This is a genomic window from Xylanimonas allomyrinae, assembly GCF_004135345.1.
GTDB lineage: Bacteria > Actinomycetota > Actinomycetes > Actinomycetales > Cellulomonadaceae > Xylanimonas > Xylanimonas allomyrinae.
Window position 1 is genome coordinate 461,372 of the sequence record NZ_CP035495.1, and the last position, 56,729, is coordinate 518,100.

Annotated in this window: 52 protein-coding genes, 4 pseudogenes and 1 riboswitch (2 of these 57 running past the window's edge); of the genes and pseudogenes, 42 read left to right on the top strand and 14 right to left on the bottom strand. The window is 73.9% G+C overall.

The window, feature by feature from the left end; translation table 11 throughout:
- From ET495_RS02050 to ET495_RS02070, 5 genes are all read left to right on the top strand, one after another.
- A protein-coding gene (locus ET495_RS02050; RefSeq protein ID WP_111249730.1) for a DUF2469 domain-containing protein crosses the window boundary here: on the top strand, positions 1–200 show its 3' portion. Its footprint begins 100 nt before the window's first position; only the last 200 of its 300 coding nucleotides appear in the window; its start codon lies beyond the left edge, outside the window; the stop codon is at positions 198–200.
- A gap of 166 nt (positions 201–366) precedes the next feature.
- Positions 367–735 carry a YraN family protein gene (locus ET495_RS02055; RefSeq protein WP_129202219.1) on the top strand — a complete coding sequence of 123 codons (369 nt, stop codon included), beginning with the start codon at positions 367–369 and terminating at the stop codon, positions 733–735.
- Positions 735–2,264 (top strand): YifB family Mg chelatase-like AAA ATPase, encoded by a 1,530-nt coding sequence (locus ET495_RS02060; protein WP_129202221.1) that lies wholly within the window; start codon positions 735–737, stop codon positions 2,262–2,264. The genes ET495_RS02055 and ET495_RS02060 overlap by 1 nt, the downstream gene beginning before the upstream one ends.
- Positions 2,261–3,421, top strand: coding sequence for a DNA-processing protein DprA (gene dprA, locus ET495_RS02065; protein ID WP_129202223.1), 1,161 nt, complete (start codon positions 2,261–2,263; stop codon positions 3,419–3,421). The genes ET495_RS02060 and dprA overlap by 4 nt, the downstream gene beginning before the upstream one ends.
- A gap of 119 nt (positions 3,422–3,540) precedes the next feature.
- Entirely contained in the window at positions 3,541–4,527 is a 987-nt protein-coding gene (locus ET495_RS02070; protein ID WP_129202225.1) for a tyrosine-type recombinase/integrase, read from the top strand.
- A gap of 147 nt (positions 4,528–4,674) precedes the next feature.
- Here the strand turns inward: ET495_RS02070 and ET495_RS02075 are convergent, their stop codons facing one another.
- Positions 4,675–5,292: a murein hydrolase activator EnvC family protein gene (locus ET495_RS02075; protein WP_129202227.1), complete on the bottom strand. Its 618-nt coding sequence runs from the start codon at positions 5,290–5,292 to the stop codon at positions 4,675–4,677.
- A gap of 491 nt (positions 5,293–5,783) precedes the next feature.
- Between ET495_RS02075 and rpsB the strand changes: the two genes are divergently transcribed.
- From rpsB to ET495_RS02115, 8 genes and pseudogenes are all read left to right on the top strand, one after another.
- Entirely contained in the window at positions 5,784–6,743 is a 960-nt protein-coding gene (rpsB, locus tag ET495_RS02080; RefSeq protein ID WP_129202229.1) for a 30S ribosomal protein S2, read from the top strand.
- A gap of 96 nt (positions 6,744–6,839) precedes the next feature.
- On the top strand, positions 6,840–7,688 hold the full coding sequence (gene tsf / locus ET495_RS02085; protein ID WP_129202231.1) for a translation elongation factor Ts: 849 nt from the start codon (positions 6,840–6,842) through the stop codon (positions 7,686–7,688).
- 135 nt (positions 7,689–7,823) lie between these two features.
- Positions 7,824–8,558, top strand: a complete 735-nt coding sequence (gene pyrH, locus ET495_RS02090) for a UMP kinase (RefSeq protein WP_129202233.1) — start codon at positions 7,824–7,826, stop codon at positions 8,556–8,558.
- 27 nt (positions 8,559–8,585) lie between these two features.
- On the top strand, positions 8,586–9,143 hold the full coding sequence (gene frr, locus ET495_RS02095; protein WP_129202235.1) for a ribosome recycling factor: 558 nt from the start codon (positions 8,586–8,588) through the stop codon (positions 9,141–9,143).
- Complete coding sequence (locus tag ET495_RS02100) at positions 9,143–10,033, top strand: phosphatidate cytidylyltransferase (RefSeq protein ID WP_129202237.1); 891 nt, start codon at positions 9,143–9,145, stop codon at positions 10,031–10,033. Before frr ends, ET495_RS02100 begins: the two co-directional genes overlap by 1 nt.
- An 80-nt stretch (positions 10,034–10,113) precedes the next feature.
- A pseudogene (rlmN, locus tag ET495_RS02105) lies at positions 10,114–11,207 on the top strand (23S rRNA (adenine(2503)-C(2))-methyltransferase RlmN).
- 61 nt (positions 11,208–11,268) lie between these two features.
- Positions 11,269–11,823, top strand: coding sequence for a DivIVA domain-containing protein (locus ET495_RS02110; protein WP_129202239.1), 555 nt, complete (start codon positions 11,269–11,271; stop codon positions 11,821–11,823).
- Positions 11,824–11,959: 136 nt separating this feature from the next.
- Positions 11,960–12,283, top strand: coding sequence for a hypothetical protein (locus tag ET495_RS02115; RefSeq protein WP_129202241.1), 324 nt, complete (start codon positions 11,960–11,962; stop codon positions 12,281–12,283).
- 218 nt (positions 12,284–12,501) lie between these two features.
- Here ET495_RS02115 and ET495_RS02120 read toward each other — a convergent pair whose 3' ends face one another.
- On the bottom strand, positions 12,502–13,041 hold the full coding sequence (locus tag ET495_RS02120) for a hypothetical protein (protein ID WP_129202243.1): 540 nt from the start codon (positions 13,039–13,041) through the stop codon (positions 12,502–12,504).
- A gap of 407 nt (positions 13,042–13,448) precedes the next feature.
- Here ET495_RS02120 and dxr point away from each other — a divergent pair, with 407 nt between their 5' ends.
- Positions 13,449–14,660: a 1-deoxy-D-xylulose-5-phosphate reductoisomerase gene (gene dxr / locus ET495_RS02125; RefSeq protein ID WP_129202245.1), complete on the top strand. Its 1,212-nt coding sequence runs from the start codon at positions 13,449–13,451 to the stop codon at positions 14,658–14,660.
- Between the two features lie 137 nt (positions 14,661–14,797).
- On the opposite strand, the pseudogene thiD reads toward dxr, so the two are convergent.
- The 3 genes and pseudogenes from thiD to thiM form a co-directional block, all read right to left on the bottom strand.
- Positions 14,798–15,679 (bottom strand): annotated as a pseudogene (gene thiD, locus ET495_RS02130) (bifunctional hydroxymethylpyrimidine kinase/phosphomethylpyrimidine kinase); the annotation flags it as partial.
- Positions 15,616–16,299 (bottom strand): thiamine phosphate synthase, encoded by a 684-nt coding sequence (gene thiE, locus ET495_RS02135; RefSeq protein ID WP_129202247.1) that lies wholly within the window; start codon positions 16,297–16,299, stop codon positions 15,616–15,618. The pseudogene thiD and the gene thiE, both read right to left, overlap by 64 nt.
- Positions 16,296–17,132, bottom strand: a complete 837-nt coding sequence (gene thiM, locus ET495_RS02140) for a hydroxyethylthiazole kinase (protein WP_129202249.1) — start codon at positions 17,130–17,132, stop codon at positions 16,296–16,298. The genes thiE and thiM overlap by 4 nt, the downstream gene beginning before the upstream one ends.
- A riboswitch (TPP riboswitch) is annotated at positions 17,121–17,223 on the bottom strand. (Overlaps the previous gene by 12 nt.)
- A gap of 210 nt (positions 17,224–17,433) precedes the next feature.
- On the opposite strand from thiM, the gene ET495_RS02145 reads away from it, so the two are divergent.
- The 7 genes and pseudogenes from ET495_RS02145 to ET495_RS02165 all read left to right on the top strand — a co-directional run bounded on the left by ET495_RS02145 (position 17,434) and on the right by ET495_RS02165 (position 24,347).
- Complete coding sequence (locus ET495_RS02145; RefSeq protein ID WP_211340893.1) at positions 17,434–18,549, top strand: purine-cytosine permease family protein; 1,116 nt, start codon at positions 17,434–17,436, stop codon at positions 18,547–18,549.
- The gene (locus ET495_RS18025) at positions 18,510–18,773 is read left to right on the top strand and encodes a hypothetical protein (RefSeq protein ID WP_211340894.1); all 264 of its coding nucleotides are present in this window, start codon (positions 18,510–18,512) and stop codon (positions 18,771–18,773) included. Before ET495_RS02145 ends, ET495_RS18025 begins: the two co-directional genes overlap by 40 nt.
- Positions 18,774–18,803: 30 nt before the next feature.
- Positions 18,804–20,102 (top strand): M50 family metallopeptidase, encoded by a 1,299-nt coding sequence (locus tag ET495_RS02150; RefSeq protein WP_129202251.1) that lies wholly within the window; start codon positions 18,804–18,806, stop codon positions 20,100–20,102.
- Between the two features lie 61 nt (positions 20,103–20,163).
- Positions 20,164–21,339 carry a flavodoxin-dependent (E)-4-hydroxy-3-methylbut-2-enyl-diphosphate synthase gene (gene ispG, locus ET495_RS02155; RefSeq protein ID WP_211340895.1) on the top strand — a complete coding sequence of 392 codons (1,176 nt, stop codon included), beginning with the start codon at positions 20,164–20,166 and terminating at the stop codon, positions 21,337–21,339.
- 187 nt (positions 21,340–21,526) lie between these two features.
- Positions 21,527–21,790: pseudogene (locus tag ET495_RS19325) on the top strand (DUF4081 domain-containing protein); the annotation flags it as partial.
- A gap of 143 nt (positions 21,791–21,933) precedes the next feature.
- Entirely contained in the window at positions 21,934–22,269 is a 336-nt protein-coding gene (locus ET495_RS19330; RefSeq protein WP_342770138.1) for a GNAT family N-acetyltransferase, read from the top strand.
- Positions 22,270–22,442: 173 nt separating this feature from the next.
- Entirely contained in the window at positions 22,443–24,347 is a 1,905-nt protein-coding gene (locus ET495_RS02165; RefSeq protein WP_129202253.1) for a DUF4914 family protein, read from the top strand.
- A gap of 7 nt (positions 24,348–24,354) precedes the next feature.
- Here ET495_RS02165 and ET495_RS02170 read toward each other — a convergent pair whose 3' ends face one another.
- The gene (locus tag ET495_RS02170) at positions 24,355–25,245 is read right to left on the bottom strand and encodes an Fpg/Nei family DNA glycosylase (protein WP_129202255.1); all 891 of its coding nucleotides are present in this window, start codon (positions 25,243–25,245) and stop codon (positions 24,355–24,357) included.
- A gap of 68 nt (positions 25,246–25,313) precedes the next feature.
- Here ET495_RS02170 and ET495_RS02175 point away from each other — a divergent pair, with 68 nt between their 5' ends.
- Entirely contained in the window at positions 25,314–27,137 is a 1,824-nt protein-coding gene (locus ET495_RS02175; RefSeq protein WP_129202258.1) for a proline--tRNA ligase, read from the top strand.
- Between the two features lie 61 nt (positions 27,138–27,198).
- On the opposite strand, the gene ET495_RS02180 is transcribed toward ET495_RS02175, so the two are convergent.
- On the bottom strand, positions 27,199–27,870 hold the full coding sequence (locus tag ET495_RS02180; protein WP_129202260.1) for a DUF4439 domain-containing protein: 672 nt from the start codon (positions 27,868–27,870) through the stop codon (positions 27,199–27,201).
- Between the two features lie 606 nt (positions 27,871–28,476).
- Here ET495_RS02180 and ET495_RS02185 point away from each other — a divergent pair.
- The 6 genes and pseudogenes from ET495_RS02185 (at position 28,477) to truB (ending at position 35,159) form a co-directional block, all read left to right on the top strand.
- Positions 28,477–29,067 carry a ribosome maturation factor RimP gene (locus tag ET495_RS02185; protein WP_129202262.1) on the top strand — a complete coding sequence of 197 codons (591 nt, stop codon included), beginning with the start codon at positions 28,477–28,479 and terminating at the stop codon, positions 29,065–29,067.
- A 1-nt stretch (position 29,068) separates the two neighbouring features.
- Positions 29,069–30,112, top strand: a complete 1,044-nt coding sequence (nusA, locus tag ET495_RS02190) for a transcription termination factor NusA (protein ID WP_129202264.1) — start codon at positions 29,069–29,071, stop codon at positions 30,110–30,112.
- Positions 30,113–30,264: 152 nt separating this feature from the next.
- Positions 30,265–30,507 (top strand): YlxR family protein, encoded by a 243-nt coding sequence (locus tag ET495_RS02195; protein ID WP_342770139.1) that lies wholly within the window; start codon positions 30,265–30,267, stop codon positions 30,505–30,507.
- Between the two features lie 196 nt (positions 30,508–30,703).
- A pseudogene (gene infB / locus ET495_RS02200) lies at positions 30,704–33,624 on the top strand (translation initiation factor IF-2).
- Between the two features lie 97 nt (positions 33,625–33,721).
- Positions 33,722–34,174 carry a 30S ribosome-binding factor RbfA gene (gene rbfA / locus ET495_RS02205; RefSeq protein ID WP_129202268.1) on the top strand — a complete coding sequence of 151 codons (453 nt, stop codon included), beginning with the start codon at positions 33,722–33,724 and terminating at the stop codon, positions 34,172–34,174.
- Between the two features lies 1 nt (position 34,175).
- The gene (truB, locus tag ET495_RS02210; RefSeq protein ID WP_129202270.1) at positions 34,176–35,159 is read left to right on the top strand and encodes a tRNA pseudouridine(55) synthase TruB; all 984 of its coding nucleotides are present in this window, start codon (positions 34,176–34,178) and stop codon (positions 35,157–35,159) included.
- Between the two features lie 58 nt (positions 35,160–35,217).
- Here the strand turns inward: truB and ET495_RS02215 are convergent, their stop codons facing one another.
- The 5 genes from ET495_RS02215 to ET495_RS02235 are packed head-to-tail and all read right to left on the bottom strand — an operon-like array spanning position 35,218 to position 41,073.
- Positions 35,218–36,417, bottom strand: a complete 1,200-nt coding sequence (locus ET495_RS02215; RefSeq protein WP_129202272.1) for an NAD(P)/FAD-dependent oxidoreductase — start codon at positions 36,415–36,417, stop codon at positions 35,218–35,220.
- Between the two features lie 6 nt (positions 36,418–36,423).
- The gene (locus ET495_RS02220) at positions 36,424–36,618 is read right to left on the bottom strand and encodes a ferredoxin (protein WP_129202274.1); all 195 of its coding nucleotides are present in this window, start codon (positions 36,616–36,618) and stop codon (positions 36,424–36,426) included.
- Positions 36,615–38,276, bottom strand: coding sequence for a pyruvate, phosphate dikinase (locus tag ET495_RS02225; RefSeq protein ID WP_129202276.1), 1,662 nt, complete (start codon positions 38,274–38,276; stop codon positions 36,615–36,617). The genes ET495_RS02220 and ET495_RS02225 overlap by 4 nt, the downstream gene beginning before the upstream one ends.
- Positions 38,277–38,278: 2 nt before the next feature.
- Entirely contained in the window at positions 38,279–39,547 is a 1,269-nt protein-coding gene (locus ET495_RS02230) for a histidine phosphatase family protein (protein WP_129202278.1), read from the bottom strand.
- A complete protein-coding gene (locus ET495_RS02235; RefSeq protein WP_129202280.1) occupies positions 39,532–41,073 on the bottom strand; it encodes an AMP-binding protein in 1,542 nt (513 codons plus the stop codon). The genes ET495_RS02230 and ET495_RS02235 overlap by 16 nt, the downstream gene beginning before the upstream one ends.
- Positions 41,074–41,289: 216 nt before the next feature.
- On the opposite strand from ET495_RS02235, the gene ET495_RS02240 reads away from it, so the two are divergent.
- From ET495_RS02240 to ET495_RS02300, 14 genes are all read left to right on the top strand, one after another.
- Entirely contained in the window at positions 41,290–41,964 is a 675-nt protein-coding gene (locus ET495_RS02240; protein WP_162616334.1) for a TetR/AcrR family transcriptional regulator, read from the top strand.
- A 62-nt stretch (positions 41,965–42,026) separates the two neighbouring features.
- The gene (locus ET495_RS02245; protein ID WP_129202284.1) at positions 42,027–43,760 is read left to right on the top strand and encodes a PEP-utilizing enzyme; all 1,734 of its coding nucleotides are present in this window, start codon (positions 42,027–42,029) and stop codon (positions 43,758–43,760) included.
- A 25-nt stretch (positions 43,761–43,785) separates the two neighbouring features.
- Positions 43,786–44,991, top strand: a complete 1,206-nt coding sequence (locus ET495_RS02250; RefSeq protein ID WP_129202286.1) for a cytochrome P450 — start codon at positions 43,786–43,788, stop codon at positions 44,989–44,991.
- Positions 44,988–46,442 (top strand): aldehyde dehydrogenase family protein, encoded by a 1,455-nt coding sequence (locus tag ET495_RS02255; RefSeq protein WP_129202288.1) that lies wholly within the window; start codon positions 44,988–44,990, stop codon positions 46,440–46,442. Before ET495_RS02250 ends, ET495_RS02255 begins: the two co-directional genes overlap by 4 nt.
- A gap of 227 nt (positions 46,443–46,669) precedes the next feature.
- The gene (locus ET495_RS02260) at positions 46,670–47,323 is read left to right on the top strand and encodes an SDR family NAD(P)-dependent oxidoreductase (protein ID WP_245993394.1); all 654 of its coding nucleotides are present in this window, start codon (positions 46,670–46,672) and stop codon (positions 47,321–47,323) included.
- Between the two features lie 125 nt (positions 47,324–47,448).
- Positions 47,449–48,201, top strand: coding sequence for an SDR family oxidoreductase (locus ET495_RS02265; RefSeq protein ID WP_162616335.1), 753 nt, complete (start codon positions 47,449–47,451; stop codon positions 48,199–48,201).
- Positions 48,198–48,947: an SDR family oxidoreductase gene (locus ET495_RS02270; protein ID WP_129202292.1), complete on the top strand. Its 750-nt coding sequence runs from the start codon at positions 48,198–48,200 to the stop codon at positions 48,945–48,947. The genes ET495_RS02265 and ET495_RS02270 overlap by 4 nt, the downstream gene beginning before the upstream one ends.
- A gap of 89 nt (positions 48,948–49,036) precedes the next feature.
- Positions 49,037–49,204 carry a hypothetical protein gene (locus tag ET495_RS17475; protein WP_162616336.1) on the top strand — a complete coding sequence of 56 codons (168 nt, stop codon included), beginning with the start codon at positions 49,037–49,039 and terminating at the stop codon, positions 49,202–49,204.
- A gap of 152 nt (positions 49,205–49,356) precedes the next feature.
- Positions 49,357–50,358 carry a bifunctional riboflavin kinase/FAD synthetase gene (locus tag ET495_RS02275; protein WP_129202294.1) on the top strand — a complete coding sequence of 334 codons (1,002 nt, stop codon included), beginning with the start codon at positions 49,357–49,359 and terminating at the stop codon, positions 50,356–50,358.
- A gap of 129 nt (positions 50,359–50,487) precedes the next feature.
- Entirely contained in the window at positions 50,488–50,757 is a 270-nt protein-coding gene (gene rpsO, locus ET495_RS02280) for a 30S ribosomal protein S15 (RefSeq protein WP_129205839.1), read from the top strand.
- Positions 50,758–51,036: 279 nt separating this feature from the next.
- Positions 51,037–53,277, top strand: coding sequence for a polyribonucleotide nucleotidyltransferase (locus ET495_RS02285; RefSeq protein WP_129202296.1), 2,241 nt, complete (start codon positions 51,037–51,039; stop codon positions 53,275–53,277).
- Between the two features lie 2 nt (positions 53,278–53,279).
- Complete coding sequence (locus ET495_RS02290) at positions 53,280–54,608, top strand: M16 family metallopeptidase (protein ID WP_129202298.1); 1,329 nt, start codon at positions 53,280–53,282, stop codon at positions 54,606–54,608.
- 124 nt (positions 54,609–54,732) lie between these two features.
- Positions 54,733–55,506 (top strand): 4-hydroxy-tetrahydrodipicolinate reductase, encoded by a 774-nt coding sequence (gene dapB, locus ET495_RS02295; RefSeq protein ID WP_129202300.1) that lies wholly within the window; start codon positions 54,733–54,735, stop codon positions 55,504–55,506.
- A 28-nt stretch (positions 55,507–55,534) separates the two neighbouring features.
- Positions 55,535–55,957 carry a tetratricopeptide repeat protein gene (locus ET495_RS02300; RefSeq protein WP_129202302.1) on the top strand — a complete coding sequence of 141 codons (423 nt, stop codon included), beginning with the start codon at positions 55,535–55,537 and terminating at the stop codon, positions 55,955–55,957.
- A 63-nt stretch (positions 55,958–56,020) separates the two neighbouring features.
- Here the strand turns inward: ET495_RS02300 and ET495_RS02305 are convergent, their stop codons facing one another.
- Entirely contained in the window at positions 56,021–56,503 is a 483-nt protein-coding gene (locus tag ET495_RS02305; protein ID WP_129202304.1) for a hypothetical protein, read from the bottom strand.
- A gap of 81 nt (positions 56,504–56,584) precedes the next feature.
- Positions 56,585–56,729, bottom strand: the final stretch of a protein-coding gene (locus ET495_RS02310) for an MFS transporter (RefSeq protein WP_342770140.1). It continues 1,133 nt past the right edge of the window; 145 of the gene's 1,278 nt are visible here — the last part of the coding sequence; its start codon lies beyond the right edge, outside the window — the gene reads right to left on this strand; it ends in the stop codon at positions 56,585–56,587.

Below are 56,729 nucleotides of genomic sequence, written 5' to 3' on the forward strand. Positions count from 1 at the left end.
CCGAGCGGAGGTTCTATCTCGCCAACCAGGTGGACCTGCAGGTGCGGTCGGCCGCGGGCGAGGTGTACTTCGAGCTGCGGCTAGGGGACGCGTGGGTCTGGGACGTCTACCGTTCCGCGCGGTTCGTGAAGTCGGTGCGTGTGGTCACTTTCAAGGACGTCAACGTCGAGGAGCTGGCCAAGGCCGACCTCGCGCTGTGACCGCCACAGCCGGGGCGCTCGTCCTGGCGTGTGCTGGCGTCGCACGCAGCCGTGCGGCGGCGACCCGGCGGGAGCCCCGGCCCCGCGTGGTCTGTGCACAGGCCGCTCCGTCCGGGCGTCGCTCCGCGCGGCCCGTCCGCGACGCTTCCGCCCGGAGGTGGTCGCGATGGCGGCGAAGGACGACGTGGGACGGCGAGGCGAGCAGGTCGCCGCGCAGGCCCTCATGGACGAGGGGTACGAGCTGCTCGCGCGCAACTGGCGCGGGCACGGTGGCGAGCTGGACCTGGTGGCGCTCGACGGCACGACGCTCGTCGCCGTCGAGGTCAAGACGCGCAGCAGCGCACGGTTCGGCCACCCCGCCGAGGCGGTGACGCCGGCCAAGCTCGCGCGGCTGCGGCGACTGACCGGGCAGTGGCTCGCCGAGCACGGCGGCGGGACGAGGCCGCGGTACCGCGACGTGCGGATCGACGTCGTCGCCGTGACCCTGCGCAGCACGGGACCAGACCGGGTCGAGCTGCTGCAGGGGGTGTGCTGATGTCGCTCGGTACCACGGCGGCCGTCGCCCTCGTGGGCCTGACCGGGCACGTGGTCGAGGTGCAGGCGCAGCTCGCCTACTCGGTGCCCGGCTTCTCGCTCGTGGGGCTGCCCGACACGGCGCTCAGCGAGTCGCGCGACAGGGTGCGTGCGGCCGTGCTCTCCAGCCGCATCGACTGGCCGAACCGCAAGATCACCGTCAACCTCTCACCGGCGTCGCTGCCCAAGCAGGGCTCGGCCTTCGACCTCGCCGTGGCAGTCGCCGTGCTCGCGGGCGCGGGCCAGGTGCGTGCGGCCGGGCTCGACCGCGTCGTCCACATCGGCGAGCTCGGGCTCGACGGCCGGCTCCAGCCCGTGCGCGGCGTGCTGCCCATGGTGGCCGCGGCCGTCGCGGCCGGACGTACCGACGTCGTCGTGCCGACGGCCGACGTCGCGGAGGCGTCGCTCGTCCCCGGGGCGCGGGTGCGGGGGGCGACGACGCTTGCGCAGGTCGTCGCCCTGCACGGCGGCGACCCGGGGACGCTGCCCGACGTCGACCCCGTGCGGCCCGCGCGGGTGACGAGCGTACGGCGCGCTCCCGGCGACCTGGCCGACGTGCTGGGCCAGGAGCTGCCGCGGACGGCGCTCGAGATCGCGGCGGCCGGCGGGCACCACCTGCTGCTGACGGGTCCACCCGGCACGGGCAAGACCATGCTGGCCGCACGGCTGCCGGGCATCCTGCCCGACCTCACCGAGGCCGAGGCCGTCGAGGTCACCGCGGTGCACTCCGTCGCGGGCACCTTCGACCCCGGTGGCGGGCTTCTCACGCGACCGCCCTACGAGGACCCGCACCACACGGCCACCCCCGCGGCGGTGGTCGGAGGTGGGTCGGGGCAGCCCCGGCCGGGCGCGGCCTCCCGCGCGCACCGGGGCATCCTCTTCCTCGACGAGGCCCCCGAGTTCGGCAGCCGCGTGCTCGAGACGCTGCGCCAGCCCCTGGAGCACGGTGAGCTCGTCATCCACCGCAGCGGCGGCACCGCGCGGTTCCCGGCGCGGTTCCAGCTCGTGCTCGCCGCGAACCCTTGCCCGTGCGGGATGGCGACGGGCAAGGGTCTGGAGTGCACCTGCACGCCGATGGCGCGGCGCCGGTACCTGGGCAGGCTCTCCGGGCCCCTGCTCGACCGGGTCGACCTGCAGGTCGAGGTCGCGCCCGTCGGGCGGGCCGGGATGCGGGGTGAACCGGGCGAGCCGAGCGCCGTCGTCGCGGCCCGTGTCGCCGCTGCACGCGCGGCGGCGCGAGCGCGCCTCGCCGGGACGCCATGGACCGTCAATGCCGAGGTTCCTGGCACGTGGCTGCGCGAACGGCTGCGCGGCAGGTGGTCGGTGATGCGTGACGTCGACAGGGCGCTCGACACCGGCGCGATCTCGTTGCGCGGTGCCGACCGCGTGCTGCGGCTGGCGTCCACGATCGCGGACCTCGCCGGGCGCGACGAGCCCACCGCGGGCGACGTCGGGCAGGCGCTCGTGCTGCGCACGGGGCGGGCGGCATGACCGCCCTCGCCTTCGACGCCGACGACCCGGCCCTCGCCGCCGCAGCGTGGAGCCGCATCGCCGAGCCAGGCGACGAGACGGCCGGTGCGCTCGTCGCGCACCTGGGCGCACCCGGGGCGCTGGCATGGCTGCTCGAGCAGCACGCCGCCGGGGCGACGGGGCAGAAGGGTCTCGCGCGGGCGCTCGCATCGGGCGTCGCGCGGTGGTCCACACGCCTCGACGGCCTCGACCCGCGCCGCGAGCTCCAGGTGATCGAGCGCGCCGGTGGCACGCTGCTGCTGCCCCAGGACGAGCGCTGGCCGCGCGGCCTCGACGCGTTGGGCGCGGCCGCGCCGTTCGCCCTGTGGGTGCGCGGCGACGCCGACCTCGCCGGGGCGTGCCGCAGGTCGGTCGCCGTCGTCGGGGCACGCGCATCGACGTCGTACGGCGAGCACGTGACGGCGCAGCTCGCCGCGGGTCTCGTGGACCGTGGGTTCACTGTGGTGTCGGGCGGGGCCTACGGGATCGACGCGGTCGCGCATCGCGCGGCGCTGCTCGCGGCCGGCACGACCGTCGCGGTGATGGCCGGGGGAGTCGATCGCTTCTACCCCCAGGGAAACCACGACCTGCTGCGCCGTGTCGCCGAGTCGGGGGCGGTGGTGGCCGAGGTCCCGCCCGGGTCGTCGCCCTTCCGGCAGAGGTTCCTGGCCCGGAACAGGCTGATCGCCGCCATGACCGCCGCGACCGTGGTGGTCGAGGCGGCGTGGCGGTCGGGTGCGCTCTCGACGGCCCGGCGTGCCGCCGACCTGCTGCGACCCGTCGGCGCGGTCCCCGGCCCGGTCACCTCCATGGCGTCCGGTGGGTGCCATCTGCTCCTGCGCGACGGCGTCGCGACCTGCGTGACCGATGCCGCTGAGGTCGCCGAGCTCGCCGGGGCGGCGGGGGACGACGCCGCACGGGCCCCGGTGGGAGCGGCGTCGGTGGCGGACGGACTGGACGAGGCCGCCCGAGCCGTGCTCGACGCCTTGCCCGCCCGCGCGAGCGCCGAGGCCGGGTCACTTGCCCGGGTCGCAGGGCGGTCCCTGCCCGAGGTGCTCGGTGCGCTGGGCGTGCTCGAGCTGCGGGGCCTGGTCGCGGCGGACGGTGCCCGGTGGCGTCGAGCGCTGGGGCGCCGGTGAGCACCGTCGTCGGAGGCGGGGCGCCGCGTCGCGTTCTCGCTGCCGATCGGCGCGCACGGGCCGGCGACACGCGGGCCCGTAGGCCGGGGCCCCGGGCTCGGCGCGGGCACACTGGCCGCATGGCCCCGACACCTCAGGGAGCGCAGCGCATCGTAGCCGCGGCGCTCCGCGTCGCCGACCCGCCGCTGCCGGCGGCGCTGGCTGAGGCGGTCGCGAGCTTCGGGGGGCACCTCGACGCACAGCGGGGGCACTCCGCGCACACGCGGCGAGCGTACGTCGCGGACGTGACGGGCATGCTGCGCTACGCGGTCCGGCACGGGGCCCGCAGCCTCGACGACGTGCAGCTCCCGCTGCTGCGCGGCTGGCTCGGTGCGCAGGCCGACCGCGGCCTGTCCCGTGCCACGCTGGCGCGCCGGGGAGCGGCCGCCCGTGCGTTCTTGCGGTGGGCGCACCATTCCGGGCTGATCGCGAGCGACCCGTCGGTCCGGCTGGCGAGCCCGAAGGTGCCGCGCGTGCTGCCGACGGTGCTCACGGCCGAGGCCGCCGCCCGGCTGCTCGACACCGCGCGGGACGACGCACTGGCCACCGCGGGCGACGAGCGGCCGGCAGCGTTGCGCTCCTGGGCGGCAGCGGAGCTGCTCTACGGTTCGGGCGTTCGCGTCGGCGAGCTGGTCGCCGTCGACGTGCCGGACGTGGACGTGGGCGAACGGCTCGTGCGCGTGCTCGGCAAGGGCGGAAAGGAGCGGGTGGTGCCGTTCGGCGTCCCGGCCGCGCGCGCGCTGACCGCGTGGCTCGAGGAAGGCCGGCCCCAGCTCGCGTCGGCCGACGCAGGGCTCGCGCTGCTCGTGGGTGACCGCGGCGGCCGCTGGGGTCAGCGCCAGGCCAGGGATGCGGTGCACCGGCTCGCCGCGCGTGCCGGCGTCGACGACGTCGCCCCGCACGCCCTGCGCCACTCGGCTGCGACGCACCTGCTCCAGGGCGGTTCGGACCTTCGCAGCGTCCAGGAGGTGCTCGGGCACTCCGACCTCGCCACGACGCAGCGCTACACGCACGTCGACGCCGAGCGGCTGCGCGCGGTCTACACGCAGGCGTTCCCGCGCGCGTGAGCGCGCGCCCGGCCTGCGCGGAACCCCGCAAGGCCGGATCCCCAGGGCAGGCGTTCCCTCGCGCGCGAGCTCGGGTGCCGGGCCCGCACGGGGGCCTCGCCCGCGACGTCGGGCGCCTCGTGCCGTTGCGCGGCCGGACGGCAGGGCTCAACGTGGCGGGAGAAGGACGATCGGGGCAGCCGTCCCCAGCAGGGACAGCGGGTCGAGGTACATCTCGCCACGCCGCACCCCCCAGTGCACGCATCTGTCGCCACCGTGCGCGGGTGGTGGCGCGGGTGGCAGCGCGGGTGGCTGCGCGGGTGGCAGCGCGGCGCAATGATCGGGGTTCGCCTCGTCGCCGGGAGTCGCCTCCAGAGTCCCGACCGGCTCGCCTGCCGCGACCTCCGTCCCGCGCGCGACGGACGCCGCCACGGGCTCGAGCGAGGAGCGCAGTCCGTCCGTGTGCGTCACGACGACGACGGGCTTGCCCGCGACTGCTCCCGCGAACGTGACCACGCCCCCGCTGGGAGCGACGACGGTGGCGCCCGGTGCCGCCCACAGGTCGACACCCCGGTGCCCCGGCTCCCAGTCGCGCGCGGGCGGGTCGAACCGGCGAGCCACCGGCCCTGGTACGGGCGGGACGTAGGCACGGGACTCCGTGGCGGCCGTGACGTGCGAGGCGGGGGCCGCGGTCGGGACCGGCAGCCCTCGCGGCCCTGGCGTGAGTACGAGCGCCGGCAGCATCGCGGCCGCGACGGCACGGTGTCTCAGGATGGGTCGCTCCATGGCGGCATGCTCCCGCCCGGTCGGCCGGCCTTCGACGGGCCGGTGCTCGCCTGTGCGCCGGCGACGGGTGCGCGCGCCTGTGGGCCGGCTCGGTCGCACGGTCGCCCACAAGGCGACGGGTGGCGCTCGACTCAGCCGATCCGGGCGTCGGGCGCGGACCGCGTCGGGTAGACTCACCGCGGCGATCGGAACGCTCACACCCTCACCTCCACCTCGGGCGGCCTCACGGCCGGTCCGGCGGTGCGGGAGCGGTGTGCCCGCCCGGTCGACCTCGCGCGTCACGGAGCACCTGTGCCGGCCCCTCGGGGCGACGGGTGCGACCGGCACGGCAGCGGTCCGCAGGCCCTCGGGGCGTGCGGTGCCGGGCTGGGTGACGCCAGGGGTGCCGCCTCCCGGCGGACACCGACAACCGAGATTCGCTCGGCCAGAGGCCGAGCACGATGCGCGCGTCGCCCCGGAGGATCCGGGCCCGCGCGGTGAAAGGACCAGTCATGGCCGTCGTGACCATGCGCCAGCTCCTCGAGAGCGGTGTCCACTTCGGGCACCAGACCCGCCGTTGGAACCCGAAGATGAAGCGCTTCATCTTCACCGAGCGCAACGGCATCTACATCGTCGACCTTCAGCAGTCGCTGACCTACATCGACAACGCCTACGACTTCGTCAAGGAGACCGTCGCCCACGGCGGCTCGATCCTGTTCGTCGGCACGAAGAAGCAGGCTCAGGAGCCCGTGGCCGAGCAGGCCTCGCGCGTCGGCATGCCCTACGTGAACCACCGTTGGCTCGGCGGCATGCTCACCAACTTCTCGACGGTGCACAAGCGCCTCCAGCGCCTCAAGGAGCTTGAGGAGATCAACTTCGACGACGTCGCCGGCTCCGGCCTGACGAAGAAGGAGCTGCTGGTCCTGCGCCGCGAGAAGGACAAGCTCGCGCGCACGCTGGGCGGCATCCGCGACATGGCCAAGGTCCCGTCGGCCGTGTGGATCGTCGACACCAACAAGGAGCACCTCGCCGTCGACGAGGCGCGCAAGCTCAACATCCCGGTCGTCGCGATCCTTGACACCAACTGCGACCCCGACGTCGTGGACTACGCGATCCCCGGCAACGACGACGCGATCCGCTCGGTCACGCTCCTGACCCGCGTGGTGGCCGACGCCGTCGCCGAGGGCCTGCTGCAGCGCCACTCGGGCAAGACCGCCGCCGCCGAGGGCGAGGCCGAGCCGCTGGCCGAGTGGGAGCGCGAGCTCCTCGCTGGTGCCGAGGCTGCCGCCCCGGCCGCTGAGGCTCCTGCTGCCGAGGCTCCCGCCGCTGCGGCACCCGCCGAGGCCCCCGTCGCCGAGGCTGCCGCCGAGGCCCCCGTCGCCGAGGCTGCCGCCGAGGTCGAGGCCCCTGTCGCCGAGGCCCCCGCCGAGGTCGAGGCCCCCACGGCCGAGGCCGAGACGAAGTCCGAGTGAGGTGACGCGGGCCGGAGCTCACAAGGCTCCGGCCCGCGCACTGCCCGTCCCGCGCGTATCCACGCGTCAGCACTTCAGACACGAAGGACAGCCACCATGGCGAACTACACCATCCAGGACATCAAGGACCTGCGCGCGCTCACCGGCGCCGGCATGACCGACGTCAAGAAGGCCCTCGACGAGGCTGAAGGCGACCAGCAGAAGGCGATCGAGCTCATCCGCAAGCGCGGTCTCGCCAAGGCCGCCAAGCGCGAGGGCAACGCGACCTCCGAGGGCCTCGTCGCCATCCACGTGGACGACGTCGCCGCCGGCCAGGTCGCGACCATGATCGAGCTCAACGCCGAGACCGACTTCGTCGTCAAGAACGAGAAGTTCGTCGCGCTCGCGGACCAGGTGCTGGCCGCTGTCGCCGCCGCAGGTGCCGCCGACGCCGAGGCCGCGCTCGCCGCGCCCGTCGGCGGAGAGACCGTCGCCGACCTCATCGCCGCCGCGGCCGGCACGCTCGGCGAGAAGATCGTCCTGGCCCGCGTCGCTCGCGTCGAGGGTCCCAAGGTCACGACCTACCTGCACCGCACCGCCAAGGACCTGCCGCCGAGCATCGGCGTCGTCGTCGTCACCACGACGTCCGGCGAGGCCGTCGAGGCTGCGGCAAAGGACGTCGCCCAGCACGTCGCGGCCATGGCGCCCCGGTACCTCACGCGCGAGGACGTGCCCGCCGACGTCGTCGACAAGGAGCGCGAGATCGCCCGCGAGCTGTCGATCGCCGAGGGCAAGCCCGAGGCTGCGCTGCCGAAGATCGTCGAGGGTCGCCTGGGCGGGTTCTTCAAGGAGAACGTGCTCCTCGAGCAGCCCCTCGCCAAGGATACGAAGACGACGGTGGCCAAGCACGTCGAGGCAGCAGGCGGGGAGCTCGCGACCTTCGTGCGCTTCCGCGTCGGCAACTGACGTACCCGAGCGGCCCGGCTCTACCGGAAACGGTGGGCCGGGCCGCTCGCGCACCCGTGCCCTGCCGGCGCGGTGCGACCCCGCCGCAGTCGCGACGGACCCCAGCAGTGCGCACGACACACAGGACGGTGGCCGATGACCCAGCACACGAACCCGACGACGGGACCACGCCGCGTCCTGCTCAAGCTCTCCGGTGAGGCCTTCGGCGGCGGCGCGGTCGGTCTGGCCGCCGACGTCGTGCGGCGCATCGCCGAGGAGATCGGTGCGGCGGTTCGCGCAGGCGTACAGGTCGCCGTCGTCGTCGGGGGAGGCAACTTCTTCCGCGGCGCCGAGCTCTCCCAGGCAGGCATGGACCGTGCCCGCGCCGACTACATGGGCATGCTCGGGACCGTGATGAACTGCCTGGCGCTGCAGGACTTCCTGGAGCAGGACGGCACGACGACGCGCGTGCAGACCGCCATCACGATGGGGCAGGTCGCCGAGTCGTACATCCCGCTGCGGGCCATCCGGCACCTGGAGAAGGGTCGCGTGGTCATCTTCGGCGCGGGCGCCGGGATGCCGTACTTCTCGACCGACACCGTCTCGGTGCAGCGCGCGCTGGAGGTGGGCTGCGACGAGGTGCTCATGGGCAAGAACGGCGTCGACGGGGTCTATGACGCCGACCCGCGCAAGGACCCGTCGGCCGAGCGGTACGAGACGCTGACCTACGACGTGGCGCTGCGCGACAACCTGCAGGTCATGGACAACACGGCGATCGCGATGTGCCGCGACAACGACGTGCGGATGCGCGTCTTCGGCCTGGAGGGTGCGGGTAACGTGACCCGTGCGCTGCTGGGCGAGAAGATCGGCACCCTGATGACTGCTCGCTAGGCCCCGACAACGACTGAGGAGCACCCTGTGATCGACGAGACCCTCTTCGAGGCCGAAGAGAAGATGGACAAGGCGATCGAGGTCGCCAAGGAGGACTTCGCGGGCATTCGTACCGGCCGCGCCAACGCGGGCATGTTCAGCAAGATCGTCGTGGACTACTACGGCGCGCCGACACCCCTGCAGCAGCTCGCCTCGTTCAACATCCCCGAGGCTCGCACCGTGCTCATCGCACCGTTCGACAAGGGTTCGATGGCGACGATCGAGAAGGCCCTGCGGGACTCGGACCTGGGCGTCAACCCGTCGAACGACGGCAACGCGATCCGCATCGTGCTGCCCGCGCTCACGGAGGAACGCCGCCGCGACTACGTCAAGCTCGCCAAGTCCAAGGCGGAGGACGCGCGCATCACGGTGCGCAACATCCGCCGCAAGGCCAAGGACACGCTCGACAAGCTGGTCAAGGACGGCGAGGCGGGCGAGGACGAGGTCACGCGGGCGGAGAAGGAGCTCGAGGCACTGACGAAGAAGCACGTCGACCAGATCGACCAGCTTCTCGCGGGCAAGGAGAGCGAGCTGCTCGAGGTCTGATGGCGGACGCAACCGAAGCCGCCCCCCGCGCGTCGCGCGCCGGGCGCAACCTGCCGGCGGCCATCGCCGTCGGCGTCGGTCTGCTCGTCGCCGTCGGCGCGTCGCTGGCGTTCCGCCCCGAGCCGTTCGTCGGCGTCGTCGCGATCGCCGTCTGCGCGGGGCTGTGGGAGCTGCGGGCGGCGTTCGCGCGCCGCGACATCACCGTGCCGATCTGGCCGCTGCTCGTGGGCGGTGTCGGCATGGTCGTGTCGGCGCACGTGGGCGGGCCGGAGGCGCTGCTCGTCGCATACGTCCTCACGCTCGGGGCGGCGGCACTGTGGCGCGTGCTCGATGGCCCCGGCCCGCAGGCGCTGCGTGACACCGCGGCAGCACTGTTCGCGGCGACCTACGTGCCGTTCCTGGCCGGGTTCGTCGTGCTGCTGCTCGGGCAGGCCGACGGCAACTGGCGGGTGGCGGTGTTCATCCTGCTCGGTGTGGCGAACGACACGGGCGGCTTCGTCGCGGGCGTGCTGTTCGGCCGGCATCCCCTTGCGCCGACGGTGAGCCCCAAGAAGAGCTGGGAGGGTCTGGCCGGGTCGCTCGTGCTGACGACGCTGGTCGGGCTCCTGGGCTCGCACTGGGTGCTGAACCTGCCGTTCCTTCCCCAGGAAGGCACTGCGGTCCTCGGGTCGTCGCTCGTGCTCGGGCTGGTGCTCGGCGTCATGACGGCGGTGACCGCTACGGTCGGGGACCTGGCGGAGTCGCTGCTCAAGCGCGACCTAGACTTGAAGGACATGGGTTCGCTGCTCCCCGGTCACGGGGGAGTGCTGGACCGCGTCGACTCGCTCCTCATGACGGCGCCGTTCGTGTACCTCGTTCTCTCGGTGGCGGCATCGGGACCTGCTGCGTAAGGAAGAACCGCATGGCCGGCACGAGCCTCCCCTCCCCGGCGGTCCGTCCCTCTGACGAGACCGCGCCGATCCCGCTCCAGATGGCGCCGCGCCATCGTGCGCGCCCGCCGCGTCACTTCGCGGACCTGACGGTCGCCGAGCGGGCCGAGGCGCTGGTCGCGCTGGGCCACAAGGCGTTCCGCGCCAAGCAGCTCGCGACGCACTACTTCACGCACTTCACCTCAGACCCGGCCGACTGGACGGACATCCCGGCGGCCGCGCGTGACGAGATCGCCGGGAGCCTGTTCCCGCCGCTGCTCACGGCGCGGCGGACGCTGCAGGCCGACAAGGGCACCACGGTCAAGACGCTGTGGGGCTTGTTCGACGGCACGCGCATCGAGTCCGTGCTGATGCGCTACCCGCGCCGGGCCACGCTGTGCATCTCGAGCCAGGTCGGGTGCGGGATGGCCTGCCCGTTCTGCGCGACCGGGCAGCTCGGGTTCACGCGCAACCTCTCGGCAGCGGAGATGCTCGAGCAGGTCCGGTCGGCGATGCGGTCCCTCGCCTCGGGAGAGATCCCGGGCGGCCCGACGCGGCTCAACAACCTGGTCTTCATGGGCATGGGTGAGGGACTCATCAACTACCGGGCCATCATGGCGTGCATCCGGGCGCTCGTGGCCGAGCCGCCCGAGGGGTTCGGCATGAGCGCTCGCAACATCACGGTCTCGACGGTCGGCCTGGTGCCCGGTATCGCCAAGCTCGCGGCTGAGGGCCTGCCGCTGACGCTCGCGCTGTCGCTGCACGCGCCGGATGACGACCTGCGTGACGAGCTCGTGCCGATCAACACGCGATTCGGTGTCGACGAGGCGCTCGATGCCGCGCGTGCCTACTTCGATGCCACCGGCCGCCGCGTGTCGATCGAGTACGCGCTGATCAAGGACATGAACGACCAGGCGTGGCGTGCCGACCTGCTCGGCACGAAGCTCAACGCACGTGGCAAGGGCTGGGTCCACGTCAACCCGATCCCCTGAACCCGACACCCGGATCGATCTGGACGGCGTCGGAACGTTCGGTCGAGGACGAGTTCGTCGCTAGGCTGCGGGGACACGGGATTCCGACAACGATCCGTGACACCCGCGGCTCGGACATCGACGGGGCGTGCGGGCAGTTGGCAGCGGAGGATGACGACGCATGAGCGAGCGTGGCGGCGCGGCCGCCACGAGGCGCGTGCGCGAGCGAGCGAAGCGAGGGATGGCATGAGCAGCGCGCTGTTCGGCACCGTGTCGGTGCTACGGACCGGGTACGACAAGGACGAGGTCGACGAGTTCTTCGATCACGCCCGTCAGGCGTACGAAGGCCGGTCCTCGGAACGGCTCGACGCGGGCGACATCCAGACCACCACCTTCGACCTGGTGCGTGGCGGCTACGACACGCACGAGGTCGACGCTGCGCTCGACCGCCTGGAGGCGGCATTCGTCGCGCGCCAGCGCGCCGAGTTCGTCGCGAGCCAGGGTCAGGACGCGTGGATGGCGACGCTCGCCGAGCGCGCCCGCACGTTGTACGGACGTCTCGGCCGCCCCGAGGGTGAAAAGTTCGCTCCTGCCGAGCGCGGTCAGCAGGGCTACGACAAGGACGACGTCGACGCGCTGTGCGACCGCCTGGTCGGCTACTTCGACCGGCAGGAACCGTTGACGTCGGCGGAACTTCGGGCCGCGACCTTTGCTTCTGCTCGTGGAGCCAACGGATACGCCGAAGGGCCGGTCGACGCGTTCTTCGCGCGAGCGGTCGAGGTGCTGCTCGGCGTCGAGTGACCGGTTCGGGCGGTTGGCACCTTTTCCGCTCGGTAGTTCGGCGATCACCTGGTGGGCATCTTGAGCCGATCGGCGGGCACGGACCGTGCCCGGTCGCTAGGTTCAGCACCGACGTCCACTCGCACCAGGAGGTTCGATGCCCGCACCCGCCAAGGCCACCACGAAACTGACACCCGCCGTCACGGCCTGGATTGACCGCCAGGACACGCCCGGCCTGGGCCTGACCGAGGCCCTCGCGTCGCTGCACCAGGACTGGGCCTCGGGCCCGCCGCCCACGCCGGACGAGCACCTGCGCCGCCTCGCGGCCATGAATGAGCTCTCCGAGGCGCTGCGCGCGGCGACGGTGCACGCGGCTCTGGAAGCCGTCGAGGCCGGGGTTGCTCCCAAGGAGGTCGCCGTGAACCTCGGCTCGACCGCCGCGACGGTCACGAAGTGGGTCAAGGAGGCCCGGGCCGCCTGACGCCCGATGACGTCGGTGGAGGTGGCCGCGTCCCGTCAGCGGGTCTGCGGGCCGAGTCCCCGACGTCTCCACCTGGCGGTCTGCGGACGGCGCTCGGGTTCGACGCGCCGAGCGTGAGTCCCGCGGAACCCAGGGACCACATCACGGCTGGGTCCTGTGTCGCCTTGTGCGGCGCGGGACCCAGCCGTCGTCGTCGGCCGGATGACGCGTGACCACCGTCAGCAGCGCGGCGCGACCGGCAGCCCCGTGCCGGTGATGAGGTACGCGTCGGAGACCCAGTTGCCCGGTCCGATGCGATACCAGAGGTTCGTCGTCCCGCGGGTGCCGGCGACGGTCGTCCCGCGCTCGTGGCACAGCAGCGGCACGCGTGCGGTGTTCGCGGCGAGCCCGACGGCGGCGTAGCCCGTTCCCGGCCCCGAGCGCACGTTGAGCGGACGGGCAGGCGAGGCGACGACACCGGTGCGGGCGTTGCCCTGCCACAGGTAGGTGACGTCGACGGGAGCGTTGGTGGTCAGCCCGAGGCCGTCGGTGAAGGTGCCGTCGGCAAGGTCGATGCCGGACGGGTTGAGCACGGTGCGCCCCCGCTCGTCGAGGCCGCCGGCGTACCCGCCGGTGAAGGCGGCCTGCGCCGCCGGTGTGCCGTGCGGAAGGTCCTGCGCGAAGTGCCGGGTGGTGCTCCAGTAGTCGTCGCGGGTGTTCCACGGCCCGACGTCCCACACCGGCGCGTACTCGCAGCGTCCCGTCACGGGCGCGCACACCCGGACGGAGTAGGCGCCGCTGCCGTCGGCGGACAGGGCGCTGCGCGAGGGCAGCGCGACGAAGTGGTCGCCCGGGACGATGACGTGCCCGTTGGCGGTCGTGCCTCCGACCAGGCCCTCGCGCGTGGCGAAGACGCGGTGGGTGCCGCCGTCGGCCTCGTCGGCCGCAGCGGGGGAGCGAGCGCCACGGTGGTGCCCGCCGTCAGCAGCGAGACGACGCCGGCGAGGACGGTCAGTCCGCTCCGGTGCCGGGACCCTCGGGTGGGTCGCCTCTGGAGAGTGAGCATGATCGAAAACGTAATCGAGGTCACACGGCGCTGCGACCTGGGGAGTTATCGGCGCCTGGACCGGTCGGGCCCCGACGCGCGGGCACGGTCGCGTGCGGTGGCGCCTGCGAAGATGGCTCCATGCACGAACCCGCCCACCCGTCGACGGCGAACCGCGCCGCCGCGCCCCGCACCGTGACGATCCTCGGCTCCACCGGTTCGATCGGTACCCAGGCACTCGACGTCGTCCGACGCCACCCCGGCCGGTTCCGGGTCGACGCGCTCAGCTCGGGCGGGGGAGAGGTCGGGCTGCTCGCCGCGCAGGCCGCCGAGCTCGGCGTCGCCGCCGTCGCCGTCGCGAACCCGATGCGTGAGGCCGCGCTGCGCGAGGCCCTCGCCGCGCGCGGCCTGGACCGGGTCGAGGTGCTGACCGGTCCCGGCGCTGCCACCGAGCTGGCCGGGCGCGGCTCGGACGTCGTGCTCAACGGCGTCACGGGCAGCGTGGGACTGCGGCCCACGCTCGCGGCGCTCGCAGCCGGGTCGACGCTCGCGCTGGCCAACAAGGAGTCGCTCGTCGTGGGCGGCTCGCTCGTCAAGGCCGCGGTGCGACGCCCGGACCAGATCGTGCCGGTCGACTCCGAGCACAGCGCGATCGCCCAGGCGCTGCGGTCGGGAACGCACGCCGAGGTGCGGCGCCTGATCCTCACCGCGAGCGGCGGCCCGTTCCGCGGCAGGTCGCGCGACGACCTCAAGGCCGCGGCACCCCGGCAGGCGCTGGCCCACCCCACGTGGAGCATGGGGCCCGTCGTGACGGTCAACTCGGCGTCGCTCATGAACAAGGGGCTGGAGCTCATCGAGGCGCACCTGCTGTTCGACGTGCCGGTGGACGACATCACCGTCGTCGTCCACCCGCAGTCGGTCGTGCACTCGATGGTCGAGTTCGTCGACGGGTCGACCATCGCGCAGGCGTCGCCGCCCGACATGCGCCTGCCCATCGCGCTCGGCCTGTCCTGGCCCGACCGTCTCGACCCGGTGGCCGCGCCGTGCGACTGGTCGCAGGCCGCGGCGTGGACGTTCGAGCCGCTCGACGAGGGCACGTTCCCGGCGGTGCGGCTGGCTCGTGCGGCCGCGACGGCGTCGGCGACGCACCCGGCGGTGTTCAACGCGGCCAACGAGCAGGGCGTCGCCGCGTTCCTGGGCGGACGGATCGGGTTCCTCGACATCGTGGACACGGTCGAGCGCGTGCTCGGTGAGCACGACGGCGTCGCGCCCGGCGCGGTCACGCTCGACGACGTCGAGGCTGCCGAGGTGTGGGCGCGGGCGCGCGCCGACGAGCTGCTCGACCGGCGCTGAGGCCGATCAGCGCGACGCCCACCCGTGGTCGACGGGGCCGTGCCCCGTCCACGGGGGGAGCCCCCGAGCAGCCCGGTGCCGCCGACCCGCAGCGACCTGCCGGCCTCCAGCGCGTGCGTGAGGTAGTCCTTGGCGGCCCGGACGGCCGACGGCCAGCCGTCGGCCCGCGGGCGCAGCACCGCGCACGCCGAGCTCAAGGTACAGCCGGTCCCGTGCGTGTGGCGCGTCTCGACCCGCGGGGCCGCGAGAGCCAGCACGTCGCCGTCCGGCCCCGCGAGGTGGTCCACGGCGTCGCCGGTCCGGCCGGCCGGGCGCAGATGACCGCCCTTGACGAGCGCCCAGCGGCCGCCGGCCGGAGGGGCCACACCCTGGCGCCCTGCCAGCGCCCGCAGCGCATGCGCCTGGTCGGCCGCCTCGGCCGCGTCCCTGGCCGGGTCCACGCCCAGCAGCACCGCGGCCTCGGCGAGGTTGGGCGTGACCAGGTCGGCGAGCGGCAGCAGGCGCTCGCGCAGCACGGCCTCGGCGTCGTGCGCGAGCAGCCGGTCGCCCGACGTCGCGACCATGACCGGGTCGAGCACCACCACGGGTGCGGGCACCCCGGCGCGGGCCGCGGCCGCGCGCAGCCGCTCGAGGGCGTCCGCCACGGCTCCGGCCACGGCCGCGTCGCTCGTCATGCCGATCTTGACGGCGTCGACGGCGACGTCGGCCAGCAGTGTGTCGAGCTGGGCCGTCACCATGTCCGCCGGGACCGCCTGGACCCGGGTGACCCCGACCGTCGACTGGGCGGTGAGCCCGGTCAGGACGGCGCAACCGTAGCCGCCCAGCGCGGCGAAGGTCTTGAGGTCGGCCTGGATGCCCGCGCCGCCCGAGGGGTCCGACCCGGCGATCGTCAGGGCGACGGGGGGATGGCCCGCCGGGCGTCCCGCCTCCGGCCCGTCGCCGTGACCGCGCGCGGTCACCGGGCCTGCCACGCCGCCGCGAGCGCGGCGGCGGCCGCGCGCGGGTCGGGGGTGCCGCACACGGCGGAGATCACGGCGGCGCCGACCGCCCCCGCGGCGCGCAGCGCGGGCAGGTCGCCCGCGCGCAGGCCGCCGATGGCGACGCACGGCGGGGCCCCTGCCGCACGCGCGGCCGCGGTGATCGCGGCGAGCCCGTCGACGCCGATCGCCGGGCGTGCGTTCGCCTTCGACGTCGTCGTGCGGACGGGCCCGACGCCCAGCAGGTCGAGCGTTCCGGGCGGAAGGGCCGCTGCGGCCGCGGCCTCGCGCGTCGTCGAGACGCTCAGGCCCAGGTGCGCCTCGGGGCCGAGCAGGCGTCGCGCCGTGACGGGGTCGAGGTCGCCCTGGCCGACGTGCGCGCCGTCGGCGCCGATCGCGAGCGCGACGTCGATGCGGTCGTTGACGACGAGCGGCACCCCCGCCGGGCGCAGCACCGCGAGCAGGGCCGCACCGAGCTCGGCGAGCTCGCGGGTGCTCGCGTCCGGGTCGCGCAGCTGCACGGCCGTGGCACCGCCCGCGACGGCGGCGCGCACGGTGGCGACGACACCGGCGGGGCCGCCGCACTGCGTCGTGTCGGTCACGAGGTAGACCGCCGGGTCGAATGCGGTCCGGGCGGCCTGCCCGACGGTTCGCACGCTCATGCCGCGGCCCCTGCCTGCTCGGCCGCCAGCCCGGCGCGCGCGCCCACGACGGCGGCGTCGACGTCGTCGACGCGGTCGATCAGCGCGACGGCGAACGAGCCCGTGGTGGGCGCCTGCGCCGCCGCGAGGTCACCCGCGACGCACATCCACGCGGTCGCCGCGGTCGCGGCCAGCAGGCGGTCGGCGGTCACCGCGGCGCACGCAGCGACCAGCGCCCCGAGCGCGCAGCCGACACCGGTCACCCGCGTCAGCAGCGGGTTCCCCGCGTGCACGCGCACCACGCGTGAGCCGTCGGTGAGCAGGTCGACGGCGCCGCTGACCGCGACGACGGCACCCGACTGGCGGGCGAGCCGCAGCGCGGTGGCGCGCACTCCGTCGGGGGTGTCGAGCGAGTCGACGCCGCGCCCGCCCTGCCCTCCGGCGAGGGCCGCGACCTCGGAGGCGTTGCCGCGCACGATCGTGGGGCCGACCACGAGCAGCTCGGCCGCCAGGGCCGTGCGCAGCGGGAGCGAGCCGATCGCGACGGGGTCGAGCACCCAGGGCGTCCCCGCATCGACCGCCGCGTGCGCCGCGACCCGCATGGCGTCGGGCTGCTCACCCTCGACGGTTCCGAGGTTGGTCAGCAGCCCGTCCGCGACGCGCGCGAACCCGCCCGCCTCGACGGGGGTGGCGACCATCGCGGGAGCGGCGCCCGCCGCGAGCAGCAGGTTGGCCGTCACGTTGGTGACCACCGTGTTGGTGATGCAGTGGACCAGCGGGCCGGTGGCCCGCACGGCCGCCACGACCTCGGCCACCTCGGCCGGGCTGGGGGTGGACGGCACGACAGTGCTCATGAGCGTTCCCTTCGCTAGCACTACCTAGATCAGGTTCGACGGGTGCATCTCAGCCGGCCCCGTCTCAGGGCCGGCGCCCCGCGCCGACGCCCACCATACGCTCCGGTATGGTCTGCCCGTTCCCCCGTTCCGGGGGACGTCCAACGGGAGTCCGGGATCCGCGCAGCGGCCGCCGGGCTGAGAGGGCGGCCGGGCGCCGCCGACCGATCGAACCTGTCCGGCTCACACCGGCGTAGGGAGGACCGCGATGGCGTCTGCCGTCCCCGTTCGTGAACCTGTCCGTCAGTCCGTCGAGGCGCCGGTGACGCTGGACGCGCCCGCCGTGCGCGTCCACCGCGGGCGCGACCACCTGGGGCTGTGGGCGAGCCTCGGGGTGAGCCTGCTCGTGCCCGTCGTCGCGGTCTACTTCGTGCCCACGTCGCTCGCGGCGACGTTCGTGGCCATCGCCGTCGGCACGCTCGTCGGCTGCGGGCTGCTCGGGGCGGTCGCCGCGATCGGCGCCCGCACCGGGGAACCGGCCATGGTCGTGTTCCGCGGCCTGTTCGGCGTGCGCGGCTCGTGGGTGCCGACCGCGCTCAACGTGCTCCAGTGCCTGGGCTGGGCCGCCTTCGAGGTGTGGATCATCGCGCGCGCGGCCGCCGGGGTCTGGCCCGAGGTGCCGCACGCGGTCTTCGCGGTGGGCGCGGGCGTCGTCGCGACGGCGATGGCGCTGCGCCCGCTCGGGTCGGCGGCGCTGCTGCGGCGCGTGGCGATCGTCGTCGTCGTGGCCTGCTCGGCCTACTTCCTGGTCGACGCCGCACGCCGTCCGCTCGGTCCGGTCGGGGCCGGGGGATGGCGCGGGCTGTGGACCAACGTCGACCTCGTGGCGTCGATGTCCGTCTCGTGGATCCCGCTCGTGGCGGACTACACGCGCCACGCCCGGCCGGGCACAGCGCGGCGCACGGGAGCCGCGGTCGGCGTCGGCTACGGGCTCGCCTCGGCGGCGTTCTTCTGCGTCGGGGTGCTCGGGCTGCTGGCGTACCAGCCGTCGGACGGCGATCTGGTGGCCGCGCTGCTCGCGGTGCCGGCGGGCGCTCTCGCGCTCGCGATCCTCGCGGCCGACGAGGTCGACCAGGCGTTCGCCAACGTGTACTCCACGGCCGTGAGCCTGCAGAACGTCGCGCCGCGCGCGGACCGGCGCGTGCTGGCGCTCGCGGTCGGGGCGGTCGCGACGGCGCTGGGCGTGCTCGTCGGCGACGGGTACGCGTACGAGGGCTTCCTGCTGCTCATCGGCGCGGTCTTCACCCCGCTCGGAGCGGTGCTCGTGGTCGACCACTGGGTCGTGCGGCGGGGCCGGTACGACCTGTCGGCGGCGGCGCCCCTCGGCGGTGGCTGTTCGTGCCGTGGGTCGCCGGTTTCGCCGCCTTCCAGCTCGTGACGCCGACCTTCGTCGCGCTGTGGCCGGCCTGGGGCGAGGCGTGGGCGCGGGCGCAGGGCGCGCTCGGCGTGCCGGCGGACAACGGGTGGTCGGGCGTCGTCGTCGCGCTCGTCGTGGCGGGGGCGCTCACGCTCGCGGTCGCGCCGGCCGACCGGTGGGCCGCGCGCCGGCACGGGGGCTCGGCGCGCGACGTTCACGAGGTCACCACGACTGCCGTCCAGTAGACCGTCAGCGGCGCCGCCTAGGCTGGGGGCGTGAGCGTTCTCGTGGGCATCCTCGTCGTCGTCGTGGGCATCGCCGTGTCCATCGCCCTGCACGAGCTGGGCCACATGCTGCCCGCCAAGGCGTTCGGCGTGCGTGTCTCCCAGTACATGGTCGGGTTCGGCCCGACGCTGTGGTCGCGCACCAAGGGGGAGACGGAGTACGGCGTCAAGGCGATCCCGCTGGGCGGCTACGTGCGGATGGTCGGCATGATGCCGTCCGCGCCGGAGGGTGCCCGGCGCGGACGCGGGTTCTTCGCCCAGGTCGTCGCCGACGCGCGCGACCAGAGCGTCGAGGAGATCCGCCCGGGCGAGGAGCAGCGCGCGTTCTACCACCTCTCGACGCCGAAGAAGCTCGTGGTCATGCTCGGCGGCCCCGTCATGAACCTGCTGCTGGCGGTCGTGCTCACGGCGTCGTTCCTCGCGATCGGCTTCACCCAGCAGACCACCACGGTCGCGACCGTGAGCGACTGCGTCCCGACGGCGACGGGTGCGGCGTGCGACCCTGCCACCGCCCCGGCCCCGGCCGCCGCGGCGGGACTGCGTCCCGGGGACCGCATCGTGTCCTACGACGGCACCTCGACCCCCACCTGGAGCGCCCTGCTCGCTGCGATCCAGGGCACCGACGGTCACGCCGTGCCCGTCGTCGTCGAACGCGACGGGCAGCGGGTCACGCTCTCCGTCACGCCCGTCGACGCGCATCGTGCGGTCGTCGACGCGGACGGCGCCGTGGTGCGCGACGCCGACGGCCAGGTGAAGGTCGACGACGGCGCGTTCCTGGGCATCGCGCCGACCATCGAGCGGCAGTCGCTGCCGATGAGCCTGGTGCCGGGTGAGGTCGGGCGCATGTTCACGGGTACTGCCGGGGCCGTGGTCACCTTCCCAGCGCGCGTCTACCAGGCGGCCGCGCAGACGTTCTCCGACACCCCGCGCTCGGCTGACAGCGTCATGTCGGTGGTGGGCGTGGGGCGTGTCGCCGCCGACGTCGCCGGCCTGGACGCGACGCTGCTCGACCGGGTCGCCATCATGCTGAGCCTGCTGGCCTCGCTCAACATGGCGCTGTTCGTGTTCAACCTGATCCCGCTGCTGCCGCTCGACGGCGGGCACGTGGTCAACGCGCTCTACGAGGGCGCCAAGCGCACCATCGCGCGGGTGCGCGGCCTGCACCCGCTGCCCGGCCCGGCCGACGTCGCGCGCATGATGCCGGTCGCCTACGTGATGTTCGTCGTGCTGGTGGGGTCGACCCTGCTCCTGGTCGTCGCCGACGTCGTCGACCCCGTGAGGCTCTTCTGAGACGCCCGGCCCGCGTGTCCCAGGCGCGGGCAGCCGTCGCGAACCGGGGGATACTGGGGCGGTGAGCATTGTCAATCTCGGTACCCCCAGCGTGTCGACCCCGGGCGCCGCGCCGGTGCTGGCCCCCCGCCGCCCGACCCGCAAGATCAAGGTCGGCAAGGTCGAGGTGGGCGGCGACGCCCCGGTCAGCGTCCAGTCCATGACGACGACGCCGACCACCGACATCAACGCGACGCTGCAGCAGATCGCGGAGCTGACCGCCGCGGGCTGCGACATCGTCCGGGTGGCCGTCCCGAGCGCCGACGACGCCGCCGCGTTGCCGGCGATCGCGAGGAAGTCGCAGATCCCGGTCATCGCCGACATCCACTTCCAGCCCAAGTACGTCTTCGCCGCCATCGACGCCGGGTGTGCCGCAGTGCGGGTCAACCCGGGCAACATCCGCAAGTTCGACGACCAGGTCAAGCAGATCGCGCAGGCGGCCAAGGACGCGGGCGTCAGCCTGCGCATCGGCGTCAACGCCGGGTCGCTCGACCCGCGTCTGCTGGCCAAGTACGGCAAGGCGACACCCGAGGCGCTCGTCGAGTCGGCCGTGTGGGAGGCGTCGCTCTTCGAGGAGCACGACTTCCACGACTTCAAGATCTCGGTCAAGCACAACGACCCGGTCGTCATGGTGCGCGCCTACGAGCTGCTGTCGGAGCGCGGCGACTGGCCGCTGCACCTGGGCGTCACCGAGGCCGGGCCGGCGTTCCAGGGCACCATCAAGTCGGCGACGGCGTTCGGCGCGCTGCTGAGCAAGGGCATCGGCGACACCATCCGCGTGTCGCTGTCCGCCCCGCCGGTCGAGGAGGTCAAGGTCGGCAACCAGATCCTCCAGGCGCTCAACCTGCGCCCGCGCAAGCTGGAGATCGTCTCGTGCCCGTCGTGCGGGCGTGCGCAGGTCGACGTCTACACGCTGGCCGACAAGGTGACCGCGGGCCTGGAGGGCCTGACGGTCCCGCTGCGCGTGGCGGTCATGGGTTGCGTCGTCAACGGGCCCGGCGAGGCGCGCGAGGCCGACCTGGGCGTGGCGTCGGGCAACGGCAAGGGCCAGATCTTCGTCAAGGGCGAGGTCATCAAGACGGTCCCCGAGTCCGAGATCGTCGAGACCTTGATCGAGGAGGCCCTGCGCATCGCCGAGTCGATGCCGGACGACGCCGACGGCACCGCGGGCACCAGCCCGGTCGTGACGGTCGGCTGAGAACGGCGGGGCGGTGGGCTTCCGGCAGGTTGCCGCAGGGCTGGGGCGCGACGCCGCGCGCGTCCTCGGGCCGGACGACCTCCCCGAGGCGCTGGCGCTGTGCGCGAGTGACCCGGTCTCGGCCGTTCTGGCGGCCTCGCGGCTGGAGATCGCCGCACGCGCAGGCCTGCCCGCCGCGGGTGGCCAGGTGTGGGGGTGGCCCACCACGGGGCCGCTGCGCGCGCTGTGCTGGGCCGGCGCGAACCTGGTTCCCGTGGTCCCGGCCTCGCTCGGGGCTGACGCCGCGGAGGCCGTGGGGGCGTTCGTGCGAGCGGCTCGCGCCCACGGCCGTCGTTCGTCGTCGATCGTCGGGGAGTCGGATGCCGCGCTCGCGCTCTGGGCCGGGCTCGAACCCTCGTGGCCGACCGCGCGCGAGGTGCGCCCGCACCAGCCGTCGCTCGCGATCGCGCGCGACCCCGACGTCGAGCCGGACCCGCGCGTGCGGCTGACCCGCGCCGAGCAGCTCGACGTGCTGATGCCTGCGTGCATCGCGATGTTCACCGAGGAGGTCGGCTACTCGCCGGTCGCCGGCGGGGCACGGCGTACCGGGAGCGGGTGCGCTCGCTGGTCACCGAGAGCAGGTCGTACGTGCGGCTTGCGGTGCGCACGGGCGACCCCTATGCGCGCCCGACGGGTCCGATGGTCGAGTTCAAGGCGGAGCTGGGCGCGATCGCGCAGGGCGTCGCGCAGGTGCAGGGCGTGTGGGTCGATCCGGCCGTGCGGGGGCGAGGGTTGTCGGAGGGCGGCATGGCGGCCGTCGTCGTCGATGCGCGGCTGCGTGTGGCGCCGGTCGTCTCGCTCTACGTCAACGGGTACAACGAACGTGCGCTGCGGGCATACCGCCGTGTGGGGTTCGAGCAAGTCGGGACCTTCGCCACTGTTCTCTTCTGAGGACCCATGCTCTCATGTGAGGTATGACCACACACAGCGTCACATCCGGGGCGGGTTCGCCCGCCCTGCGGAACGCAGCGTCGCACCGTCCGCACAGCGCCGCCGGGGCCGTGGACCGATCGGAGCGCGTCAGCGTGGCGCACGCAGACCGACGCGCGGGGTGCGATGGGGGCATGGACGACGTGCTCCGGAAGCTCACGCTCCCCCCGTATCTGGCCACCTGTCTTGAGGCCGCCCGCAGCATCACCATCCCCTCCAGCCGTGCGGAGCTCTTCGAGCTCTCCCTCGGCCCGGGAGGCGGCGACACGTTCGACGTCGTCTTCGACGTGCCGGGCAACGGCCCCGTCAAGGAGGCCGACGTCGTGCGCTGCCGCAACGGCATCGCCGTCAACTACCCCGAGGACTACATCCGCCGGCGCGACCCCGACTGCATGCGCATCGGCGACGACCTGCCCTCGGACAAGCCCCGGTTCGCCGACGACCACGGACCCTTCGCGCCCGTCAAGCAGGAGACGCTCGACTGGCTGGCCGACCAGGACCTCATCGTGGTCCCGTTCAAGGCCGGCGGCCCGCACCTGGGCAGCCCCTCGCTCGCCGTCGTGCCCAAGAACACGGCGTTCTTCGCGTGCGCGCTCGTGGACCTGCAGGGCTTCTTCACCTTCGACGAGCTCGGCCCGTTCGCGCCGCGCTCGATCCTCTACCTGGCCCCGCCGTTCCGGCACACGCACTTCGCGGGCAAGCAGGTGGTGGTGCACGACCGGACCGAGTCGCTGCACGAGATCTTCGCCTACAACCTGTACCCGGGCCCCAGCGCCAAGAAGGGCGTGTTCTCGGCGCTGCTCGACATCGGCACCTACGAGGGCTGGCTCACCGCTCACGCCTCCTCGGTGCGCGTGACCACGCCGTACGAGAACGAGACCGTCATCATGCACGAGGGCGCCTCGGGCGGCGGCAAGTCCGAGATGTGCCAGGAGCTGCGCCGCGAGGAGGACGGCCGCGTGCTGCTGGGCACCAACGTCGTCACCGACGAGCCGTACGCCATCACGCTGTCGGAGACGTCGCGGCTCGAGCCCGTCACCGACGACATGACGCTGTGCCACCCCGCGCTCCAGCGCCCTGCCAGCGGCAAGATGACCGTCGCCGACGCCGAGGACGGCTGGTTCGTGCGCGTCGACAACCTGACGCACTACGGCGAGGACCCCCAGCTCGAACGGGCGATCATCCACCCGCACGACCCGCTCATCTTCCTCAACATCGAGGGCACGCCCGGCGCGACCTGCCTGCCGTGGGAGCACGTGCGCGACGAGAACGGCAAGCCGTGCTCCAACCCGCGCGTCATCATCCCGCGCCGCCAGGTCCGGGGCATCGTCGACGAGCCGCAGCAGGTGGACGTGCGCACGTTCGGCGTGCGGATGCCGGCGTGCACCGCCGAGCAGCCGACGTACGGCGTCATGGGCCTCATGCACGTGATCCCGCCGTCGCTCGCGTGGCTGTGGCGCCTGGTCACCCCGCGCGGCGACAAGAACCCCTCGATCGGGGCGACCGTCGCCGAGGCGGCCGTCATCGCGCACGGCGGCATGGTCGCCGAGGGCGTCGGGTCGTTCTGGCCGTTCTCGACCAACACCAAGGTCGGCGCGGCCAACCTGCTGCTCGAGCAGATCCTCGCCGCGCCCAAGACCCGGTTCGTGCTCACGCCCAACCAGCACATCGGTGCCTACAAGGTGGACTTCGCCGCCGAGTGGCTCGCACGCGAGTACCTGGCCCGCCGCGGCCAGGGCCACGTGCGCCGCGACCTGCTCGTGCCCGCGCGCTGCCCGCTGTTCGGCTTCGCGATGCGGGAGATGAAGATCGACGGCCAGCAGGTGCGCCCGTCGCTGCTGCGCCCCGAGCTGCAGTCCAAGGTGGGCGTGGCGGCGTACGACGCCGGTGCCGCCATCATCACGGACTTCTTCAAGGCCGAGCTCCAGCAGTTCCTGACCCCCGACCTCGACCCGCTGGGGCGCCGGATCATCGAGGCGTGCCTGGCGGACGCCACGTTGGAGGACTACCTGGCGCTCACGCCGCTCGACATCGACTGAGCCGACGTCACTTCAGCAGGCGGGACAGCCGCCGGTCCGCCAGCGGCTGCCCGCCTGTCTGACACGTCGCGCAGTACTGCAGCGACCGGTCCGCGAACGACACCTCGCGGACCGTGTCGCCGCACACCGGGCACGCCTGGCCCGTGCGCCCGTGGACGCGCATCCCGGCCCGCTTGGCGTCCTTGAGGTCCTTGGCCGGCTTGCCCGACGACGCCGCGACCGCGTCGGTCAGCGTGCCGACGATCGCGGCGTGCAGCGTCGCGACGTCGTCGTCGGTGAAGGTCCGGGTGAGCTTGTACGGCGACATGCGTGCCACGTGCAGGATCTCGTCGGAGTAGGCATTGCCGATGCCGGCGACGGCCGACTGGTCGCGCAGCAGGCCTTTGACCTGCTGGTTCTTGCGGGCCAACAGCTCGCTCAGCACCTTGGGGGTGAAGCCGTCGAGCGGCTCGGGGCCGAGGCTCGCGACGTGTGGGACGTCGCCGGGCGAGCGCACCACGTGGACCGCGAGCCGCTTCTGCGTGCCGGCCTCGGTCAGGTCGAACCCCGCGCCGTCGTCGAGCCGCACCCGCAGCGCGATGGCGGCGCCGCGCGCCGAGCCGCCCAGGCGGGGGCGCACCGTCGTGGCCGGCACGGTGTCGTACCAGCGCAGCCAGCCGCCGCGCGACAGGTGGACCAGCAGGTGGGGGGCGACGTCGTCGGGCGTGGACGTGGCCAGGTCGAGCCACTTGCCGCGCCGCGTCCAGCCGCGCACGGTCGCCCCGACCAGGGCGGTCAGCGGCGGGTCGTACGTCTTGAGCGCGGAGATCGTGCCGACGTCGGCGCCGACGACGGTGCGTCCCACCGTGCGTGCGTCGAGGAACCGGACGAGGGCCTCGACCTCGGGAAGCTCGGGCATGGCACCATCCTCCCCGAGCGGCGCCCCGCGCGCCGGGGAGGCGCCGCCGCGCCGATATCCTGTGCGACATGTCTGTGTTCGCGCCGCGCGGTGACCTGCTGCGCCTGTCCACCCTGTTCGTCCGCACGTTGCGCGAGGACCCTGCCGACGCCGAGGTCGCCTCGCACCGGCTGCTCGTGCGCGCGGGGTACATCCGGCGCGCCGCGCCCGGCATCTACACGTGGCTGCCGCTGGGGCTGCGCGTGCTGGCCAAGGTCGAGGCGATCGTGCGCGAGGAGATGGACGCCATCGGCGGGCAGGAGGTGCACTTCCCGGCCCTGCTGCCGCGCGAGCCGTACGAGGCGACGGGCCGCTGGAAGGAGTACGGCCCCAACCTCTTCCGCCTCAAGGACCGCAAGGAGGCCGACTACCTCCTCGCCCCGACGCACGAGGAGATGTTCACGCTCCTGGTCAAGGACCTGTACTCCTCGTACAAGGACCTGCCGCTGACGCTCTACCAGATCCAGACGAAGTACCGCGACGAGGCCCGGCCGCGCGCCGGACTGATCCGCGGGCGCGAGTTCGTCATGAAGGACTCGTACTCGTTCGACACGACCGACGCGGGCCTCGACGCCGCCTACCAGCGCCACCGTGACGCGTACGAGCGCATCTTCCGGCGCCTCGGGCTCGAATACGTCATCGTCTCGGCCATGTCGGGCGCCATGGGCGGCTCACGCTCCGAGGAGTTCCTGTCGCCGAGCCCCATCGGCGAGGACACCTTCGTGCGCTCGGCCGGAGGGTATGCGGCCAACGTCGAGGCCGTGGTCACGCCCGTTCCCGACCCGGTGCCGTACGACGACGCCCCTGCGGCGCACGTCGAGGACACCCCCGACACCCCGACCATCGACACGCTCGTCGCGCTCGCCAACGCCGAGCACCCGCGCCCCGACCGCGCGTGGACGGCGGCCGACACGCTCAAGAACGTCGTTCTCGCAGTGACCAGGCCCGACGGCGGGCGTGACCTGCTCGTGGTGGGCGTGCCCGGCGACCGCGAGGTCGACATGAAGCGCATCGAGGCGGCTCTCGCGCCGGCCGAGGCCGAGCCCGCCGGCGACGCCGACTTCGCGCGGCACCCGCAGCTCGTCAAGGGCTACATCGGCCCGGCCGTGCTCGGGCCTCAGGGCGTGCAGGTCACCGACCCGGAGACGGGGGAGACCCGCTCCGCGATCCGCTACCTGCTCGACCCGCGGATCGTGCCCGGCACGCGCTGGATCACGGGCGCCAACGAGGCCGGGCGTCACGTGTTCGACCTCGTCGCGGGCCGCGACTTCGCCGCCGACGGCACCATCGAGGCGGCCGAGGTGCGCGCGGGAGACCCGGCGCCCGACGGCTCCGGCCCCCTGGAGCTCGCCCGCGGCATCGAGATGGGCCACATCTTCCAGCTCGGCCGCAAGTACGCGCAGGCGCTGGGCCTGACGGTGCTCGACGAGAACGGCAAGCAGGTCGTGGTCACCATGGGGTCGTACGGCGTGGGCGTCACGCGGGCGCTCGCGGCGCTCGCCGAGGCCCACCACGACGACAGGGGACTGGCCTGGCCCGCGCACGTCGCGCCCGCCCACGTCCACGTCGTGGCCACCGGCAAGGGTTCGGAGGTGTTCGAGGCGGCCGAGGACATCGCGCAGGGCCTCGTCGCCCGCGGCGTCGAGGTCGTCTACGACGACCGTCCGAAGGTGTCGCCCGGCGTGAAGTTCGCCGACGCCGAGCTGCTGGGCGTCCCGCTGCTCGTCGTCGTCGGGCGCGGGCTGGCCGACGGTGTGGTCGAGATCCGCCCGCGCGCCGGCGAGGCCCGCCAGGTCGCGGTCGCCGACGCCGTCGCGGCGGTGGTGGCCGACGTGGAGACGCTGCTTCGCTAGGGCGAGAGCGTCGGCCCGGGCCCGTCAGGGGCCGGGCCGACGCCGCGTCTCGGCGGCCGGATCAGCTCGCGAGCTCCGGCATGCCCGGGAACGCGACCGGCGCCGCGCCCCAGGCGTCGAGCGTGAGCGCCGCGTCGACGAGCAGGTCGACCAGCACGCCGCGGGTGCTCGCGGCGGTCGTGCCCACGAGGCTCGCGTAGCTTGTCGCGAGCCCGTCCTGGAGGGAGCGCACGAGCGTGGCGTCGTCGTCGCTGCGCGGGATCGCGTACGCGACGCGACGGGGGTCCTGCTCGGTCCCGCTGACACCTCCGAGCACGGCCCATGCCTCGGCGCGCTCGCCGTGCACGCGCGAGAGCGCGAGCAGCCGGGTGCGTTCGTCCCCGCCCGCTCGCGCCGCGCGCACCTCGAGCGCGTACCGCGCGGAGTCCTCGCCGAGGACGAGCGCGCGGTAGTCCTCGGCGGACAGGCCTGCGGGCGGCACGGAGTCCTGGGCGCCCGGTGCCGTCGTCGCCACGGCGCCGGGCTTGCTGGGGGACGGGCTGGGCGAGGGCGACGCGGGGGACGCGGGCTCCGGGACGACCGGGCTCGCCGGCGCAGGGCCGGGGACGCCCACGAGTCCCGCGAGCCGCGTGGCCGAGACGGCCTGCGCCGCGCTGATCGAGGCGAGCAGCCGGGCGAGGTCGCCGTCCGACGTCGTCGTCGCAGCCGTGCGGCTGCGGCCGGCGGCGTCCATGAGCGCGCCGACGACGTCGGCGGGGCGGCCGGTGCGGGGCTCTGCTCGGCGGCGGCGGTGTCGGGGTCGCCGGGAACGTCCGGAACGAGCGTGGGCTCGGGGTCGAGGCCCGAGTCGTACGGCCCGCCGAGGGCATCGACGTGCGCGTGCCCGGCGTCCGCGACTCGCGCGAGCTCGGCCGCGACCGGCTCGGGCAGTCCCTCGGTGCCGTGCGCCGACTCGGCGAGGTCGGCGACCTTGCGCGCGTCGTCGGCGGCCGTGCGCCGCACCAGCTCGAGCGCGTCCGGCACCGGCTCCGCAGGTGGCGGCGTCTCGAGCCGGACACCACAGCCGGCCAGCACGCCGAGGACGAGGAACGCCGTGAGCGCGCGGAGGAACCCGGCGTGGCGGCGGTCGCGGGTGGCGGGGAGCGGCTGGAACGTCATCGGGTCCGATCCTGCCACTGCTCTCGCTCGGGTGTGCGCCACGTCGCGTCGCGCGTCTGCCGGCGACGTGCGGTTTCGGGTCGTGGCAGGCGAAGCGGCCGTTACGCTTGACGAGCACAACAACACACCGGTCGCGCCCGACCAGGAGTGGACCACAGGTTGGCCGACGGGGAGGCAGGCGATGGCAGGGCCGAGGAACGAGCAGAGCCGGAGCGGACGGCCCGCGACCGCGGATGCCGTGCGCCGCGTGGTCGCCCCGGTGGTGACCGCCGAGGGGCTGTGGCTCGAGGACGTGACGACGACGCGCGCCGGGTCGCGTTCGGTCGTGCGCGTCACGGTCGACCTGCCCGAGGACCAGGTGGGCAGCCTCGGGTCCGACGCGCTGGGCGAGGTCTCGCGCGCGATCTCCGCTGCGCTCGACGTCGACGACGTCGTGCCCGGGGTCTACGTGCTCGAGGTCTCCACTCCGGGCACCTCCCGCCCCCTGACCGAGCTGCGGCACTTCCGGCGTGCGCGCACGCGGCTGGTGACGCTCGCGCTGACCGAGGGCGGCGAGGTCGCGGGCCGGCTCGACGCCGTCGTCGACGAGGGCGGCGAGCCCGTCCTCGTGCTCGACGACGGCGTGCGCGTGCCGGTCGCCGCGGTGCGGCGCGGCCGCGTCGAGGTCGAGCTCAAGCGGCTCGAGGAGGACCTCGACGACGTGAGCGACGAGGACGACGCGGGCACGTCCCGCACCGAGAACTGGGGCGCCACTGGCGCCGTGGAGGGCTGACATGGATATCGACATGACCACGCTGCGACTGCTCGAACGTGAGCGTGACATCAGCCTGGACGTGCTCGTCGAGGCGATCGAGCAGGCCCTGGAGTCGGCATACCACCGCACGCCGGACGCCTACGCGAAGGCGCGCGTCGAGGTGGACCGCCGCTCGGGTCACGTGACGGTGTGGGCGCGCGAGGAGATCCGCACGCCCGACCCGCAGGACCCGGAGGGGCGCCCGCTCGTCGAGCTGGGCCCCGAGTTCGACCACACGCCGCACGACTTCGGCCGCATCGCGACCGCCACGGCCCGTCAGGTCATCGTGCAGCGGCTGCGCGACGCCGAGGACGACCAGGTGCTGGGCATGTTCCGCGGCAAGGAGGGCGAGGTCATCGCGGGCGTCATCCAGCAGGGCCGCGACCCGCGCGTCGTCATGGTCGACGTCGGCGGGACCGAGGCGGTGCTGCCGCCGCACGAGCAGGTGCCCACCGAGGAGTACGTGCACGGCGAGCGGCTGCGCGCCTACGTCGTCGAGGTGGCGCGCGGCCCCAAGGGCGCGCAGGTGACGCTGAGCCGTACGCACCCCGCGCTGGTGCGCAAGCTGTTCGAGCTGGAGGTGCCCGAGGTCGCCGACGGGTCGGTCGAGATCACGGCGATCGCGCGCGAGGCCGGCCACCGCTCGAAGGTCGCGGTGCGGTCCACGGTGCAGGGTCTCAACGCCAAGGGTGCCTGCATCGGCCCGATGGGCGCGCGCGTGCGGGCCGTGATGGCCGAGCTGCACGGCGAGAAGATCGACATCGTCGACCATTCGGACGACCCGGCCAGGTTCGTGGCCAACGCCCTCTCCCCGGCGCGTGTGACGTCCGTCACGGTCGTGGACGCGGACGCGCGCGCGGCCCGCGCGGTCGTGCCGGACTACCAGCTCTCGCTGGCGATCGGCAAGGAGGGGCAGAACGCCCGCCTGGCCGCGAAGCTCACCGGCTGGCGGATCGACATCCGGTCCGACGAGTCGGCCGAGCCGGTGGCCCCGGCCCCGGCGAAGGGCAGCGAGCAGCAGTGAGACAGGCGCCGCCGGGCGGGACGGTTCCGTCTCCGCGCGGCCCGCGCGCTAGACTGTCGGTGACCGGGCCGCGCGCCCAGAGTCCAGCACGCTCCCGCACCCCCTCACCGGCCCCCGTTGTCGGTCCGGTGCGCACGTGTGTCGGATGCCGGGTGCGCGACTTGCGGTCGGCACTCCTGAGGCTGGTCCTCGTGCCGGACGCCGCGGGCGGGGCGAAGCCTCGCGTCGCGGTCGACGAGCGCAAGGCCCTGCCGGGACGCGGTGCGTGGGTTCACCCCACGGTCGCATGCCTGGACCTCGCCGTCCGACGGCGGGCCGTGCCGCGCGCGCTGCGCGTGGACGCCCCGCTCGACCTGACGGAGGTCCGGGACTGGCTGGAGTCCGCCGACCGTTGACCACACGGTCACCTGCACGTCTGGCGCCCCGGCGCCGACGGTTCCCGACCGGGGCCACCGCGCCTCGGCCGCACCACGCGTACGTCGACAAGGAAGCGGGTCAGAAGCCGATGGGCACCCGATGAGTCCCCAGCGATGAGTACTCGGTACTAACCACGGTCCACCCTGTCTTGGGGAGGGCCGAGACAGGAGAGAAGTGGCGAAGGTCCGCGTGCACGAGCTTGCCAAAGAGCTCGGCGTGACTAGCAAGGCCCTGCTGGACGATCTGAAGGCCGCGGGGGAGTTCGTCCGCTCGGCCTCCTCGACGCTCGAGGCGCCGGTCGAGCGCATGATGCGTGAGAAGCACAAGAGCGCTGCCCCGGCGTCCTCGCCGGCACCCGCCGCGCCTGCGCCTCGCGCCAAGGCGCCCGCCCCGGCTGCGGCGCCCGCACCTGCCGAGGCAGCCGCACCCGCTGCGGCCCCGGCCCCGGCACCCGCTGCTGAGGCTCCCGCTCCGGCGGCTTCCGCTCCGGCAGCTCCCGCTCCGGCGGCACCCGCCCCGGCGGCGCCTGCCGCTGAGGCCACCGCACCCGCCCGGCCCGCACCGGCCGCGCGTCCGGGTGCCCCGCGCGCCCCGCGGCACCCCGGCCGGCCGGCAACGCGCCGCGCCCCGGAGCCCCGCGTCCTGCGGGCGGCGAGCGTGGCGGGCGTCCCGGTGCCCCCCGCCCGGGCAACAACCCCTTCGCCCCGTCGCAGGGCATGCCCCGTCAGGGCGGACGCCCCGGCGGCGGTGCCCCGCGCCCGGGCAACAACCCCTTCGCGCCCTCCCAGGGGATGCCGCGTCCGGGTCAGCGTGGCGACCGTGACGGCGCGCGCAATGAGAACGCCCCCGCGGCGTCGGCGGGCGAGCGTCCCGGCGGCCCGCGTCCCGGTGGTCCCCGCCCCGGTGGCCCGCGTCCCGCGGCGCCGCGTCCGGGCGGTCCGCGCCCGAACCCGGGCATGATGCCCGGCCGCACCTCGATGCCGCGTCCGGGTGAGCGCCCGGCCGGTGGCGCGGGCGGCGGTGGCGGCCGTGGCCGACCCGGTGGCGGCGGCGGCGGGTACGCCGGTCGCCCCGGCGGCGGTGCTCCTGGTGGTGGCGGCGGCGGTTTCGCCGGTCGTCCCGGTGGCGGCGGTGGCCGTGGTGGCGCCGGTCGCGGCTCCACGCAGGGCGCGTTCGGTCGCGCCGGCGGTCGTCCGGTGCGCGGGCGCAAGTCGAAGCGCGCGAAGCGTCAGGAGTTCGAGGCGATGCAGGCGCCGTCGCTGGGCGGCGTGTCCGTCCCGCGCGGCAACGGCTCGACCACGATCCGCCTGCGTCAGGGCTCGTCCCTGAACGACTTCGCCGACAAGATCGACGCGAACCCCGCGTCGCTGGTCACGGTGCTGTTCCACCTCGGTGAGATGGCCACGGCGACGCAGTCGCTCGACGAGGCGACGTTCGGCGTCCTCGGCGAGGAGCTCGGCTACAAGATCGAGATGGTCTCGGCCGAGGAGGAGGACCGCGAGCTGCTCGGGGCCTTCGACATCGACCTCGACGCCGAGCTCGAGGCGGAGTCCGACGAGGACCTCGCCCCGCGCCCGCCGGTCGTCACCGTCATGGGTCACGTCGACCACGGCAAGACCAAGCTTCTCGACGCCATCCGTTCGACGGACGTCGTCGCGGGCGAGGCCGGCGGCATCACCCAGCACATCGGTGCCTACCAGATCCGCACCGAGCACGAGGGCAACGAGCGGGCCATCACGTTCATCGACACCCCGGGCCACGAGGCGTTCACCGCCATGCGTGCCCGTGGTGCCCAGGTCACGGACATCGCGATCCTCGTGGTCGCGGCCGACGACGGTGTGATGCCCCAGACGATCGAGGCGCTCAACCACGCCCAGGCGGCCGGTGTGCCGATCGTCGTCGCGGTCAACAAGGTGGACAAGGAGGCTGCGAACCCGGCGAAGATCCGCCAGCAGCTCACCGAGTACAACCTGGTCGCGGAGGAGTACGGCGGCGACACCATGTTCGTCGACGTCTCGGCGAAGAACCGCATGGGCATCGACAACCTCCTCGAGGCCGTCCTGCTGACCGCGGACGCCGCCCTCGACCTGCGGGCCAACCCGGACAAGGACGCGCGCGGCGTCGCGATCGAGGCCAACCTCGACCGCGGGCGCGGTGCCGTTGCCACCGTCCTGGTGCAGTCCGGCACGCTGCACGTCGGCGACGCGATCGTCGCGGGCACGGCCCACGGCCGCGTGCGTGCGATGTTCGACGAGCACGGGGACGCGGTCGACGCCGCCGAGCCGGCTCGCCCGGTGCAGGTCCTCGGCCTGAGCTCCGTGCCCAGCGCGGGCGACACGTTCCTGGTCGCCCCCGACGAGCGCACGGCCCGCCAGATCGCCGAGAAGCGTGAGGCCGCCGAGCGTGCCGCCCTCCTGGCCAAGCGCCGCAAGCGTGTCAGCCTCGAGGACTTCACGAAGGCGCTCGAGCAGGGCAAGGTCGAGACCCTCAACCTCGTCATCAAGGGTGACGTGTCCGGTGCCGTCGAGGCACTCGAGGACGCGCTGCTCAAGATCGACGTGGGCGAGGAGGTCGAGCTGCGCGTCATCCACCGCGGCGTCGGCGCGATCACGCAGAACGACGTGAACCTGGCCACGGTCGACAGTGCCGTGATCATCGGCTTCAACGTCAAGTTCGGCGAGCGTGTCGAGGAGCTGGCCGACCGCGAGGGCGTCGAGGTCAAGTTCTACTCGGTCATCTACCAGGCGATCGAGGACGTCGAGGCAGCGCTCAAGGGCATGCTCAAGCCGGAGTTCGAGGAGGTCCAGCTCGGGACCGCCGAGATCCGCCAGGTGTTCCGTTCCTCGAAGTTCGGGAACATCGCCGGTTCGATCATCCGCTCGGGCACCATCCGACGGAACTCGAAGGCGCGCGTGCTGCGTGGCGGCAAGGTCGTCGGGGACAACCTCTCGATCGAGTCGCTGCGCCGCGAGAAGGACGACGTCACCGAGGTCCGCGAGGGCTTCGAGTGTGGCATCGGCCTCGGGTCGTTCAACGACATCACCGAGGGCGACATCATCGAGACGTTCGAGATGCGCGAGAAGCCCCGCGCGTGAGCGCGGTGCTCTGACCCGTCTCGGACGTGACGACGGCGGCCCGGGCCCCCACGGGGCGCCCGGGCCGCCGTCGTCGAGGCCCAGAAAGGACCAAGCCATGACCGACAACCCGCGCTCGCGCCGCCTGGCCGACCGCATCAAGGTCATCGTCGCGCAGATGCTCGACACCCGGATCAAGGACCCGCGCCTGGGGTTCGTCACCGTCACCGACGTGCGTGTGACGGGCGACCTGCAGTCCGCGGCGGTGTTCTACACCGTCTACGGCAGCGACGAGGAGCGGGCCGGGTCGGCCGCCGCGCTGGAGAGCGCCAAGGGGCTGATCCGCTCCGAGGTCGGCAAACAGACCGGCATCCGGCTCACCCCGACCATCGACTTCCACCTCGACGCCGTCCCGGAGACGGCGGCGCACCTGACGGCCGCGCTCGACGAGGCGCGGCGCCGGGACGGGGAGCTGGCCGCGCTGCGCGCCGGCAAGGCGTTCGCGGGCGAGCAGGACCCGTACCGCAAGCCGCGCGAGCACGACGCGGACGACCTGCCCGACGAGGTCTGACGTGCCCCAGGACGCCCCGCGCCCGCCGCGGCGGCCGACGGCGGCCGACGGGTTCGTCGTCGTCGACAAGCCGGCCGGGTGGACCAGCCACGACGTCGTCGGGCGTGTCCGGCGGCTGGCCGGGACGCGCAAGGTCGGGCACGCGGGCACGCTCGACCCCATGGCGACGGGCGTGCTCGTCGTCGGCGTCGGGCGGGCCACGCGCCTGCTGACCTACGTCGTGGGCGCCGACAAGGCGTACGAGGCGACGATCCGCCTGGGCGTGGGTACCACCACGGACGACGCCGAGGGCGAGGTGGTGGCCGCGCCGGGGTTCGCCGGTGCCGCCGACTCCCCGCAGGTGAAGGCGGCCGTCGCGGAGCTGACGGGAGACATCCTCCAGGTGCCGTCGACGGTCTCGGCCATCAAGGTCGGGGGCAAGCGCGCCTACGCCCTCGCCCGCGCCGGCGAGGAGGTCGAGCTGCGGTCACGGCCGGTCACGGTCGGCGAGTTCGCCGTCCGTGCGGCCCGGCACGGCGTCGCCTCCGGCGTGCAGACCGGCGGGCAGGGCCCGGGCGACGAGGTGCCCGTGCTCGACCTCGACGTCGCCGTCACCGTCTCCTCGGGGACGTACGTGCGCGCGCTGGCGCGCGACCTCGGCGTCGCGCTCGGCACCGCCGGGCACCTGACGGCGCTGCGGCGCACGCGCGTCGGCGGGCACACGCTCGACCAGGCGCGCACGCTCGACGCCATGGAGGCCCAGGCCGACGCCGACGGCGTGCTCGCCACGATCGCGATGGCGCAGGCCGCGGCCGCCGACCTTCCCGTCCGCGAGGTCACGGCCGACGAGGCGCACGACCTGGGCTTCGGCCGCTGGGTCGCGCCCTCGGGGCGCCCGGGGCCCGTCGCGGCGGTCGGACCCGACGGCGCGCTCGTCGCGCTGCTGGAAGACACGCGGCGGCACGGGACCGACCGGGCCCGGCCGGTGCTGGTGCTGGCGCCCTGACGAGCGCACCCCGGCCCGCACACGTGCGGGCAGGATCGCCGCAGGATCGCGACGTGCCTCAGACGGCCTGGACCCGCCGGCGCTCGGCGAGGTCGAGGCCGTCCTGCCAGGATGCGCCCCGGGCGATGAGGGCCCGGTACTTCATGATGTCGGCCCGCCGGTTCAGGGTCAGCGCGCCGACGACGCGCGCGTCCCGGCGGTAGAGGGCGACGAAGCACGGCTCGTCCCAGGCACCGGCGACCAGGGCCGGCTCCCCGTGGGGGACGCCGACGAACTGGATCCGGTCGCCGTACCAGTCCGACCAGAAGTACGGCACGTGCCGGTAGGGCTGCGCGGCACCCGGGTCGAGCGCGTTGCGCATCGCGTGGCCCGCCTGCTCGGACGCGTTCGTCCAGTGCTCCAGCCGCATCGAGACGCCGAGATCCGGGTGGGGCCAGCGCGCGACGTCGCCCGCAGCCCACACGCCCGGGGCGCCGGCGAGCGTCGCGTCGCACACGACGCCGTCGTCGACCCGCAGCCCGGACCCGGCGAGCCAGCCGGTGGCCGGCGTTGCACCGATGCCGACGACGACGAGGTCGGCGGCGACGACCGACCCGTCGGAGAGCCGCACACCCGTCACGTCCGTCTCGCCTTCGAGACCGGTCACGGTGACGGCGCAGCACAGATCGGTGCCGTGGCGGGCGTGCAGCGCGCCCAGCGCGGCCCCCGCGGTGGCGCCGACCGCTCGCGTCAGCGGCGTCGGCAGCGACTCCAGCACGGTGGCGTCCAGCCCGCGGGCGCGCGCGGCCGAGGCGAGCTCCGACCCGATGAACCCTGCGCCGACGACCACGGTGCGTGCGCCCGCGTCGAGCCGCGCGCGGACGGCGCGCGCGTCGTCGAGCGTGCGCAGCGTGTGGACGCCGCGCAGGTGCGCGGCCCCCGGCAGCGTCCGGGCGAGAGCGCCCGTGGCGATCACGAGAGCGTCGTAGGGCACCTCGCGGCCCTCGGCCGACAGCACGCGCGCCTCGGTGTCCAGCGCGCTCGCCGGGGTGCCGAGCAGGACCTCGACGCCGAGGTCTTCGGCGAGGCCCTGGGCGCCGCCGAGCGTGGGCGTGAGCGGCGGGCCGGTGAGGAACTCCTTCGACAGCGGCGGCCGGTCGTAGGGGAGGTGCGGCTCCGCTCCCACGAGCGTGAGCCTCCCGGCGAACCCCGCCTTGCGCGCGGCCTGGACGGCCCGCAGCCCGGCGAGTCCCGCACCGGCGACGACGACGCGTTCCATCGGTGCTCAGCCTTCCCCGATGCGCAGCGCCTCGGTCGGGCACGCCGTCACGGCCGCCTCGACGGCGTCGCGGTTGCCCGCATCGACGAGGGTGGTCTTGACCACCAGCGTGCCGTCGTCGTCGATCTCGAACACGTCCGGGGCCGTCGCCTCGCAGACGCCGAGCACGGTGCACTTGTCGCGGTCCACGCAGATCTTCATCGCGTGCCCTCCTTGCCTGGGTGGGATGCCGCCCAGCGCTCGAGAATCCCGAGCTCGGGCAGATGGGTGGCCAGGATGCGGTCGGGATCGACCGACCCGGCGTGGTCGGCGGCGCCGAGCCAGATCTCGCCCGTGGTGCCGTCGATCGTGATGACGTCCCCCGCGCGGGCCACGACCCGGCGGTCGGCGTCGTGGATACCGTCGGCGCCGACGGTCAGGTGCCCGGCGCCGACCACGGTGGGGATGCCCCAGCCTCGGGCGACGACCGCCGCGTGGCTGACCAGCCCTCCGGTCGTCGTGAGGATGCCGGTCGCGGCCGCCATCCCGGCGACATCCTCGGGGCTGGTCTGCGACCGCACGAGGACGACGTCGTCGCGGGCGTCGACGGCGTCCTCGCTGGTGAGCACGACCCGGCCGCACGCGCGGCCGGGGGAGACGCCGAGCCCGGTGCCGAGCGACGGCATCGTCGCGTCGACGGTGGACCCGGCCTGGTCGAGCACCTCGTGCCGGGCGCGGTCGCGGGTCGCGGCGGGGACGCGGTCGAGCGCCTCCGCCGGCGTGAGCGCGATCTCGGGGTCGCGCGTCATCTGCACGGCAGCGCGCACCGCGGCGACCGCGCCGCGTCGGGCGACGCGTGTCTGCAACAGCCAGAGCCTGCCCTGCTCCACGGTGAACTCGACGTCGCAGATGTCGCGGTAGTGCGTCTCCAGCCGCCGCAGCGCGCTGCGCAGCGCGTGGTGGGCGTCGGGAAGGTGCTCGGCCATGCGGGCGATCGGCCACGTCCTGGCCGTGCCCCCGACGACGTCCTCGCCCTGGGCGCGCGGCAGGTAGTCGCCGTACAGCGTGTCACGGCCCGTCGCGGGGTCGCGGGTGAACACGACGCCGGTGCCGGAGTCGGGTCCCCGGTTGCCGAACACCATGGCCTGGACGTTGACCGCGGTCCCCAGCCCGTCGTCGATGCCCTCGGTCGCCCGGTACGCCCGGGCGCGCGGCGAGTCCCAGGACCGGAAGACCGCCTCGACGGCCTGCCGGAGCTGCACGTGCGGGTCGGCGGGCACCGGTCGCCCGGCCGCGGCCTCGACGGCCGCCCGAAGCCGGCTCACGTGGGACTGCACCGCGGCGAGCGACGGCGGTGCCTCGTCGGGGAGCCGGTCGGCGGGCACCCCCATGACCGTGGTGGCGAACATGTGCAGGAACCGCCGGTAGCTGTCCCAGGCGAACACGGCGTCGCCGGACTGCTCGGCGAGGGCCGCGACGGCGTCGTCGTTCAGGCCGAGGTTGAGCACCGTGTCGAGCATCCCCGGCATGGACCGGGGAGCGCCGCTGCGCACGGCCAGGAGCAGCGGGTCGGCCGCGTCGCCGAAGGAGCGGCCCATGGTCGCGCCGAGCCTGGCGACGGCCTCGCGCAGGGCGTCGTCGAGGGACCCCGGCCAGCCCGCGGCCCGGAAGCGGCGGCTGACGGGGACGGTGATCGTGAAGCCGGGGGGCACGGGCAGGCCGAGCGTCGCGGTCATCTCCGCCAGGCCGGCGCCCTTGCCGCCCAGCAGGTCGGTCAGGTCCCGTGGCGGGACCGGGTGCGCGTGGTCGAACGGGTAGATCGGCTGCTCGGACGTCGCGCCGCCGGGCGTTCCGTCGTGGGAGAGTCGCGCGCGGAGCATGGTCAGTGTCCGTCCTTCGCCGAGCGTTCCCGGCCGAGCGTGGACAGCAGGTCCTGATGCAGCGCCATCCACAGGTCGTGGTAGCTCTCGGACAGCGGCGCCGACAGCGCCCGCCGGTCGCCGCCGCGCAGCCGGTCGCGGGCATCCGAGAACGCGCTCGGGTACCAGCCGAACCGTGGCAGCGCGTCGGCGAGCCGCCGCGTCAGCTCGAGCGCCGCACGGTGGACCGGCTCGAGCCGGTCGAGCACGGACTGGTCGTACGCGGCGTCGCTGTGGTCGTTGGGCTCGGCGGCGCCGTCCTTGAGCTGCCAGCTCGTGCAGATCTGCTTGAAGGGCTGGTTGAGCGCGACGAACGCCTCGTACGCGTGCTCCACCTCGGCGCGGCGCCCGCTGCGCTCCAGCTCCTCTGCGAGGGCTCGGGCGTGCCAGCGGCGTCCCTCGGGGGTGAGCGCCCACCCGGTGAGGCGGCCCGTGCGGGCCTGCACCAGGGTGTCGCGCTCGGCCGCGGTGAGGGCGTCGGCGACGTCCTCGACCGGCAGCCCGGTGAGGCGGGAGACGGACTGGGGCGTCGCCAGGCCGAGCACCCTGAGGGCGTGCGTGACGTGAAGACGCGTGGACGGGGCGGGCGGTGCCGCCGTAGGCGTGGTGGTCATGGTCTCCTCCTGTGGGCGAGGCCAGGTGCTCAGCAGATGGGCGGTCTCGTTGGCGCTGCGCAGCGTCCGGCGGCCGGAGCGGTCCGCCATCACCCGGGTGACCGACGTGTAGTGCGGCTCGAAGAAGAACGGAGAGGGCAGGCCGAGCACGTCGGCGACGTAGGCGTTGATCACCCCGAAGTGGCAGACGACGCCGACGACTTCTGAGGCGTGACGGTCGACGACCTGCTCGAGGCAGGTGACCACGCGGCGACGGAAGGCATCCAGGTCGATCTCCTCGCCGTCCCAGCGGCCCGCCCGGAGCTCGTCCCAGCGTGTGCGGGGGTCGTCGGTGCGTTCCTCGCTGGGCACGTAGTGCGACGCCCCGGTGTCGAACTCGGCGAGGTCGTCGTCGACGTGCAGGGGCAGCCCGGTCGCCGCGGCCAGCGCCGCGGCGGTCTCCCCGGCCCTGCGCATCGGGCTGGAGTAGAGGGCGTCGACGCGCGGGGTGCCCGGCGCGGCGAGGAACTCCGCCAGTCGGCCCGCCTGCCGCCGCCCCTCGTCGGTCAGGCCCGGGTCGCCGAGCTCGTGGCGTGTGGCCCGGGCCGGACGGGCATGCCGGATCAGGAGCAGTTCCATGCGGGCCTCCGGTCTTCGTGGGCGGACCGGTAGGCGGCCCGGAGCGGTTCGAGCAGCAGCTTCCCGGTCGGCGTGCGCGGGAGCCGGTCGACGAAGTCGACCGCGCGCGGGCACTTGAAGTGCGCCAGCCTGGCGCGGGCCAGGTCGATGAGGTCGCGCGCGAGCGCGTCGTCGGCCGTGCGGTCTGCGGCGAGCTGGACGACGGCGCGCACGCTCTCGCCGAACTCCTCGTCCGGGACGCCGATCACGGCGACGTCGGCGACGGCCGGGTGCGTGATCAGGACGTCCTCGACCTCGCGCGGGTAGACGTTGACGCCGCCCGAGACGATGGTCTGGCCGGCACGTCCCGTCAGGTACAGGTACCCGTCCTCGTCGAGGCGGCCGAGGTCGCCCGCGCTGCCCCATGAGGCGCGGGGCGCGGGGCCCTCGGGTGCGGGAGGTGGCTCGAACCAGACGCCGCCGACGGACCCCGCCGGGAGCTCGGCGCCGTCGTCGTCCAGGATGTGCAGCCGCCCGGTGACGGCCGTGCCCACCGAGCCACGGTGCTCACGCCACTCGTGCGGGCCGATCGCGGTGTGGCCGTATCCCTCGGACGCGCCGTAGTACTCGTAGACGATGGGTCCCCACCAGTCGAGCATGGCCTCCTTGACGTCGGGGGAGCAGGGAGCACCCGCGTGGACCGCCGCGCGGTGCGAGCTCAGGTCGTACCGAGCGCGCTCGGACGGCGGCAGCCGCAGCAGGCGGACGAACATGGTGGGCACCCATTGGCTGTGGGTCACGCGGTAGCGCTCGATGGCCGAGAGCGCGGCCGCCGCATCGAACCGCTCCATGACGACGACGGTGCCGCCGAGCTGGTGCACGGTCTGCAGGAACGCGAAGGGTGCCGCGTGGTACACGGGTCCCGTCGACAGGTAGACGGGATCAGGTGCGTCGAAGCCCAGCCGGGACAGCAGCGGCCCGAGCCGGGGCGGAAGCCGGCGCGGGTGCACGCCGGGCAGCGGCTGGCGGAACGCCTTGGGCCGCCCTGTCGTCCCGGAGCTGAACAGCAGGCGTGCCCCGGCGACCTCGTGCGCCGCGGGGATGGGCGTGGCGTCCGTGACGGCCTGCTCGTAGTCGGTCGCCCCAGGGAGGGGGTGCGGGCCGGCGTCGGTGACGAGGCAGGGCGCGCGGTGATCGGCGCGCGCGAGCGCGGCGGCGACGCCGGCGGCGAGCGCGGACGACGTCACCACGACTGCGGGGGACGCGTCGGCGATCAGGGGTTCGAGCTCAGCGGGTCCGAGGTGGCGGTTGACGGGGGCGATGACGAGACCGCTGCGCAGGCACGCCCAGAGGATCTCGCCCCAGCGGGCGTCGTTCTCGAGCGCCACCAGCACGGTGCTGCCCGGGGCCGCCCCCTGGTCGGCGAGCGCTCCCGCCAGGAGGCGGCTGCGCCGGTCGAGCTCGCGGTAGGTCACGGTGCGCCCGCTGCCGGCCATGATCAGGGCCGCACGATCCGGTGCGCTCCGCGCGTGGTCACCGGGGTACATGGGTCGACTCCTGTCCTTCCAAATGTGACTGACGTTCACATCGGGTGGGTTCCGGACTATACGGTCGCCCGCTCGTGCTGCGCAAGGGTTGAGGTTTGGCCCGCCATTGTGCAAGCCATTGACAGGGATTGTGGCGTGTGGCTAACTCCCTCCATGGGAGCGACCGCAGCGAGCACTCGCCTACACGTCACGACAGACGCGACTGACAGTCGCATCTTGGCGGAGACGAGCACAGACGACGCGCCTGCCTACGACGCGAGCCTGTTCGGCAGCGGAGCGAGCACCGTCCGCGGCGCCCGCACCCGCGAGAAGCTGGTCGCGGCCGCTGCCACCTGCTTCTCCGAGTACGGCTACACGCGCACGCGCATCTGCGACATCGTCGGCAACGCCGGGGTGTCGCAGGGCAGCTTCTACCGGCACTTCGCCAACAAGGGCGAGGTGCTGCTCGCCGTGATCGAGCCGTGCGTGCGCGACCTGCTGAGCTCGACCCGCCGCCTGAACGCCACGGGGATGGACGACCGCGAGGCGCTGGTGCAGACCACGACCGCGTACTTCACCACCTACGCTCAGCACCGCCACCTCATGCGGGTGACACGCGAGGCGTCCTCGGCCCAGGACGGCAGCGGGTTCGCCGAGCGGTGGCTGCGCATCCGCGCCGAGTTCACCGCCCGCACGACGCGCTGGCTGACCCGGCTGCGCGACGAGGGCCGGATCGACGCCAGCCGATCCGGCGACCTGGTCGCGGACGCCCTGGGCGCGATGACCGACCAGGTCGCCTACACGCACATCGGGCTCCCCGCGTCCGCCCCCCGCGTCGAGGAGCTGCACCAGCTCGGCCGCGTCGTCGGCGAGCTGTGGTTCCAGTCGGTCTACGGCACGCGAACCCCCTAGCCGCGCCCGGCAGACGGGCGCCCAGCCTCATCCCGGTAACCGATCACAAAGGAGTGAGCACCATGCCGGAGCGATGGGTGGTCGACAACGACCCCAGCCCACGATTCCCCATCTACACCCGCGGCAACGTGGGTGAGGTCTTCCCCGACCCGGTCGCCCCGTTCTCGTGGACGCTGTGGGGGATCCCGCACGCCGAGCCGGGGTGGGCCGAGGCCCTGGCCCGGTTCGGGGCCTTCGACACCGACGAGTTCACCCCCGGCGTGATGGAGACGCTGGGCGTGTTCGGCGGCTACGCCTACCTCAACGTGAGCGTCACCCGCATCTTCGGCGCCCGTGTCCCGGGGATGTCACCCGAGGCGGTCGACCAGACCTTCTTCGGCTCCCAGGCGGCGACGGCCCCGCCGTACGCCCCCGGCCCCGACGACGAGAGCCCCGTGCACGCAGAGCGCAGCGCCCGGACGCTCGAGTGGATCCTCGCCGCGACGGAACTCCCCGAGCAGGCGGCGTCGCGCGAGAAGGTGCGCGCGCTGCGCGCCCAGCGCCCCGACCTGCGCGCGCTGTCGGACCGGCAGCTCCTGGAGCGCACACGCGAGCTCATCAACACGCACTGGCGCGGCCTGTGGGTCGAGCACATCTTCCTGACCCACTGCGCCCTCGTCCCGCCGGCGATCCTCGCCGCCGTCGCCGCCGCACTGGGCGACCCCGGCCTGGTGACGCGGGTGATCACCGGCCTCGGGGCCGTGGACAGCGCACTGCCGGCCCACGAGCTGTGGCGGCTGTCGCGGCAGGTCGCACGGTCGACCCACCTTCAGGAGGCCTTCGACGACGGCGTCGACGGCCTGCGTGCGCGGCTCGAGGCCTCGGTGCATCCTGACGCCGCCGCGTTCGTGAGCGCGTTCGACGCGTTCCTGTACCAGCACGGCGCTCGCGGCTTCAACGAGTGGGAGATGCGCTCGCGCACGTTCGAGACCCATCCCGAGATCGCGTGGTCGGCCATCGACCGGATCCGGCGGGCCCCCGACTCCGCCGACCCGGTCGCGGCGCAGCAGCGGCTGGCCGGCGAGCGGGAGGAGGCGGTCGCGCAGGTGGCGGCCGCGCTGGAGGCCGACCCGGAGGTGCGCGGTCAGTTCGTGGCCGGAGCCCAGGCGGCGCGGACGTTCCTGGCCGGCCGCGAGCGCACCAAGACCAACGCGATCACGCTGGTGCACGAGGCGCGCATGACCATGCGGGAGCTGGGCCGGCGCTTCGTCCAGCGGGGGGTCTTCGCGGAGATCGAAGACTTCGGCATGCTCACCGACGACGAGTGGAGCACCGCGATCTCCGACCCCGCGGGCGTCCCGGAGCTGCTCGTGCAGCGCAAGGAGCAGATGGCGGCCCTGGCCGCGCTCGACGCACCGTTCATCGTCGCCGGGACCGTCCCCCCGCTGGACACCTGGCAGCCGCGGACCGGCGACGTCGCACCCGTGGAGGCGGGGGACGTCCTGCAGGGCGTGCCGGGCTGCTCGGGCACGGCCACCGGCCGCGTGCGCGTCGTCGCCGACCCGTCCGACCCGCGCGGCCTGGAGCCCGGCGACGTGCTCGTCGCCGAGATCACCGACTCGTCCTGGACGCCGCTGTTCGTCCCGGCCGGAGCCGTCGTCGTCGACCAGGGCGCGACCGTCAGCCACGCCGTGATCGTCAGCCGTGAGCTCGGCATCCCCTGCGTCGTGTCGGTCGGCCACGCCAGCCGCGCCCTGCGCGACGGCCAGGTGGTGTCGGTCGACGGGGCCGCCGGCACGGTCACCGTCGTCGAGTAGGCAACAGCCAGGAAGGGGCATCCGCATGAGCATCACAGCGCCGACACTCGACTCCATCGACCTCCTGGACGTGCGGCCGTTCGCCGAGGGGCGCGACGGCGAAGCGTTCCGCGTCCTGCGCGACCGCGCGCCCGTGTTCTGGAACGACGAGCCCGACGGCCCCGGCTTCTGGTCGGTGACGCGCTACGCGGACGTCGACGCGGTGGCCAAGGACGCCGCGACCTTCTCCTCGGCCGACGGCACCCAGATCGCCAGCCGCCGGGCCGAGGGCGCCAACCACTCCATGCACAACATGGACGCGCCACGGCACCTGCTGCTGCGCAAGATCATGGTTCCGCACTTCACGCCGCGGCGCGTGGCCGGCTGGGAGGGCCGGATCGGCGACGTCGTCGCATCGCTCGTGGACGAGGCGGTCGCGTGCGGCGAGCTCGACTTCGTCGCCACCGTGGCCGAGCGGCTGCCGCTGCTCGTCTTCGCGGCCATGCTGGGCGTCCCCTCGCAGGACGCGCCGCGGCTGCTGCGCTGGACGAACATGATCGCGAGCGAGGACCCCGACCACGCGACGACGCCGGACGCGCTGGTCACGGCACGCGCGGAGCTGTTCGACTACTTCCACGCCCTGGGCGCCGAACGGCTCGCAGCGCCGCAGGACGACCTGGTCAGCGTCCTGATGCACGCCGAGGTCGAGGGACTGCGGCTGCGGCCGGAAGAGCTCGACCCGTTCTTCCTCCTGCTCACCGTCGCCGGCAACGAGACCACCCGCAACCTGCTGTCGGGCGGCGTCGAGGCGCTGGGCCGGCACGGGTTGTGGCCCGCGCTGGCGAGCCGCCCCCAGGTGCTGCCAGCGGCGATCGAGGAGATGCTCCGCTGGGTGTCGCCCGTCATCAACATGCGGCGGACGGCGACGGTGGACACGCGCCTGCACGGCACGCACATCGCGGCGGGCCAGAAGGTCGTGCTCTGGTTCGCCTCGGCGAACCGCGACGAGCGGGTCTTCGCCGACGCCGACACGTTCGTGCTCGACCGGCACGACAACCCGCACCTCGCGTTCGGGGCGGGCCCGCACTTCTGCCTCGGCGCGCACCTCGCCCGCCTGGAGGTGCGCCTGTTCTTCCAGGAGCTGCTCCGTCGCGGCGTCGCCTTCGAGCCGGCCGGCGAGCCCGACTGGCTGCTCTCCAACTGGTTCCGGGGCATCAAGAGGCTGCCGGTCCGTGTGCGGGGGAGCCGATGACCGGGCCGGGCGTCGCCACGCCGCTGCTGCGCGATCGTGAGGAGCTCTACGTCGGCGGCGAATGGGTCCGGTCGGGGGCCGGGGCCACCATCGAGGTCGAGAACCCGGCGACGGAGGAGATCGTCGCGCGTGTTGTCTCGGGCGACGCCGACGACGTCGAGCGGGCCGTGCGCGCCGCGCGGCAGGCGTGGCCGGGGTGGGCCGCGCGGCCGGTCGAGGACAGGGCGCACCTGATCACCCGGCTCGCCGACGAGCTCGAGGCGCGGCGCCACGAGCTCGGCGTGGTGACGGCGACCGAGATCGGCATGCCGCTGCCCCAGGCGACGGCCACCCAGGCCGGGATGCCGGTCGAGGTGCTGCGCACGACGGCCAGGGTCGCCGAGACCTACCCGTGGCGGCAGGAGCTCTCGGGCGCCACCGTGGTCCGCGAGCCGGCCGGCGTGGTCGCGGCCATCACGCCGTGGAACTTCCCGCTGCACCAGATCGCGGCGAAGGTGGGCCCTGCGCTGCTGGCCGGTTGCGCGGTCGTGCTCAAGCCGAGCGGGATCGCGCCGCTCAACGCGTACGCGTTCGCCGAGTGCGTCGCACGCGCGGGCCTGCCGCCCGGCGTCTTCAACCTCGTCACCGGCCCGGGCCGGCAGGTCGGTGAGGCGCTGGTGACGCACCCCGACGTCGCCGTCGTCTCGCTCACCGGCTCGGTCGCCTCGGGCGCCCGTGTGGGGCAGCTCGCGGCCGCGGGCATCAAGCGGTGCTGCCTGGAGCTGGGCGGCAAGTCCGCCAACGTGCTGCTCGACGACGCGGACCTCGACCTGGCGATCCCGAGCGCCGTCCAGCAGGGCCTGTCGAACAGCGGGCAGGCGTGCAACGCCCTGACGCGCATCCTCGTGGGCCGCGACCGGCTCGGCGAGGTCGAGGAGCGCCTGGTCGCTGCCGTCGAGGCGCTGCGCGTCGGCGACCCGTTCGCCGCGGGCACGGACCTGGGGCCGGTGGTCAGCGCGGGTCAGCGCGACAGCATCCGTGGCCACGTCGTGCGCGCGCTGGCGGCAGGGGAGCGGCTGCTGACCGGGGGATCCGACGCCCCCGACGGCCTTGAGCGGGGCTACTACGTGCGTCCCAGCGTCTTCTCGCGCGTGGGCGTCGATGCGCCGCTCGTGCAGGAGGAGATCTTCGGCCCGGTGCTCGTCGTGCAGGTCTACGAGGACGAGCACGAGGCCGTCGCGATCGCGAACGCCACCCGGTTCGGCCTCTCGGGCGGCGTGTGGTCGGCAGACCCGGAGCGGGCCCGCCGGGTGGCGAGCCGGATGCGCACGGGCCAGGTCAAGGTCAACGGGGTGCGGACCCGGGACCACTTCGACGCCCCGTTCGGCGGGTACGGGCAGTCGGGCGTCGGGCGCGAGCTCGGCCCGTTCGGCATCGACGAGTTCGTGGAGACCAAGTCGATCCTGCGCTGACGCGGGACCACCCCCACACCACCCAGGCTGCGCCGCGTCACAGCGGTGCGGCGTGCCGGAACGTTCAGATCTCAACGACGAGAGAAGGAAGTGTTTCGCATGGCAAACCGACTCACAGGCAAGACGGCCGTCGTCACCGGGGCGGCGGGCGCGCTGGGCACCGCGATCGCGGTGCGGCTCGCCACCGAGGGGCGGACGTCGTCGCCGTCGGCAGCGGGCGCACCCCGCTGGACGGGGTACGTGCGGCCGTCGAGGCCACCGGGGCGAACGTGGCGACGGTCGAGGGCGACGTCGCCACCGCGGAGGGCGTCGCCGCCTACCTGGCCGCGGCGGCGGATCGCTTCGGCCGCCTCGACGTGCTCGTCAACAACGCCGGCGTCCAGGCGGGCATCGGCCCGCTGAGCGACCTGCCCGAGGAGGCGTTCGACAGGCTCATGAACGTCAACGTGCGCAGCGTGTTCCTCGGCCTCAAGCACGGCGGCCGCACGATGGCCGAGCAGGGCGGGGGAGTGATCGTGAACGTGGCGTCGGTCGCCGGCCTGCGCGGGGTCCCGCTCATCGCCGCCTACACGGCGTCCAAGCACGCGATCATCGGCCTCACCAAGGCGGCCGCCGCGGAGCTCGCGGGCGCTGGCGTGCGCGTCAGCGCCGTCGCTCCGGGCGTCATCGAGTCGCCGATGATGCGCGGGATCGAGAACGGCGCCGCGCCGGGCGCCCCCGAGCAGGCCAAGGCCGCCTACACGGCGCTGACCCAGCTCGGCCGGTACGGCACGCCCGAGGAGGTCGGCGGCGCCGTCGCGTTCCTCGCCTCCGACGATGCGTCCTACATGACAGGCGGCTACCTGCGCCTCGACGGCGGCATGGCCGTCGACAGCGCCTGACCGCACGGGGCCCGGGCCGTCACGACGACGCGCACCGGGCCTCGGCACCACGAGGGACACGAGGGACACGAGGGACACGAGGGACACGAGGGACGTGAGCAGTGGGACACGGACAACGACGCAAGGTGGCCCTGGTCACCGGGGGCGCGCACGGCATCGGGCGCGCGGTCGTCGAGAAGCTCGCCCGGCGCGACCTGACCGTCGTCGTCGCCGATCGGGACGAGGACGCCGGGACGCGGGTCGCGCAGGGGGTCGAGGGGCGGTTCGTGCCGACCGACGTGCGGGTGCCCGCCGACGTCGAACGTGCCGTCGCTGTTGCCGACGGCCTGGGCCGGCTGGTCTTCGTCAACCTGGGTGCAGGTCTCGCGCGGGCGAGCAGCGACCCGCTGACCGTCCCGGACGCCGCGTTCGACCAGATGTGGCAGGTCAACGTCGGCGGCGTCTGGAACGGCGTGCGCGCGTCGGTGCCGGCGCTGAGCGGCGCCGCCGCCGGCGCCCCGGGCCGCATCGTCGTGACGGCGTCGCTGGCGGGGCTGGCGACCTGGCCCGACGACCCCCTGTACACGGCGACCAAGCACGCGGTCGTCGGCCTCGTGCGCGCCCTGGCGCCCGCGCTGGAGCGCCGGCGGGTCGTGCTGTCGGCGATCTGCCCCGGCTTCGTGGACACCGGGCTCGTCCCCGATCGCTACCGCGCCGGCGGCTACCCGCTGCTGTCGGCGCGGCAGGTCGCGGACCTGGCCGTGGCCGACCACGAACCTGGGGGGCTCTACGTCCTGCAACCGGGCGGCGAGCCTCTCGCGTACCGGCACCGCGGCGTGCCCGGCGCACGCGACGCCGACGGAACCGTCGCCCTGCCCCCGCGGCTGGAGGAACCATGACCTGCATCGTCGTGACCGGAGCCTCGTCAGGGATCGGAGCCGCGCTCGTGCGGCTCCTCTCCGAGCACCACCCGGTGGTCGGCCTCGACCGTCACGCCGCCCCCGGGTCGCCCGTCATCGGATGCGACCTGACGGACCCGGCCAGCGTCGCGGCCGCGCTCGCCCGGCTCCCCGACCGGATCGGCGGCCTGGCGAACGTGGCCGGCGTCGCGGGCACCGCGCCCGCCACGCGCGTGATGGAGGTCAACCTCCTGGGGACGCGCCGCATCACCGAGGCGCTCGCGGGCCGCATCGCCGACGGCGGTGCCATCGTCACGGTCGCCTCGCTCGCGGGGCACCACCCGGGCTTCGACGACGACGTCCGCCGCCTGCTGGCCGCGGACGACGACGACGTCCTGGCCTGGACGCGGACGGCCGGGCTCTCCGGGGCACAGGCCTACGACGTGTCGAAGAAGGCCCTGCTGCGGTACGGCAGGCAGCTGAGCGCGAGGCTCGCCCCTCGGCGGGTCCGCTCGTGCACCGTGAGTCCGGGCCCGGTCGAGACCCCGCTCCTGCCGGAGTTCGAGGCGTCGATGGCCGGCGCGGTCGAGCGCGCGGCGACGTGGACGGGTCGCCACGCCCGGCCCGAGGAGATCGCACGCGTCGTCGCATTCCTGCTGTCGCCGGACGCCTCGTGGATCAGCGGTGTCGACGTGGTCGCCGACGGCGGTCTCACGGCCCGGCGTGCGGATGATGCCCGGCCGTGAGGCATCGCACGCCAGACCGAGGTGTGGGCGGGGAGCGAGAGGGCCACGATGGTCCCCATCGGACGCCGTACAAGGAGGTCGACGACGACATGGATCCCAAGGACGACACGCAGAAGAAGGCCCCGAGCCAGTTCGACGACACAGCCGGGTTCGCCGGCTACGACGACCTGGACAAGGACTCGCTGGTCACGCCGCGTGTGGTGCTCAAGAAGCTCGACGACGCAGCCGGGTTCGCCGGCTACGACGACGAGAGCTGACGTCACGTCCGCCCGGGCGCGCATGACTGCGCGCCCGGGCGGTGTGTGTCGGGGTCCGTCCTGTTCAGGTGCCCGCACGTTCTACTCTTGACTTCCGGTGCCGTCCCGGCGTGATCGCGTCGGTGGCGAGCGGACGACGAGGAGCGAAGCGCGTGCAGGTGTGGCATGACCTGGCTGAGGCGGCGCACGGCCTCGCCGCAGGTGTGGGTGAGGGCCGCCGCTCGACGTCGGTCGTGACGATCGGCAACTTCGACGGCGTCCACCGGGGCCACCGCGCGGTGCTCGGCCGCGTGGTCGGGCTCGCGCGCGCCGACCGGCGGGCTGCGGTCGCCGTGACCTTCGACCCGCACCCTGCGCAGGTCCACCGGCCCGAGCAGGCGCCCGAGCTGCTGACGGGCCTGCCCGACCGCCTCGACCTGCTGGCCGCGATCGGCCTCGACGGCGTCCTCGTGCTGCATTACACGCTCGACCTGGCGAGCCTCACGCCCGAGGAGTTCGTGACGCGCTACCTCGTGGAGACGTTGCGGGCTCGCACCGTGGTGGTCGGGCACGACGTCAGGTTCGGCAAGGGGAACTCGGGGTCGCTCGCCACCATGGTCGAGCTGGGCGGCGTCCACGGCTTCGAGGTCGTGGCGGTCGACGACATCGGCGAGTGCCGTCCGCTGACGGCCGGCGGCAGCGCCCGCTGGTCCAGCTCGGCTGCGCGTGCCCTGCTCGCCGAGGGCGACGTCGCGGGGGCCGCCGACGTGCTCGGCCGCCCGCACCGCCTGCGCGGCGTCGTCGTGCACGGCGACGCGCGCGGGCGCCTGCTCGGGTTCCCGACGGCGAACCTCGGTGGCATCCAGGGCATGGTTCCCGCCGACGGCGTCTACGCGGGCCGCCTGCTGCGCCCGCACCTCGCCGCGAGCGACCCGGGCCACGCCGACGGCGTGCTGCCCGCAGCCGTCTCGGTGGGCACCAACCCGACGTTCGACGGCGTCGACCGCCGCGTCGAGGCGTACGTGCTCGACCGCGACGACCTTGAGCTGTACGACGAGGAGGTCGTCGTCGAGCTGGTCGAGCGGCTGCGCCCGACGTTGCGCTTCGACAGCGTCGAGGCGCTCGTCGACCAGATGCACGCCGACGTCGACAAGGCGCGCGACCTGCTGCGGTGACGCGCGGCTGCGCGGTCGGGGAGCCGGGCCCGCGCTGGTAAGATGACCAGGCCGTACGAACGGCCGCGGATCGAGAGCGCCCGGTGGAAGAGCCCCGGTGCACCGCGCAACGACACCGAGGAGAGCCACATGCCGCTCGACAACGCCACCAAGAAGGCGATCATCACCGAGTACGCGACCCACGAGGGCGACACCGGCTCGCCGGAGGTGCAGATCGCGCTCCTGACGCAGCGCATCAAGGACCTGACCGAGCACCTCAAGGAGCACAAGCACGACCACCACTCGCGTCGTGGCCTGCTCCTGCTCGTCGGCCAGCGCCGTCGTCTCCTGGGCTACCTGCAGAACATCGACATCGCGCGCTACCGCTCGCTCATCGAGCGGCTCGGCCTGCGCCGCTGACGTACCCGACCGAGCCGCTTCGGCGGCGTGTGCGGACCGCTCGCCGCGGGACGCGCGCACCGTTGACATCTGACGACAGACCGGCCCGGTCCCTCTCGCAGGGGTCGGGCCGGTCTGGTGAGATGTACCGGTAACCATCACGTAGCAGAACCACACCGCGCCGAGCCTCCGCCCGGTCCTCGGTAGTGGCCTTCCGACCGCCTGCCCCACGCGGGTGCGGTCGGCAGGCCTCGATCGAAGACCGACGGGGTCGGCGCCATCGCAGAACGGAGGGCACCCATGGAGGGTCCCGAGATCCAGTTCGCCGAGGCCGTCATCGACAACGGCCGCTTCGGCACCCGCACCGTCCGCTTCGAGACGGGCCGCCTGGCCCGCCAGGCCGCCGGCTCCGTCGCCGCCTACCTGGACGGCGAGACGATGCTGCTGTCGGCCACGACGGCCGGCAAGCACCCCAAGGACCAGTTCGACTTCTTCCCCCTGACGGTGGACGTCGAGGAGCGCATGTACGCCGCGGGCCGCATCCCCGGCTCGTTCTTCCGCCGTGAGGGCCGCCCCTCGACCGAGGCGATCCTCGCGTGCCGTCTCATCGACCGCCCGCTGCGCCCGCTGTTCGTCAAGGGCCTGCGCAACGAGGTCCAGGTCGTGGTCACCGTCCTGGCGATCCACCCGGACGACGCCTACGACGTGCTGGCGATCAACGCCGCGTCGCTGTCCACCCAGATCTCCGGCCTGCCCTTCTCGGGTCCGGTCGCGGGCGTGCGCATCGCGCTCATCGACGGCCAGTGGGTCGCGTTCCCCAAGTACTCCGACAAGGAGCGCGCCGTCTTCGAGATGGTGGTCGCCGGCCGCATCTCCGGTGACGACGTGGCGATCGCGATGATCGAGGCCGAGGCCACCGACGACGCCTGGAGGCTCATCCAGGAAGGCGTCCAGGCGCCGACCGAGGCCGTCGTGGCCGAGGGCATCGAGGCTGCCAAGCCGTTCCTGCGCGCGCTGTGCGAGGCTCAGGCCGCGCTCGCCGCCCAGGCCTCCAAGGAGGTGCAGGAGTTCCCGCTCTTCCCGGACTACCAGGCCGACGCGTACGAGGCGGTCGAGGCCGCGGGCGCGGCGCGTGCCGCCGAGGCGCTGACCATCGCCGACAAGCAGACGCGTGAGGGTCGCCTCGACGAGATCAAGGCCGACCTGGTCGCCGAGCTGGGCGAGCGGTTCGAGGGCCGCGAGAAGGAGATCTCCGCGGCGTTCAAGTCGGTGCAGAAGAAGCTCATGCGCCGTCGCGTGCTCACCGAGCAGATCCGCATCGACGGCCGTGGCCCGCGTGACATCCGCACGCTCTCGGCCGAGGTCGAGGTCATCCCGCGCGTGCACGGCTCGGCCATCTTCGAGCGTGGCGAGACGCAGATCCTGGGTGTGACCACGCTCAACATGCTGCGCATGGAGCAGCAGATCGACTCGCTCGGCCCGGTCACGCGCAAGCGCTACATGCACAACTACAACTTCCCGCCGTTCTCCACGGGCGAGACGGGGCGCGTCGGCTCGCCGAAGCGTCGCGAGATCGGCCACGGCGCCCTCGCCGAGCGCGCGCTCGTGCCCGTGCTGCCCTCGCGTGAGGAGTTCCCCTACGCGATCCGCCAGGTCTCGGAGGCGCTGGGCTCCAACGGCTCGACGTCGATGGGTTCGGTCTGTGCCTCGACGCTGTCGCTGCTCAACGCCGGCGTGCCGCTCAGGGCTGCGGTGGCCGGCATCGCCATGGGCCTCATCTCCGACGAGGTCGACGGTGAGACCCGCTACGTCGCGCTGACCGACATCCTCGGTGCCGAGGACGCCCTCGGCGACATGGACTTCAAGGTCGCCGGCACGCGTGAGTTCGTCACGGCCATCCAGCTCGACACCAAGCTCGACGGCATCCCCGCCTCGGTGCTGGCCGGCGCGCTGACCCAGGCCCACGAGGCCCGCGTCACGATCCTGGACGTGCTGAACGAGGCCATCGACGTCCCGGACGAGATGTCCCCGAACGCCCCGCGCGTCATCTCGGTCAAGGTCCCGGTCGACAAGATCGGCGAGGTCATCGGCCCGAAGGGCAAGATGATCAACCAGATCCAGGAGGAGACCGGCGCCGACATCTCGATCGAGGACGACGGAACGGTCTACATCGGCGCCACCGACGGCCCGTCGGCGGAGGCCGCGCGTGCGGCGATCAACGCGATCGCGAACCCGCACCTCCCCGAGGTGGGTGAGCGCTTCGTCGGCACCGTCGTCAAGACGACGTCGTTCGGCGCGTTCATCTCCCTGTCCCCGGGCAAGGACGGTCTGCTGCACATCTCGCAGATCCGCAAGCTCGTGGGCGGCAAGCGCGTCGAGAACGTCGACGACGTGCTGTCCGTGGGCCAGAAGGTCCAGGTCGAGATCGGCGAGATCGACCCGCGCGGCAAGCTGTCGCTCGTGGCCGTGACCGACGAGGACGACGCGAAGCCCGAGACGGCAGAGCCCGTCTCGGAGGCCGCAGAGGGCACCGAGGCCTGAGCATGACCTGGCACCTTCCGCTCGTCGCGGCAGGCGAGCCGGGTGCCGAGCTGACCGCCGGGCAGGACGGTGCGACGATCCGTCGCTCCGTCCTGCCCGGCGGCGTCCGCGTGCTCACCGAGCACATGCCGGGCCAGCGCTCGGCGACCGTGGGCGCCTGGGTCGGCGTCGGTTCCCGCGACGAGACCGACGGGCACCACGGATCGACGCACTTCCTCGAGCACCTGCTGTTCAAGGGCACCAGGCACCGCTCGGCGATGGACATCGCGGAGGCGTTCGACGCCGTCGGCGGGGAGGCCAACGCCGCCACCGGCAAGGAGCACACGTGCTACTACGCCCGCGTGCTCGATTCCGACCTCCCGATGGCGATCGACGTCATCGGCGACATGATCACGTCCGCGCGCCTCGACGCGACCGAGCTGGAGACCGAGCGCGGAGTCATCCTCGAAGAGCTTGCGATGAACGACGACGACCCGTCCGACGTCGTCCACGAGGAGTTCGCGCAGGCCGTGCTGGGCACGCACCCGCTGGGGCGGCCCATCGGCGGCACGCCCGACACCATCCGGGCCGTGCCCCGCGAGGCCGTCTGGCAGCACTACCAGTGGCACTACCGCCCCGAGACGCTCGTCGTGGCGGCCGCCGGCGGCGTCGACCACGACAGGGTCGTGGGGCAGGTGACCGAGGCTCTCGCCCACGGCGGCTGGTCGCTGGAGGAGGCGGTCGCCCCGCGCGAGCGCCGCTCCGACGTCCCGGAGACCGACGGCGTGCCACGCGAGGGCATCCAGCTGTCGGTCCGCCGTGCGGTCGAGCAGGCCAACGTCGTGGTCGGCTCCACGGGGCTGTCGGCCACCGACGAGCGCCGGTTCGCCCTCAGCGTGCTCAGCGCCGTCCTGGGCGGCGGCATGAGCTCGCGGCTCTTCCAGGAGATCCGCGAGAAGCGCGGGCTGGCCTACTCGACGTACTCTTTCGCGTCAGGTCACGGAGGGCTCGGCACGTTCGGGCTCTACGCGGGCTGCGCTCCGGGCAAGGTCGACGTCGTCGAGAAGCTGCTGCACGCGGAGCTGGACAGGCTCGCGTCCGACGGGATCACGGCGGCCGAGCTCGAACGCTCGATCGGGCAGCTCTCGGGCGGGCTCGTGCTGGGGCTGGAAGACTCTGGCTCGCGCATGACCCGCCTCGGCAAGTCCGAGCTCGTGTTCGGCGAGCTCCTCGGCCTCGAGGAGTCGCTCGAACGCATCCGGGCGGTCACGGCGCAGGACGTACGTGACCTCGCGGCCGATCTGGCCGCGCGGCCGCGTTCCGTCGTGCGTGTGGGACCCTTCGGCGACTGACCTCGCGCCCCGAGGCCGGGCCCGACGAAGACCACCCCGAACCTGGGGACACGGTCACGCCGGGCCCGGCCGCGGGGCCGTGAGGGGACGTCGCCGTTCCGACGACCCCCTGTGGAGGGAACCGATGACCGAGCAGATCCGCGTCGCCGTCCTGGGCGCCGCCGGGCGCATGGGCGCCACGACCTGCGCTGCCGTCGAGGCCGCACCCGACCTGACGCTGGTCGCACGCGTCGACTCGAGCGACGGCGTCGCCGGAGTGGGCGCCACGGGCGCTCAGGTCGCCGTCGACTTCACCGTCCCGAGCGTGACCGAGGCGAACGTACACGCCCTCCTGGACGCAGGCGTCCACGCCGTCGTGGGCGCGACGGGCTGGACCGACGCGTCGCGTGCACGCGTCGCAGAGCACCTCGCCCGGGTCAACGCGGACCGCCCGCAGGGACGCGGCCTGGGCGTCGTCATCGCACCCAACTTCGGACTCTCGGCCGTGCTCGCGATGCAGTTCGCCGCGCGCGCCGCGCGGTACTTCGAGTCGGCCGAGGTGATCGAGCTGCATCACCCGACGAAGGTCGACGCGCCGTCGGGCACCGCCCGGCACACGGCGGCCGCGATCGCGGCCGTGCGCGCCGATGCGGGGCTGGGGCCCATGCCCGACGCGACCGAGACAGGCTGGGAGGCCCGGGGCGCCGACGTCGACGGCGTGCGCGTGCACGCCGTGCGCCTGCGCGGACTGGTCGCGCACGAGGAGGTGCTGCTCGGCAACCCGGGCGAGCAGCTCGTGATCCGGCAGGACTCGTTCGACCGGGTGTCGTTCATGCCGGGCGTGCTGCTCGCCGTGCGCGAGGTGGCGTCGCGGCCCGGCCTGACGGTGGGCCTCGAGCACCTGCTGGACCTGGGATGAGCGCCGAGCGCCGCACGCTCCCCGCGGCCTGGTGGGCGCCGTCGTCGTCACGTTGCTGCTCGGGCTGTACGTGTGGGCTGTCGCGGGGCGCGGAATCGCGATGATTCGCACGGGCGAGCCCGTCGTCGTGGCCATCGGGGCCGCGGCGCTCGTGATCCCGCTGCTCGTCGTCGGGCTGATCGCTGCCGAGTTCCGGCTGGCGACCAGGGTGCAGCGCATGGCCGACGAGCTGTCGGCGGCGGGCGACCTGCCGGTCGACGACCTGCCGCGCTCGCCCGGCGGGCGCATCGACCGTGCGGCGGCGGACGCCGCCTTCGACACCTACCGCGCCGCGGCCGAGGCGGCTCCGGACTCGTGGCGCGCGTGGTACCACCTGGCGTTCGCCTACGACGCCGCGGGGGACCGCAAGCGTGCACGCGCGGCGCTGCGCAGGGCGTCGTCGCTCTACTGACGCCCGGGGTGCCCACGTGGCCGGGCTCGCGGCGCCGGCCGAGTCCCGGTGTCGCGAGGCGACTCAGTCGGGCAGGCGCGTCCAGCAGTAGACCGAGTGACGGACCTCGACGGCCCGCCGCGACAGCGCGGCGAGCGCCGTGACCGCGCCTGCGAGGCGTTCGGGCTGGCGCCGCGGCGCGCGTGCGCGCAGCTCTGGCGTGTGCGCCCAGCGGACGGCGACGTCGGCCAGCCGGGCGCGGGGTGCCTCGGCGAGTGCCGCGACCAGCCCGTCCGACACCGTGACCACCCAGGGCCCCTCGTCGGCTCCGTCGACCACCTGTCCGTGCCGCGCCTCGGAGGTGCACTCGTGGTAGGGCCTTCCCGACAGCAGCTCGCAGAGCGTGCCGAGCATCACGAACGGCTCGATCGACGGCAGCGTGACCGTGTCGAACATCGGCTCGCCCGACCCGAGCGCCAGCGCGGAGGGACCTTCGGGCTGCAGCAGTGCAAGCGCCGCGACGTCGTCGGAGGCGGCGGCGAAGTAGTTCGTCTCGATCCCCGTCACGTGGCCAGGGTGCCAACGGCGTGCTAGCGGCGTGTCACGTTCGTGTCACGGGCTCGTGACGACCGTGCCGCCCGCCGCGGTTCACGCGGGCTCGGCAGCGTCGAGCGCCGAGGCGACGCCGCCGTGCGTGGGCACCCAGCGTCCCCAGGTGAGAGCGAGCCCGCCGGCGAGCAGGGCCGCCGTGAGCAGGAACGGGTAGGTGCGGTCGATGCCCGAGAGCCAGCCG

Coding starts and splice junctions, on each gene's coding strand:
- ET495_RS02055 (WP_129202219.1), top strand. CDS start 367: ATGGCGGCGAAGGACGACGTGGGACGGCGAGGCGAGCAGGTCGCCGCG.
- ET495_RS02060 (WP_129202221.1), top strand. CDS start 735: ATGTCGCTCGGTACCACGGCGGCCGTCGCCCTCGTGGGCCTGACCGGG.
- dprA (WP_129202223.1), top strand. CDS start 2,261: ATGACCGCCCTCGCCTTCGACGCCGACGACCCGGCCCTCGCCGCCGCA.
- ET495_RS02070 (WP_129202225.1), top strand. CDS start 3,541: ATGGCCCCGACACCTCAGGGAGCGCAGCGCATCGTAGCCGCGGCGCTC.
- ET495_RS02075 (WP_129202227.1), bottom strand. CDS start 5,292: ATGGAGCGACCCATCCTGAGACACCGTGCCGTCGCGGCCGCGATGCTG.
- rpsB (WP_129202229.1), top strand. CDS start 5,784: ATGGCCGTCGTGACCATGCGCCAGCTCCTCGAGAGCGGTGTCCACTTC.
- tsf (WP_129202231.1), top strand. CDS start 6,840: ATGGCGAACTACACCATCCAGGACATCAAGGACCTGCGCGCGCTCACC.
- pyrH (WP_129202233.1), top strand. CDS start 7,824: ATGACCCAGCACACGAACCCGACGACGGGACCACGCCGCGTCCTGCTC.
- ET495_RS02100 (WP_129202237.1), top strand. CDS start 9,143: ATGGCGGACGCAACCGAAGCCGCCCCCCGCGCGTCGCGCGCCGGGCGC.
- ET495_RS02110 (WP_129202239.1), top strand. CDS start 11,269: ATGAGCAGCGCGCTGTTCGGCACCGTGTCGGTGCTACGGACCGGGTAC.
- ET495_RS02115 (WP_129202241.1), top strand. CDS start 11,960: ATGCCCGCACCCGCCAAGGCCACCACGAAACTGACACCCGCCGTCACG.
- dxr (WP_129202245.1), top strand. CDS start 13,449: ATGCACGAACCCGCCCACCCGTCGACGGCGAACCGCGCCGCCGCGCCC.
- thiE (WP_129202247.1), bottom strand. CDS start 16,299: ATGAGCGTGCGAACCGTCGGGCAGGCCGCCCGGACCGCATTCGACCCG.
- thiM (WP_129202249.1), bottom strand. CDS start 17,132: ATGAGCACTGTCGTGCCGTCCACCCCCAGCCCGGCCGAGGTGGCCGAG.
- ET495_RS02165 (WP_129202253.1), top strand. CDS start 22,443: ATGGACGACGTGCTCCGGAAGCTCACGCTCCCCCCGTATCTGGCCACC.
- ET495_RS02170 (WP_129202255.1), bottom strand. CDS start 25,245: ATGCCCGAGCTTCCCGAGGTCGAGGCCCTCGTCCGGTTCCTCGACGCA.
- ET495_RS02175 (WP_129202258.1), top strand. CDS start 25,314: ATGTCTGTGTTCGCGCCGCGCGGTGACCTGCTGCGCCTGTCCACCCTG.
- ET495_RS02180 (WP_129202260.1), bottom strand. CDS start 27,870: ATGGACGCCGCCGGCCGCAGCCGCACGGCTGCGACGACGACGTCGGAC.
- ET495_RS02185 (WP_129202262.1), top strand. CDS start 28,477: ATGGCAGGGCCGAGGAACGAGCAGAGCCGGAGCGGACGGCCCGCGACC.
- nusA (WP_129202264.1), top strand. CDS start 29,069: ATGGATATCGACATGACCACGCTGCGACTGCTCGAACGTGAGCGTGAC.
- rbfA (WP_129202268.1), top strand. CDS start 33,722: ATGACCGACAACCCGCGCTCGCGCCGCCTGGCCGACCGCATCAAGGTC.
- ET495_RS02215 (WP_129202272.1), bottom strand. CDS start 36,417: ATGGAACGCGTCGTCGTCGCCGGTGCGGGACTCGCCGGGCTGCGGGCC.
- ET495_RS02220 (WP_129202274.1), bottom strand. CDS start 36,618: ATGAAGATCTGCGTGGACCGCGACAAGTGCACCGTGCTCGGCGTCTGC.
- ET495_RS02225 (WP_129202276.1), bottom strand. CDS start 38,276: ATGCTCCGCGCGCGACTCTCCCACGACGGAACGCCCGGCGGCGCGACG.
- ET495_RS02230 (WP_129202278.1), bottom strand. CDS start 39,547: ATGGAACTGCTCCTGATCCGGCATGCCCGTCCGGCCCGGGCCACACGC.
- ET495_RS02235 (WP_129202280.1), bottom strand. CDS start 41,073: ATGTACCCCGGTGACCACGCGCGGAGCGCACCGGATCGTGCGGCCCTG.
- ET495_RS02245 (WP_129202284.1), top strand. CDS start 42,027: ATGCCGGAGCGATGGGTGGTCGACAACGACCCCAGCCCACGATTCCCC.
- ET495_RS02250 (WP_129202286.1), top strand. CDS start 43,786: ATGAGCATCACAGCGCCGACACTCGACTCCATCGACCTCCTGGACGTG.
- ET495_RS02255 (WP_129202288.1), top strand. CDS start 44,988: ATGACCGGGCCGGGCGTCGCCACGCCGCTGCTGCGCGATCGTGAGGAG.
- ET495_RS02270 (WP_129202292.1), top strand. CDS start 48,198: ATGACCTGCATCGTCGTGACCGGAGCCTCGTCAGGGATCGGAGCCGCG.
- ET495_RS17475 (WP_162616336.1), top strand. CDS start 49,037: ATGGATCCCAAGGACGACACGCAGAAGAAGGCCCCGAGCCAGTTCGAC.
- rpsO (WP_129205839.1), top strand. CDS start 50,488: ATGCCGCTCGACAACGCCACCAAGAAGGCGATCATCACCGAGTACGCG.
- ET495_RS02285 (WP_129202296.1), top strand. CDS start 51,037: ATGGAGGGTCCCGAGATCCAGTTCGCCGAGGCCGTCATCGACAACGGC.
- ET495_RS02290 (WP_129202298.1), top strand. CDS start 53,280: ATGACCTGGCACCTTCCGCTCGTCGCGGCAGGCGAGCCGGGTGCCGAG.
- dapB (WP_129202300.1), top strand. CDS start 54,733: ATGACCGAGCAGATCCGCGTCGCCGTCCTGGGCGCCGCCGGGCGCATG.